This window comes from Rhizobium sp. SJZ105, assembly GCF_007828365.1.
Lineage (GTDB): Bacteria > Pseudomonadota > Alphaproteobacteria > Rhizobiales > Rhizobiaceae > Agrobacterium > Agrobacterium tumefaciens.
On sequence record NZ_VIUP01000001.1, the window covers coordinates 1,586,734 to 1,642,567 of the forward strand.

Genomic DNA, 55,834 nt, shown 5'->3' on the forward strand with positions numbered 1-55,834 from the left:
TTTCGCTTTTTCGAGTGAGCATCCGATCACCACATTCCTCGCCGTCTACGCGGGCGCGGTGGCCAGCCTGTTTCTTCTTGAGCGTTACATTCCCTATGAGACGGAATGGCTTCAGTCTGATGGTGAAACCGTCAACAATATCGCCCACACGCTCTTGACCAAGGGGCTTGTTCAGCTTGCTGCCACGGCAGCGGTGCTCTTTCCAATGCTAACCGCCATTTTTCTGCAACCTTTGGCGGCCATGAAATTCGACCTGTGGCCTTCTCAGTTGCCGATGGTTGTTCAGGTCACGCTTGCCCTGATGATCGCTGAATTCGGTCTCTACTGGGCGCACCGTATCGCCCATGAAACGGTGTTCTTCTGGCGTTTCCACGCGCTTCATCACAGCGTTGTCCGCCTTTGGGTCGTCAATACGGGCCGTTTTCATGTGGCCGACTCGCTGTTCAAGATCGCGCTCAGCCAGATTCCGCTTTATCTCATGGGCGCGCCGTTGCAGGTGTTTTGGTGGCTCGCGGCTGTGACCGCCTTCATCGGCATTCTGACCCATTGCAATGTGGATATGAAAACCGGGCCGCTGGACTACGTGTTCAGCACGCCCCGGCTGCACCGATGGCACCACTCCAAAGAGCTGCCTGAGGGAAATACCAATTATGGTGAGAACCTTGTCATTTTCGACCAGTTGTTCGGCAGCTATTTCAATCCCGATCGCCCTTCCTCGACCAACATCGGCATCAAGGGAGAAATTGCAAAGGGCTTTCTGCCACAGCTTTTTCAGCCTTTTACAAAAGAAGGGGTTCGCCAGATCATCGGGCGAAACACGAAAGAAAATTGAAGGGATTGGCGGTAATGCCGCCTTCAGGCCCGGAGAATTCCCAGTTCGACCCGCAGCTTCTTCGTCAGCCCTGCGGCAACGAGTTCATAGGAGCGGCGGACATAGTGTTCCAGCTCCTCTTGCTCCAGCGGCGAATGATCGGAGATCGATATCCATTTGCGCTTGGCGAAATAAGGTGCCTGGTGGATGCCTTCCAGCGAGGTGAGGATTTCGAAGCTCTCCTCCGAACATTTCACCACAAGCCGCCAGTCGTCACGCTCACCCAAAACGGAAAAGACCTTGTCTCCGACCTTGGCAACGTGGGAATCCCACTGATCGACGAAACGGACGCCCGGCCATTCTCCGAGAACCCTGTCGAATGTCTTGCGATCGAAAAGGCTCATGCGAGTTTCTCCGCAATGAGGGCCGCCAGACGTTTGGCGACTTCGGCCTTGTCCATATCAGGCCAGGCCTCGATACCCTCATTCGAAATGATCTTCACGCTGTTGCGGTCTCCGCCCATGATGCCGGTTTCCGCCGAAACATCATTTGCAACGATATAATCGGCGCCCTTGCGCTCCAGTTTGGCTCGGCCGTTTTTCTCGACATCCTGCGTCTCGGCGGCGAAACCCACCACCAGCTTCGGGCGCTTTTCGTGGTGGCCGACGGTTTTGAGAATATCGGGGTTTTCCATAAGTTGCAGCGCAGGCGGGGCATCGCCCGGCTGCTTTTTGATCTTCTGCTCCGAAGAACCCGCCACCCGCCAGTCGGCGACAGCGGCAACCATGACGGCGATATCCACCGGCAGCCTTGAAATCACCGCATCGCGCATCTCCTCGGCACGCTCGACATGGACCGTTGCAACGCCCGCCGGATCGGCAATCGTGACGGGACCCGAGACCAGCGTTACCTCCGCACCCAATTCCGCAAGCGCAGCTGCGATGGCATGGCCCTGCTTGCCAGAGGAGCGGTTGGCGATGTAACGCACCGGATCGATCGGCTCATGGGTTGGGCCGGAGGTAACGATCGCCGTTCTGCCTTTTAAAGGCTTCGGACCGCCATCCAGCAAAGCCTCGACGCCTTGGACGATCTGCAAAGGCTCCGCCATACGACCAAGACCAGCCTCGCCCTTTTCCGCCATTTCGCCTGCCATAGGGCCGATGAAAAACACGCCGTCTTTTTTCAGCGTTTCGACATTGCGCATCGTTGGCTTTGCCGACCACATTTTTGGGTTCATGGCAGGTGCGACCAGCACCTTCCGATCGGTCGCCAGAAGGATCGTGGAGGCAAGATCATCAGCCAAACCATTCGCCATCTTCGCCATCAGATCAGCGGTGGCGGGCGCGACCAGCACGAGGTCGCATTCGCGCGCGAGCCGGATATGCCCGACATCCTGCTCGTCCTGCCTCGAAAAAAGCTCGGTGAAGACGTGGGTTGCGGACAGTGCGCCAACAGCAAGCGGAGTGACGAATTCCTGTGCGCCCTTCGTCATGACTGGCGTCACCTTGGCGCCGCGCTCTTTCAGACGGCGGATGAGGTCGAGGCTCTTATAGGCCGCGATGCCGCCGGAGATGATGAGGAGAATATGTTTGCCTGAAAGCGTCATGATGCCGGACCAGTTTCCCGTTTAACCGGGAAACTAAGCCCTTGGCATTCAAAGTGCAATCCGGCTGATATCACGCCGCCTTGGCGACGTGATATTCCTTGATCGCGACCATCTTGATCGCCGGAAACCGCTCGGATTCATACCGCAGCGAGAAGGCATCCTGCGCCAGAAACACCGGATCGCCATCCAGATCGCGAGCGATATCGCCGCGCTTGACGTTGAGGAACTTGTCCATTTCCGCCGGCTGATCGGACGAGATCCAGCGGCAGACGGAAAAGCGAGACATTTCAAACGAGACCGGCAGGCCATATTCGCCCATCAGCCGTTCCTTCAACACATCGAGCTGCAGCGCGCCGACAACGCCGACGATGGCGGGCGAGCCGTCTTCTGGCGAAAAGAGCTGCACGACACCTTCTTCCGCCATCTGCTGCAAAGCTTCCTTCAGCTTCTTCGCCTTCATCGCGTCTTCCAAGCGCACGCGGCGCAGGATTTCCGGCGAGAAGTTCGGCACGCCCTGGAATACGAGGTTTTCACCTTCGGTCAGCGTATCACCGATGCGCAGTGTGCCGTGGTTGGGGATGCCGACCACATCGCCCGCAAAGGCGGTATCGGCCAGCTGGCGCTGTGACGCGAAGAAGAATTGCGGTGCGGTCAGCCCCATGAGCTTGCCGGTGCGTGAAAGCCGCGCCTTCATGCCGCGCTCCAGCTTGCCGGAGCAGATGCGGGCAAAGGCGATGCGGTCGCGATGGTTGGGATCCATATTGGCCTGAATCTTGAACACGAAGGCCGTCATCTTGTCTTCCGCCGCATGCACGGTGCGGGTATCCGCCACCTGATCGCGCGGCGGCGGGGCGAAATCACCCAGCGCATTGATGAGGTCGCGCACACCGAAATTGCGCAGCGCCGAACCGAAGAATACCGGCGTCATGTGACCTTCCAGGAACGCCTGACGGTCAAAGGGGCGGCAGGCTTCCAGAGCCAGTTCCGTTTCCTCGATAAAGACCTTGCGCTCATTTTCCGGCAGACGATCGGCGACAGCCTGAGGGCCGTTGACCGAAAGGCCATCCACCTGCGTGTCGTTGCCACGAAAGGTGTTTTCAGCAAGATTGTAAGCGCCACAGAAGCTCTTCGCCCGGCCGACCGGCCAGGTGATCGGCGCGGTATCGAGCGCCAGCTTTTCCTCGACCTCATCCAGAATCTCGAAGGGATCGCGGCTTTCGCGGTCCATCTTGTTGATGAAGGTGATGATCGGAATATCGCGCATGCGGCAAACTTCGAAAAGCTTCAGCGTGCGCGGCTCGATACCCTTGGCGGCATCGATGACCATGATCGCCGCATCCACCGCCGTCAGCGTGCGGTAGGTGTCATCGGCAAAGTCTTCGTGGCCGGGCGTATCGAGGATGTTGAAGACGCGGTCGTTATATTCGAAGGTCATGACCGAAGTGACGACCGAAATGCCGCGCTCGCGCTCGATCTTCATCCAGTCCGAACGGGTCTGGATGCGATCCTTCTTCGCCTTCACCTCGCCGGCAAGCTGGATCGCTCCGCCGAACAGCAGCAGTTTTTCCGTAAGCGTGGTCTTACCCGCGTCCGGGTGCGCAATAATAGCAAAGGTGCGGCGGCGGGAGACCGCCTCGGCAAGTGTTTCGGCCATCTGACAAATCCTGTGGAATTGCGGGGTATCTAGCGTTTCAGGCCCGCATTTGCAATTGACCTTGCCGCGATCTCGGCAAACTAATGCCGCATGACCGTTCAAAATGATAATCGACCCCTCCTCCGGCTTGTGCGTCTTGCCAATGGCGCAGACCTCGAATTGCCTTCCTATGAAACCCGTGGCGCCGCCGGAATGGACCTGCGCGCCGCAGTGCCGGCCGATGAACCGCTGACTTTGCAGCCGGGCGAACGGGCGCTGGTGCCGACCGGCTTCGTCTTCGAGGTTCCGCAAGGCTATGAGGCGCAAATCCGTCCGCGCTCCGGCCTCGCCATAAAGAACGGCATCACCTGCCTCAATTCCCCCGGCACGGTGGACAGCGACTATCGCGGCGAAGTGAAGGTCATTCTCGCCAATCTGGGGCAGGCCGATTTTGTCATCGAGCGCGGCATGCGCATCGCACAGATGGTGATTGCACCAGTTACGCAGGTGGCAGTCAGCGAAGTGACCGAAACATCCGAGACGGCACGCGGTGCCGGTGGTTTCGGCTCCACGGGGCTTTGACCAGCCCCCTTATGGCGATTGTTTTCACCCCTGATTTTCGCTATTGATCTGGCGGATTTTCGGGGAAAATGACCATGACGCTGACGACCCTTCTTGCCTATGCCACCGCACTCTTCATCGCCGCTGCCATTCCCGGCCCCGGCATGACGGCGATCGTGGCGCGGGCGCTTGGATCGGGGTTTCGGGAAACCTTCTTCATGGGCCTCGGGCTGGTGCTGGGCGACATGATCTACCTGACCGGCGTGATCCTCGGCCTCGCCTTCGTGGCGCAGACTTTTCAGGAGGCCTTCATGGTCCTGAAGTTTGCCGGCGCAGCCTATCTTCTCTATATCGCATGGAAGCTCTGGACCGCCGGCCTCTTGCCACAGGACCTGAAGGCGAAAAAAAGCACCAGCATTCCCATGTCGTTTCTGTCCGGCCTGCTGATCACGCTGGGTAATCCAAAAACCATGCTGTTTTATGTGGCGCTGGTGCCGACGCTGATCGACATCCGCATGATCGGCCCATCGGAATATGCGACACTTCTGGCGCTGACCTTCATCGTATTGATGGCCGTTCTCCTGCCTTACATCCTGCTTGCCGCCAAGGCGCGCAACCTCCTGAAACGGCCAAGTGCGTTGACGATCCTCAACCGCACCGCTGCGGGAATTCTGGCGGGAACGGCGACCATCATCGCGATCCGCAGCACCTGAAACGATTTCGTGCATTTGCCTGATTTATCGTGAATTTTTTCCGGTAATCAGACGATATTAGGACGAACGTTCGCTGGCCTGACAAGACTATTGCTCCTATTCTGCCGCTGAAATCTTGCGGCCACACATCGTGTGGCCTTCATACAGGAGAGCATCATGCCCGAAGCCAGAAAGCCCGGACGCGGACGCGTCTATTCCTCCATCACCGAAACAATCGGCGATACGCCGATCGTGCGGCTGGACAAGCTGGCGAGGGAAAAGGGCGTGAAGGCCAATCTTCTCGCCAAGCTGGAGTTCTTCAACCCCATCGCCTCCGTCAAAGACCGCATTGGCGTTGCCATGATCGAAGCGCTGGAAGCCCAAGGCAAGATCACCCCCGGCAAAACGACGCTGGTTGAACCGACCTCCGGCAACACGGGCATTGCGCTAGCCTTTGCCGCCGCCGCCAAGGGTTACAAGCTGATCTTGACCATGCCGGAAACGATGTCGGTCGAACGCCGGAAAATGCTCGCCTTGCTGGGCGCGGAACTGGTGTTGACCGAAGGCCCGAAGGGCATGAAGGGCGCCATCGCCAAGGCACAGGAACTGGCCGAAACCCTGCCAGACGCGATTATTCCGCAGCAGTTCGAAAACCCGGCAAACCCGGATATTCATCGCAAGACGACGGCCGAAGAAATCTGGAACGACACCGAGGGTGCTGTCGATATTTTTGTTTCGGGCATCGGCACGGGTGGCACGATCACCGGTACAGGCCAGGTGCTGAAATCCCGCAAGCCGGAGGTGAAGGTCATTGCCGTCGAGCCAGCCGACAGCCCGGTTCTTTCCGGTGGCAACCCCGGTCCGCACAAGATCCAGGGCATCGGCGCCGGTTTTGCACCCGCGATCCTCGACACTGGAATCTATGACGAAATCGTCACCGTGACCAATGACGACGCTTTTGAAATCGCCCGTCTGGTGGCGAGGCTGGAAGGCGTACCCGTCGGCATCTCCTCGGGCGCGGCACTCGCAGCGGCAATCAAGGTCGGCGCACGTGAGGAAAATGCCGGCAAGAATATCGTCGTCATCATTCCCTCCTTCGCGGAACGTTACCTTTCGACCGCTCTTTTCGAAGGGCTTGGGCTTTAAGCCGTTCCTCTTCGGTCAGGCCGCAAACGCGCGCCTGACGGCAATGACCGATTGTGCCGCCGGCCATCCGCCAGCGGCACAATTGTTTTAGCCGGTAAAGGGCGAAGGAAGGCCTCTTATGCCGCCGCCGTCAGTCTTTCACCGGCAATGCGGTATGAAATGGCTTCCGCCACATGGATACGCCCGACAGTTTGTTTGCCGTCCAAATCAGCCAATGTGCGGGCGACCTTGAGAATGCGATGATAACCGCGTGCGGAGAACTTCAATTGTTCGGCAGCATCGCGCAGCAATTGCAGCCCGGAAGCATCGGGCTCCGCATATTTTTCGATCAGCGTTGTCGTGCAGCGAGCGTTGGTGCGAATGCCTGAAGAGCCCGCCGCCGCATAACGCTCCTGCTGCGCAAGGCGGGCGCGAGCGACACGGGCGGCCACCACCGAACTCGGTTCTGCAGTCATGGGACGGATGAGGTCAGTGGCGGAGACGGCGGGAACGTCGATGCGGATATCGATGCGATCCATCAGCGGGCCGGAAATGCGGGCCTGATAATCTGTCATGCAACGTAGGCCTCTGGCGCAGGTGAAACCCGGCTCCCCCGCTCTGCCGCACCGGCAGGGGTTCATCGCAGCGACAAGCTGGATGTCCGCCGGATAGGTGACGCGGTGATTGGCACGGGCAACGATGCATTCGCCCGTTTCCAGCGGCTGGCGCAGCGCATCCAGCACCTGAGGCGCAAATTCCGGGAACTCATCGAGGAAAAGAACGCCGTGGTGGGCAAGTGAAGCCTCACCCGGCTTGGCACGCAGCCCTCCGCCGATAAGCGCGGCCATGGTGGCGGAATGGTGTGGCGTGCGAAACGGTCTGCGGTCCGACAGCTTGCCGCCGGACAATTGGCCGGCGATGGAATGGACCATGGACACTTCCAGCAATTCCGCAGCCTCGAGCGGTGGCAGAATTGAGGGCAAGCGCGCGGCGAGCATGGATTTACCGGAGCCGGGCGGACCAACCATCAGCAGATTATGGCCACCCGCAGCTGCCACCTCCAACGCGCGCCGGGCCGTCTCCTGCCCCTTGATATCGGCCAGATCCGGCAAATTGACCGGATTGGCGCGGATGGCGGGCATCGGGCGGGAGAGAAGCTGGGTGCCGCGAAAATGGTTGGCAAGCGCAATAAGGCTGCGTGGGGCGAGAATATCGATGCCAGCCCCGGCCCAGGCTGCTTCGGGCCCGCTATCAGCCGGGCAAATCAAACCCTTCCCGAGCGCATTGGCACCGATGGCCGCGGGCAGAGCGCCCGAAACCGTGCCGATGGTGCCATCGAGATTGAGTTCGCCGAGAACCACATATTGCCCGAGCGCTTCCGCCGGGATCGCTCCCAACGCGGCCATGAGACCCAAAGCGATCGGAAGATCGAAATGCGATCCTTCCTTGGGCAAATCCGCAGGCGCAAGATTGACCGTGACTTTTTTTGCCGGCAGCGCCAGACCGGAGGCGTGGAGCGCGGCCTGCACACGCTCCCGGCTTTCCGCCACCGCCTTGTCCGGCAGGCCGACGATCTGGATGCCAACTTTTCCGGGTGCGACCATCACCTGCACCTCGACCGGCACACCCTCTATTCCCTGAAATGCAACCGTATTGACCCGTGCCACCATGGCCTGCCCCCGCAAACCGGCCACAACATCAAAGCATTATGCCCCGATGGCGGCCACTCTCAAGTAACCTGCCATAGAGCGAAGAATAAAACAAGAACATTAAGCGAACAATTTCGCGCGAACGGTGTATTTCAGTTGTATAGAGTTGTGCACGCGGAACAAACGCAGGTGGCGAGGAAATTGCCTCAGAAATCCTGTGCTTCGCGCTTTTTCTCGATCGCATCCCACAACAAGCTTGCCACATCGGCACCGCCGAATTTCTGCACTTCACGAATGCCTGTCGGTGAGGTGACGTTGATTTCCGTGAGGTAATCGCCTATCACATCGATGCCAACGAACAGGAAACCGCGCTCGCGCAGGGCGGGGCCGATGCGGCGGCAGATTTCCTTCTCACGCGCGGTGAGTTCCGTTGGCTCCGGGCGGCCGCCGGCATGCATGTTGGAGCGGGCATCATTTTCCGCCGGCACGCGATTGATCGCGCCCACGGGCTCGCCATCCACCAGAAGGATACGCTTGTCGCCCTTGCGAACATCCGGCAAGTATTCCTGGGCGATATAGGGTTCGCGGAACATCTGACCGAACATTTCCAGCAGCGACGAGAAATTGCGGTCGTCCCGCGCGGAATGGAAGACGCCTGCACCACCATTGCCATAAAGCGGCTTGAGGATGATATCGCCCATTTCATTGCGGAAGCGGGCGATTTCAGAGACATCCTTGGTGATCAGCGTCTTCGGCATCAGATCGGCGAATTCGGTGACGAAAATCTTTTCCGGCGAGTTGCGGACCCAGGCGGGATCGTTGACAACAAGCGTTTTGGGATGAATGCGCTCGAGCAAATGGGTCGAGGTGATGTAGGCCATGTCGAATGGCGGATCCTGGCGCAGATGAATGACATCCATGGTCGAGAGATCGACCCGCTCCGGCTCCGAGAGCGAAAAATGGTCGCCCTTGATATCGCGCAGTTCCATCTGTTCGACGGTCGCGTAGATCTTGCCATCGCGCATGGAGAGGCGTTCGGGGGTATAGTGAAACAGCCGGTATCCACGTGCCTGCGCCTCAAGGCTCATGGCGAAGGTGGAGTCGCCGGCGATATTGATGCCGGAGACATGATCCATCTGGATCGCGACGTTCTTGATCTTCGCCATGCGCATCTTCCTCTTGCAGCATGCGGACGCTTCGCGGTTCCGCCGTGCCCATTGCCTCGTCTGTTCGCGATTCCCCGCAGGACCGGAAGAGACCCGGAAATGCTTCAGAAAACCCTGAAGATGTAGGGCAGCGACCATTCAAACGCAACTGCTGCGAGGGGTGCTTTTTGTGAGTTTTATTGAACCTTCACAATTCCGCAGGTGGCGCTGCGCAGAGCCCCAACCTGACGGAGTGTTTTACCAGTTCAGGCCGCCAGCTTGTAGGAACGACCGGCAAACAGCTTGTTCTTGACCCGGTAGGCCAGAGCCAGCGCCGTGGGGAAAGGACGGCGCATGAAGGCAACCTTGCGGACATACTCATCCACGCGCCAGGTGGCCCATGTACCCGCGCGGAAATAAGCGACGTCACCCACCCGCAGGATACTGACTGTGCCGTCTTCCGCCGTCACATGCACCTCACCCTCAAGGATATAGACGGTCTCGTCCCAACCGAAGAACCAGCGGAACTCGCCCGCCGTACAATCCCACATGGCTGTGCTGGAGGCGCGGTCTCCGCTTCTGGAATGATCCGCCGCGCGCGCCTGAGGATCGCCGGAAATTATCCAGTCGGGGTTGATGGGGGCCGGCTGCAGCCGCAAATCGGTGCAGGACGCGCTAACCACGCTCTCGTCTTTTGCCCGGCGCAAAGAGGCCGGCAATATCGGCACCGTGCGGATGGCCATGGTCGCAGCCGCCGCGAACATCATCTTTAAAGGCATATTAGAAAACCCCCGTGAAATATTGGAGATCTTCTATCATCGGGATCGTAACGAAGCGGTTTTGACAATCGGCGCAATTTTAGTCATCGCGCCGATTTCTTATCGTCCACTCAGGCCGTTGCCAGCTGCACGGGCTGCGCCACAGCTTGTTCCGCCTTGCCGGCTATGCGCTTGCCGGTCTCGCTGGAGAAGAAGTGCAGCTTGTCTGGAGATATGGCGACCGACAAGGTAGCCGGAATCTCGACCTCCGGCGAAAACGCCACGGTCAGGTTCTGGTCGCCGATCATGCCGTGGATAAGACGCTGCGAGCCGAGTTCCTCGATATACTCGACGCGTAGCGAAAAACCGGGCTCACCTGCCGCCGCCAGGCGGAAATCTTCCGCCCGCATGCCCACAGTAACCGGGCCGGAGGCGGGGGCGAAACCGTTGAGCGCGATCAGCGACGGCCCGACCGCAAGGCTATCCCCATGCAACTCGCCGCTCAGCAGGTTCATGGCGGGAGAGCCGATGAAGCTTGCGACAAAGGTGGAAGCGGGGGTGTGATAGACCTCAAGCGGTGCGCCGATCTGTTCGATGCGGCCGCCGTTCAGCACCACCAGACGATCTGCCAGCGTCATGGCTTCCAGCTGATCGTGCGTGACGTAGATCGAAGTAGTGCCGAGGCGCTTTTGCAGGCGCTTGATCTCCCCGCGCATGGAAACGCGCAGTTTGGCATCAAGGTTGGACAGGGGCTCATCAAACAGGAAGGCCGCCGGTTTGCGCACGATGGCGCGGCCCATGGCGACTCGCTGACGCTGGCCGCCGGAAAGGGCGCGCGGCTTGCGCTCCAGATAGGGTTCGAGCTGGAGCATGCGGGCGGCCTCGGCCACGCGCGCATCGATCTCCGCCTTCGGCGTCTTGCGGTTCTTCAACCCGTATTCCAGGTTCTGGCGCACCGACATATGCGGATAGAGCGCATAGTTCTGGAACACCATGGCGATATCCCGGTCAGCCGGATCTACCTGGTTGACCACCCGGTCACCGATCTTCACCGTGCCTTCGGAAATATCCTCAAGTCCGGCCACCATACGCAGGAGCGTGGACTTGCCGCAGCCGGAAGGACCGACGAGAACAATGAACTCGCCGTCCCTGATGTCGATATCGACGTGATGCACGGCACGCACGCCGCCATGATAATCCTTGCAGACCTGACTGATTTCTATCGCGGCCATTTTCGGTTTCCTTATTTGTCGCTTTCCGTCAGGCCCTTGATGAACCAGCGCTGGAAGATCACGACGATCATCACAGGCGGCAGCATGGCCAGAACGGCAAGCGCGAAAGCTTCGTTGTAATCGGGGATTTGCGAACCGACCCAGACTTGCAGGATCGACTTGATGCCGCGCATCAGGGTGAAGAAACTCTCGTCCGTGGTCATCAGCATGGGCCAGAGGTACTGGTTCCAGCCGTAAACGAACATGATGATGAAGATCGCCGCCATCATGGTACGGGAAAGCGGGATGATCACATCAATGAAGAACTTGACCGGGCCCGCACCGTCTATGCGAGCAGCTTCCAGCAATTCTTCAGGAATGGATTTGAAGAACTGCCGGAAATAGAAGGTGCCCGTCGCAGACGCCAGAAGCGGCACGATCAGACCGGTGTAGGAGTTCAAGAGGCCGAGTTTGCTCATCACCTCATAGGACGGCATGATGCGTACTTCGAGCGGCAGAAGCAGGGTGGTGAAGATGATCCAGAAGGCAAGCGTTGCAAACCGGAACCGGAAATAGACGATCGCATAGGCTGCCATCATCGAGAGGACGATCTTGCCGACGGCAAAACCGATGCCGAGGATCAGCGAGTTCAGCACCATGTTGAGACCGGTGATCTGCCCGGTAAAGCCGCCCTTCTGCGTCAGGACCTTTTCATAGGTCCCGACGAAATTGTCGCCCGGAACGAGTGTCAGGCCGCTGCGGTGGATTTCCGCCGCCGTATGGGTGGACGTCATGAATGCCACGACGACAGGCAATATCAGGAACAGTGCGCCGATGATCAGCACCAGATGGTCGAGGGGTTTTGTCTTGTACATTGTCTTTTCCCTCAATTGTAATGGATGCGTTTTTCGATGAAGCGGAACTGGATGATGGTCAGAACGAAGACGACCAGCATCAGGATGACGGACTGGGCAGAGGAACCGCCGATGTCATTGCCGCGGAAACCGTCGAGAAAGACCTTGTAGACTAGCGTAATCGGATTGTTGGCGGCCTTGTCCTTCACCATCACGTCGATAATGCCGAACGTATCGAACAGCGAATAGGTGATGTTGATGATCAGCAGGAAGAAGGCAGTCGGTGCCAGAAGCGGCATGATGACCGTCCAGAACCGGCGCACGCTCGATCGGCAATCGATGGCGGCAGCCTCGCGCACGGCGACGGATACGCCCTGCAATCCGGACAGGAAGAAGATAAAATTATAAGGGATCTGCTTCCAGACCGCGACGGCAATCATGGCGAAGGCTGTATCGAAGTAGTTGAGGCCAACCTTCATATCCCAGCCCAAAAACGCGGCCATCTTGACGAAAGGCCCGATATGCTGGTCGAAAAACATCATGCCGATGAGACCCGCAACCGGCGGCGCGATGGCGTAAACGGAGATCAGCAACGTCTTGTAGGCGGAACTGCCGCGAATGACCGCATCGGCCTTGACCGCAAGCAAAAGACCGAGCGCCAGCGAAAAGAAAGTAACGAGCACGGTGAAGACAACCGTGAACTTGGCGATGTTTAGATATTCCGGATTGAAGATGGCATCGGAATAATTGGCGAAGCCCACGAACGTTGCACCGAACCCGAAAGGGTCTTCGATAAAGAACGACGATTGCACGGCCTGGACGGAGGGCCAGTAGAAGAAGATGAAAATCACCGCCAGTTGCGGCGCCAGAAACAGATAGGGCACGTAGGACGAGGAGAACTGCACGCGCTTCATGCTGGCTTCTGCGGCCTTCGCCGTTTTTCCGGTTTTTGCAGACCGGCCGGATAGAAACCGGGCCAGACGCGGTTGAGACGATGTATAGGCCACGCTTGCGCCTCCTTAATCCAAGAGCGAGCCTCCTTTCCGGCGGAAAGGAGGCTCGACAACTATCGTTGGTTTCAAAAAGGGAGATCAGCCAGCCGTTTTAGCGAAACGGGCGAGAAGATCGTTGCCTTCCTTTTCGATGATGTCGAAGGCGTCCTTCGGCGTTACTTCGCCGGAGAAGATGCGGTTGTATTCGCGTTCCATGATGGAGCGGATTTGCGGGTAGAAACCGAGGCGGTAGCCCTTGGACCATTCGCCTGAAGGCAGCGACAGCTGCTGGATACCGACTTCGGCGGCAGGCTTTTCCTTGTAGAAGCCTTCAGCCTTGGCCTTTTCGTAAGCAGCCGTGGTGATAGCGACGTAACCGGTTGCCTTGTGGTAGAAGACCTGGATTTCCGGCGAAGTCAGGAACTGGAAGAAGTCAGCGACGCACTTGTTTTCGGCTTCAGACTTGCCCGACATTGCAAAGAGGGCAGCGCCGCCGATGAAGGAGTTGGTGCCAGCGCCCTTGATGGAGCCCCAGTAGGGAAGGAAGGTTGCCGAGAACGGCATGGACGCCGTCTTCTGCAGGCCACCAAACGAACCCGAGGAACCGATCCAGAGGGCAACCTTGCCTTCTTCGAAGGGCTTCTGGTTGTCGTTCCAGCCGGCGCCGTAGTAGGCGAACAGACCCTTGTCTTTCCAGTCCTTCAGCTTGTCGAACATCATGACGAGGTTCGGATCGGTGACCTTGAGCTTGGTGTCAGTGACGCTGTCGTAACCATTGTTGTTGGTTGCGAACTGGATGTTGTTGCGGGAGAAGAAGTTCTCCGTGAACTGCCAGGTGAGCTGCGACTGGACGAGCGGGATGTAACCGGCTTCCTTCAGCTTCGGTGCGACCTTTTCGAAATCTTCCCAGGTCTTCGGAGCTTCGACGCCAGCCTTCTTCAAGGCTTCGTCGTTGACATACATGATCGGCGCGGAAGTGTTGAAAGGCATGCCGACGAACTTGCCGTCAGCGGCAGCGTAGAAATAGCGGACGCCGTTGATGAAGGCTTCGCGGTCGAACTTGTAACCGGCCTTGTTGATGAGGTCTTCCGCAGGAATGACAGCGCCCTTGGCGTTGATGATGGTGGCAGCGCCAGCATCGAAAACCTGAAGAATGTTCGGCTGTTCGCCCGAACGGAAAGCAGCGATGCCGCTTGCAAGCGCTTCTTCGTATGAGCCCTTGGAAACCGGTGTCAGAGCGCATTCTTTCTGGGCTTCGTTGAACTTCTGCGAAACTTCGTTGATGACTTCGCCGTTACGGCCGCCCATGCCGTGCCACCAGGTGATGTTGGTCGCAGCCATGGAAGACGTTGCCGAAATGCTGACCGCCACTGCGGCCATGGAAATCTTCTTCAACATTACTAAATCCTCTCCACCATTTATTGGGATGAGGATGCGAATAGAGACGTTCCGTGACGCCTCTTTAACGGTTTTATGTCAGATTTATTACAGTCCCTGCGATAGGAACTCCATTCTTCCAGAAACGGATGTCTCAAGCGTCCTTGCGCTTTATCGGGCGAGCCGGATTTCCGACCACCGTCGTCCCGGCAAAGACATCCCGCGTCACCACCGAACCGGCCCCGACGATCGCGCCATCGCCAATGGTGATGCCGGCCAGAAGGATCGCGCCGCCGCCGATCCAGACATCGCGACCGATCGTGACCGGCTTTGCGATTTCAATGCCTTGCGAACGCGGAGCCGGGTCCAGGTGATGTTCGGCGCAATAGATCTGCACGGCCGGCCCCAACATCGCGCCATCGCCAATCCGCACGGGCGCAGAATCTAGAATGACGCAGCCGGTATTGAGATAGACGTTCGCACCCAACGTAATGTTGAAGCCGTAAGCGCAATGAAACGGTGCTTCGATAAAGGCTCCTTCCGCAACGGAGGCAAAGAGCGCCCGCAGCAAAGGCGACATGGCCTCACGCTCATCCGGCGGCGAGGTGTTGTGCTGGTGAACGGCACGGCGGGCGCGGGCGCGCAGCACGTCCAGTTCGGCATCCATGCAACAGTACCATTCGCCCGCAGCCATTTTTTCCCGCTCAGTGGACATTGCCTCCCCCCTCAAAAAGCGTCGATGAAATGCTGCGGCAGGCGTCGTGGCAGGACTGCGACGATATCGAAACGCAACGAAAACCGCGCGGCATCCTTGCGGCGGGAGAGCCAAATATCGGCAGCGGCCCGAATGCGCTGTTGCGAACGGAAGCCGACCGCATCGACAGCCCCGGCACCGGAAGGCCGCGCCTTGACCTCGACGATGGCGACGACATCCTTTTTGCGGGCAATGAGATCGATTTCTCCCAGCCGGGTTCGATAACGAATGGCGAGGATGCGGTATCCCCGAAACAGCAGATAGAGTGCTGCCCAGTATTCCGCAGCGTGACCGCGTCGCTCGGCCTTTCGTCTCTTGTTCGTTTGCCCGTCAGCGGCCATCCGCATCCTTCATATCCAGCAGCCGTTGATAAAGCTCCTTGCGCGGCAGGCCCGTCAGCTTTGCCGCCTCGGCTGCGGCCCTTGCGGCAGGCATGGTTGTGACAAGATCCTTCAGAAGTCTCTCGACATCCTCGATATCGGGAATTTCGTCATAGGAGGGCGGTTCTATCAGGAGCACGATCTCGCCCTTCACCACACGGTCCTCGTCGTAATATTCCGCAAGCTCGCCCAGCGTGCCACGCCGGAACTCCTCGAAAGTCTTCGTCAGCTCACGGCACACCACGGCGCGGCGATCGCGGCCAAGGACTTCCGATGCCACCTTTACGGAGGTGCCAATGCGGCGTGGCGATTCAAAAAACATGAGGGTGGCCGGAATTTTCGCAAGTTCGGCAAAACGGTCGCGCTTGCCGCGATCCTTTACCGGCAGAAAGCCCGCGAACAGAAAGGCGTCACTCGGCATGCCAGAACCGACAAGGGCAGCAAGCGGCGCAGATGCTCCCGGCACCGGCACGACGCGATGACCGGCCTCCAGCGCGAGCTGACCAAGGCGATAACCGGGATCGGAGACGAGTGGCGTTCCGGCATCCGACACCAGCGCCACGGATTTTCCGGCCTCCAAAGCGGCGATGAGTTTTGGTCCCGCTTCCTGCGCATTATGCTCGTGATAGGAGAGCGGACGTGTGCGGATACCGTAACGCTCGAGCAAAATGCGGGTGACGCGGGTATCCTCGCAGGCAAGGACGTCGGCCGAAGCCAGCGTTTCCAGCGCCCGGATGGTGATGTCGCCGAGATTGCCGATGGGGGTGGCCACGAGATAGAGCGCCGGCTCCAACGGACGCGCCGGAATAGTGGCCGTGCCGATCCTGAAGCTCTTGGTCGCCTGTCCGGCGTCGCTGTTCGATATTTCTTCCGTCACACGGCTTCCAATCATTCTGGCCGATCATTCCCGGCCGGTCGCTCCAGTTTTACCCCTTTATGGGCAATAGAAAACAGGCGAACAAGGTCCACGGGCGGTCACAGGCTGTGGATCATGCTGTATAGCAGCAAAATGACCGGCGGCAGATGCACTCGGCTCTTGCATTTTCTGCAATAACTCTGCCATTTTGCCCGTCCACATTATCCGGCGTTCCGGCCGGTCAAGACTCTTCTTACCGATCCGGCGGTGGCCGGGTCGCAACGGTTGAAAGCGGTAGCGTCCATGCGTATTACTCTTGAGCGGTCGAACCTTCTTAAATCGCTGAACCACGTCCACAGGGTCGTCGAGCGTCGTAACACGATCCCGATCCTGTCCAACGTTCTGCTGCGCGCATCTGGCGCCAATCTGGATATGAAGGCGACCGACCTCGACCTCGAAATCACCGAAGCGACGCCGGCCATGGTGGAGCAGGCGGGCGCGACCACCGTGCCGGCGCATCTGCTTTATGAAATCGTGCGCAAGCTGCCGGATGGTTCCGAAGTGCTTCTGGCCACCAATCCGGATGGCTCCACAATGACGGTTGCTTCCGGCCGTTCGAAATTCTCGCTGCAATGCCTTCCAGAAACCGATTTCCCGGATCTGACCGCCGGTACCTTCAGCCACACCTTCAAACTGAAGGCGACCGACCTGAAGATGCTGATCGACCGGACGCAATTTGCGATTTCGACCGAAGAGACACGCTATTATCTGAACGGCATCTTCTTCCACACCATCGAAAGCAACGGCGACCTCAAGCTGCGCGCAGTCGCGACGGACGGTCACCGCCTTGCGCGCGCCGATGTGGATGCGCCTTCCGGCTCCGAAGGCATGCCGGGCATCATCATTCCGCGCAAGACCGTCGGCGAATTGCAGAAGCTGATGGACAATCCCGAACTTGATGTCACCGTCGAGGTATCGGACGCGAAAATCCGCCTGACCATCGGCTCGGTCGTTTTGACCTCGAAGCTGATCGACGGCACCTTCCCGGATTACCAGCGCGTCATCCCCACCGGCAACGACAAGGAAATGCGCGTCGATTGCCAGACCTTCGCCCGTGCGGTCGATCGCGTGTCGACCATCTCTTCCGAGCGTGGCCGCGCCGTGAAGCTGGCGTTGACCAACGGCCAGCTGACGCTGACCGTCAACAATCCGGATTCAGGCAGTGCGACGGAAGAAGTGGCTGTCGGTTACGACAATGATTCGATGGAAATCGGCTTCAATGCCAAATATCTCCTCGACATCACCTCGCAGCTTTCCGGTGAAGACGCGATTTTCCTTCTGGCGGATGCGGGCTCGCCAACGCTCGTTCGCGACACCGCCGGCGACGATGCGCTTTATGTTCTGATGCCGATGCGCGTTTAAAGTGGACTTTTTTTCTTCAAATCAATCAAAAAACGCCGGTGGATCGCTCCACCGGCGTTTTTTGATTCGGCGCAGACAGATTTCTAACGCTAAACGAATTTTTCCAATTACGACATTTTGCCTTGTTTTAGCGCCAAATGAGATCAACAGTGCGTAACATTTTTTTGACAATGACCAAAATACATCCGAGGGGAATTATGGCACTCAACCTGAAGCAGCGCTTTGAAAGAAAATTTGAGGAAGAAATCCGCTTTTTCAAAGGCATGGTCAGCCAGCCGAAAAAGGTCGGAGCCATCGTCCCGACATCCTCCATCACGGCAAGAAAAATGGCGAGTGTCATCGACCCGCATTCAGACTTGCCAGTTCTCGAACTCGGCCCCGGTACCGGTGTCATCACCAAGGCCATTCTGGCACGCGGCATCAAGCCGGAGCGCCTGACGGCCATCGAATATTCGACCGATTTCTACAACCAGCTTCTCAGAAGTTATCCGGGCGTCAACTTCATCAATGGCGATGCCTTCGATCTGAATGCGACACTTGGCGAGCACCAGGGCCAGATGTTCGACAGCGTCATTTCCGCCGTACCGATGCTGAATTTTCCGATGGCCGCCCGCATCAAGCTTCTCGACGAATTGCTGAAACGCGTGCCGCACGGTCGCCCCGTCATACAGATATCCTACGGTCCGATTTCCCCGATCGTTGCGCAGCCGCATCTCTACCACATCCGCCATTTCGATTTCATCGTGCGCAACATTCCTCCGGCGCAATTGTGGACCTATACCCGGGCCTGATCACACGGCAGAGTGGGCAAAGGCCGTCATTTCCCGGTCGTGACAGATGGTTAGGGTACTGATTTGCCCTTCCATCGCCATTGAGGACCGTTCCCATGCACGCCCTTTACATTACCCATCCCCAGGTCCGGATCGATCCGGCGGTTCCGGTTCCGGAATGGGGACTTTCGGACTTGGGTGCACGGCGGGCGTGTGAGGCAAGCCGCCTGCCATGGGCACGCGCATTGCGCCGGATCGTGTCGAGCGCGGAAACCAAAGCCATCGAAACCGCCCGAATCCTTGCTGAAACATCCGGCGCGGATATTGAGATCATCGAGGCGATGCATGAGAACGACCGGTCGGCCACAGGCTTCCTGACGCCGCCGGAATTCGAAAAGGCCGCCGACTGGTTTTTTGCCCATCCGCGAGAAAGCTTCCACGGCTGGGAACGGGCAATCGATGCGCAGGCGCGAATTGTTAACGCCGTCACGGCCGTTCTAGGCCGGCACGACCCGCAACAGCCGATTGCCTTTGTCGGCCATGGCGGCGTCGGCACGCTTTTGAAATGCCATATCGAAGGCGTCGGCATCAGTCGCAGCAAGGACCAGCCACCCGGCGGCGGCAATCTTTTCCGGTTCCCAATCGCCGAATTTTCACTTGCAGCTCAGCGCCCCACATGCGACTGGACGGCAATGGAAACATGGCAGGGATAAGACAATGACCGCGCGCGAAAAACTGATCGTCGGGCTCGATGTTCCGACTGTGCAACAAGCTGAAGACATCGTGTCGAAGATTGGCGATGAGGTTCTGTTCTACAAGATCGGCTATCAGCTGGTATTTGCCGGTGGTCTCGAATTCGCCCGCGACCTTGCCCAGAGCGGCAAGAAAGTCTTTCTCGACATGAAACTGCTCGACATCGACAACACCGTCGCCTCCGGCGTCGAAAACATCGCCCGCATGGGCATGTCGATGCTGACCCTGCATGCCTACCCGAAAGCCATGCGCGCCGCAGTCAAGGCAGCCGAAGGCTCTGGCCTCTGCCTGCTTGGTGTCACCGTGCTAACCTCGATGGATGATGCCGATCTTGCGGAAGCCGGCTATGCATCGGATGCCCGTTCGCTGGTGCTGCGCCGTGCGGAACAGGCGCGCGAGGCGGGCATGGGCGGCATCGTCTGTTCGGCAGAGGAATCGACGGCGGTGCGTGAAATCTTGGGCCCCGACCTTGCCGTCGTCACCCCAGGTATTCGCCCGGCCGGTGCCGAGGCGGGAGACCAGAAGCGCGTGATGACGCCTTTTGACGCCATCAAGGCCGGTTCGAGCCATCTGGTTGTCGGCCGCCCCATCGTCAGAGCAGAAGATCCGAAAGCAGCAGCCTGCGCCATTCTTGACGACATGCTGCGCGCCAGCTTTCCGGCAAATCAATAAGGACCATGGGAGGAGACGAAATGGCAAAGGGTTACTGGATAGCGCGCGTGGATGTACGCGACAACGAACGCTACAAGGACTACGTGTCGACTGCGAAGCCCGCTTTCGAGAGGTTCGGCGCCAACTTTCTCGCCCGCGGCGGTGCGTTGACCGAACTTGAAGGCAAGGCACGCGCACGCAACGTCATCATCGAATTCCCCTCTGTGCAGCACGCGATCGATTGCTACAACTCGCCCGAATACCAGGCGGCGGCCAAAATCCGTCAGGAAGTCGCCGACGCGGAGATGATGATCGTCGAAGGAATTTGACGGTCGTCAACCGCATTTCCAAAACTAGTCCCGTGCCTGGTGACAACGTCTCTTCACGCGCGCACGGCTTTGGGCTAATAGACTGAAAAACGCTTTATCGACAGCTTCTGAGGAGCCTCCCATGACCTTGGCCAACCTTCCACCCCTCGTCACCGTTTTCGGCGGTTCGGGTTTCGTCGGGCGGCATGTCGTGCGGATGCTCGCCAAGCGCGGTTATCGCATCCGCGTTGCCGTGCGCCGTCCCGATCTTGCTGGTTTCCTGCAGCCGCTCGGCAATGTCGGCCAGATCTCGTTTGCCCAGGCGAACCTGCGGTATCGCGACTCCATCGTCAAAGCCATCGAAGACGCCGACCACGTGGTCAATTGCGTTGGCATTCTGGCCGAAAGCGGCCGCAACACCTTTGACGCCGTGCAGGAATTCGGCGCGAAAGCCATTGCCGAGGCAGCCCGCAACGCCGGTGCAGCGCTGACGCACATCTCCGCCATCGGTGCCGATGCCAATTCGTCGACCGGCTACGGCCGCACAAAGGGCCGCGCCGAGGCAGCAATCCATTCCGTTCTGCCCGGCGCCGTAATCCTGCGTCCTTCGATCATCTTTGGACCGGAAGACGACTTCTTCAATAAATTCGCCAAGATGGCCCGCAGCCTGCCGTTCCTGCCGCTGATCGGCGGCGGAAAAACCAAGTTTCAGCCGGTCTATGTCGAAGATGTAGCAGAAGCCGTTGCCCGCAACGTGGATGGCAAGCTGAAGCCCGGCGCCATCTATGAACTGGGTGGCCAGGACGTCATGACGTTCCGCGACTGTCTTGAGGCGGTTCTTGCCGCAACCTACCGTCAGCGTCCTTTCGTCAACCTGCCTTTCGGCGTCGCCTCAATGATCGGAAAAATCGCTTCGCTGGTGCCGCTGATTACGCCGCCGCTGACTGTCGATCAGGTGACCATGCTGAAAAAGGATAATGTCGTTTCCGCTGACGCGGAAAAGAACGGCCTGACCCTGGAAGGCATCGGCATTACGCCCGTTCGCGTCGCTTCCGTCCTGCCGTCCTACATGGTGCACTATCGCCCGCACGGACAGTTCTCGAACGCCGGAAAAGCAGCATAAGCCTACCGTCGCGCATTAACGATCTGAACGAAAGCGGGAACCATTCCCGCTTTTTGTTTTTGCGCAATTCAATCGCAACCAAACCGCTATTGGCGCATTTCCCCCTCAACTGCAGGGGAGGTGCACCATCGACTGAAGCTGTTTTGAACAGTCGGGTAAAAGTTAACGGCAAAGTGGCCTCCACAGCCAAGCGTGGCACAAGCGCAACTGTGGAAAAGACTTCGCATTAACCCGGTATTCAGCAAGCCGCTTTATTGATAATGGCCACATTCCTAACATATCCAGAACCCTCACTTCACACACGGCGGCGTAATCCGCGCGAACGAACGTCTGAAAGGCAATAATAAAATGGGCAGATCTATCGCACTCTTTTTTGCGTGTGCGGCTTTGGTGGTTCTGGCGGGTTCTTTCATGGCGCCGGGCACGGTTGCAGCGGGTAAGAGCGGTTGCGCTCCCGCCTACGGTGTCGACCCTTGCGCAACGGCTTCGATCAGCACGAACTGATCAGCTTTCACAAGTCTCAAATAAAAAGCGCCTCCGGATTCTCCGGGGCGCTTTTTATTTTGTCCGTGCATTGGAAACGAACGGCTACTTTAAAGCTCGGCTCAACGGTAGAGCAGAAGTGCCGCCAGACCCAGCGAGCCGATGACGATGCGCCACCAGGCAAAGGGTGCAAAACCGCGTCGCGAGACGAAGTCCAGCAGCGAGCGCACGACGAACAGGCCGGAGACGAAAGCGGCGATGAAGCCTACGGCAATCAGTGCACTGTCATCGAAGCTCAGCGCATCGCGGTTCTTGTAGAGATCGAGCACAAACGCGCCGAGCATGGTCGGCATCGCCAGGAAAAACGAGAATTCGGCGGCGGAGCGCTTGTCCGTGCCCATCAACAGCGCGCCGACAATGGTAGCGCCGGACCGGGAGGTGCCCGGAACCATCGCAAGGCACTGGAACAGACCAATCTTGAAGGCAAGCGACGGCGGATAATCCATGATGTCGGTATATCTGGGCTTCAGCGGCATCCGGTCGACGGCCAGCAATATGACGCCGCCGATAACCAGCACGATACAGATGAGGATGGGTGTTTCGAACAGCACCGTCTTGATGAAGTCATGCGCCAGAGCGCCGATCACCGCCGCCGGCAGGAAGGCGACAGCGACAGCAAGCACGAAGCGGCGCGCTTTGGCACTTGTTGGCATCGCCATGGCGATCGACACAAGCTTCTGAAAATAAACAAGAAGGATAGCAATGATCGCGCCGAGCTGAATGAGAACGGCAAAGGTGTTGCCCGGCGATTTGAAGCCGAGAAAATGCCCGGCCAGCAGCACATGCGCCGTTGAGGAAACGGGAATGAACTCCGTAAGACCCTCGATAATGCCCAGCAAAAGCGCGCTGATGATCGATTGGTCACCCATGAGGTATCCTTTTTTCAGGGGGAAGCGGGAATGGAAAGCAATTGCGTTAAACTTGTTTTAAAGTAGCCAAGCTCTTATAGCGTCTTGATGAAGCGAAACTGAAAAAGTTTTCCGGCAATTGTCGATCATGACAACCAATCGTAAAAATTGAGTACCGATGCCAACTCTCTATCACTCTCCCATGTCGACCGCATCCCGGTTCGTTCGTCTGATCCTTTCGGAATACGGGTTCCAGACCGATCTCGTGGAGGAGCAGCCGTGGGAAAGAAGACGGGAGTTTCTGGCGCTGAATCCGGCGGGCACCCTGCCGGTCTATCTCGATGACAATATGCGCTCTCTCAGCGGTCCCTACGTGCTCGCCGAGTTTCTCGACGAAACGCACGGGGTTTTGAAGCGTGACCGGCGATTGCTGGCGGAAGACCCGTTTCAGCGGGCGGAAATCCGCCGCTTGACCGAGTGGTTCCTGCAGAAGATGGAAAACGATGTGACCCGACCGCTGGTGCGGGAGCGGGTTTATAAATTGCAGATGACGGCGGCGCAGGGTGGTGGCCCCCCGGATTCCAAGCTTCTGCGCACCGCGCGTAACAATGTTCGTCAGCACATCAAATATCTGGAATGGCTGGCGGGTTCGCGCACTTGGCTGGCGGGCGACCGGTTGAGTTATGCCGACCTTGCCGCCGCCGCCTCTGTCTCAGTGCTGGATTATCTCGGCGAAATCAACTGGCTTGAAGCGCCCATTGCCAAGGAGTGGTATCAGCGGCTGAAATCGCGCCCGTCCTTCCGGCCGTTCCTCAGCGAGCGCATTCCGCGCCTTGCCCCCTCCTCCCACTACGCCGATCTGGATTTCTAAGTTTCGGCCTCCCGGTTATTTGCTGCGGCGTGTAGCTACGCATATATATGTCGCAGAGTAACCCGCAGGAGAAACGACCATCGACGTTGCCAGCGACAAGCAGCGGATACGCGCTCGCAAACTGACGGACTTCGTTCGTCAGGAGGCGCTTTCGCTCGGCTTCGATCTCTGTCGTATCACCGCGCCGGACAGCATTCCGCTGGCACCGGGACGGCTGAGGCAGTTTCTGGATAAGGGCTATCATGGCACGATGGCGTGGATGGAGGAGACCGAGGCCCGTCGCGCCGCGCCGAAAACGCTGTGGGGCGACGTGCGCTCCATTGTCATGTTCGGGCTGAATTACGGGCCTGAGGAAGATCCTCGCGGCGTTCTTTCCAAAGCCGACAAGGCAGCCATTTCGGTCTATGCCCGCAACCGCGACTATCACGACGTCATAAAAGGGCGACTGAAAGAAATCGCCACCCGTTTTGCCGCGCGCGCCGGCGAGGACGTGAAGGTCTTCGTTGACACTGCGCCGGTGATGGAAAAACCACTTGCCGCAGCCGCGGGTCTCGGCTGGCAGGGCAAACATACCAATCTGGTCAGCCGCACCCATGGTTCCTGGCTGTTTCTCGGCAGCATGTTCACCACCGCCGAGCTTTGTCTTGATGAGGCCGAGAAGGACCATTGCGGCTCCTGTCGCGCCTGTCTCGATGCATGTCCGACGGCAGCCTTCCCCGCCCCCTACCAGCTGGACGCCCGCCGCTGCATCTCCTACCTCACCATTGAGCACAAAGGCGTCATCCCGCACGAGTTCCGGCCGATGATAGGCAACCGCATCTATGGCTGCGACGATTGCCTTGCCGCCTGTCCCTGGAACAAATTCGCGGCCAGCGCCTCCGAGATGAAGCTGCAGGCGCGCGAGGATTTGAAGGAACCTTCCATCGCCTTCCTGCTGACGCTGGATGACGCTGCCTTCCGCAGCTTCTTCAGCGGCTCACCAGTCAAGCGCATCGGGCGTAACCGCTTCATCCGCAACGTGCTGATAGCGGCTGGAAACTCGCGCGACCGGCAATTCGTGCAGCAATGCAAGTCTCTCGCCGAAAAAGACCCGGCACCGGAGGTGCGCGGCATGGCCGCATGGGCTTTGTCGCAGCTTATGGACAGCGAGGAATTCCGTGCATACTCTGCCGGCCGCGCCCCGGAGCCTGATCCAGAGGCGGAAATGGAATGGCAACTGGCAGAGGCGTGACCCATGCATGTGATGATTTTCGGCGCAGGATATTCGGGCAAGGCCATCGCAAACGCGCTGAAAACTGAAGCTGCAACGATATCGGGCACCACGCGCAGCACAGACAAGTTCGCAAGCCTTTGTGCAACTGGCATGACACCCTTCCTGTTCGACGGTGCCCATCTTAATGACGATCTCATCGCCACAATGGCCAATGTCACGCATCTCGTGCAGTCCATCGCGCCGGGGAAGGATGGAGATCCACTGCTTGCGCTTTTGGGCGACGACCTGAAACGGCTTCTGCCCAAGCTTGAATGGATCGCTTATCTTTCCACCGTTGGCGTCTATGGCGACCATGACGGCGCATGGGTGGATGAGGAAACCCCGTGCCGCCCGGTTTCCGCCCGGTCCGTGGAACGCGTTGCTGCCGAAACCGCCTGGGCTGCGGCTGCTGAAAAAGCGGGGGTGCCGCTTGCCATCTTGCGCCTTTCGGGAATTTACGGCCCCGGACGCAATAGTTTCATGAATTTCGAAAAGGGAACGGCGCGCAGGCTGGTAAAGAAAGACCAGGTGTTCAACCGCATCCGGGTTGAGGATATTGGTGCGGCCCACGCCTTTCTGGCGCGGAGAAATGAACGCGGCGTCTTCAACGTGACGGATGACGAACCCGCCCCGCCGCAGGATGTGGTGAGCTTCGCCGCCACGTTGATGGGCCTCGAGCCGCCGCCCGAACAGGCATTCGAGACCGCGGATCTGACGCCGATGGCACGCTCCTTCTACGGCGAGAACAAGCGTGTTTCCAACGCCAGGATACGTGGCCTCGGTTTCGATTTCAGCTTCCCGGAGTACAAAATCTCCCTGACACAATTGTGGGAAAGCGGCCTCTGGCGGGGCTAAAAATCCCCCATTTAAAAGCGATGAAAAATCCTTCCAAACCCGTTTTCGAGGATGGTTTTGGTGGTTTTTCAGTCAATTAGGCTTTTATTAACCATGCAAAAATCGCTAAAATCGTAGCCATTAGAAAAATATTTCACTCACATTTCGTGAACTGGATTCACGAAGGCGTGACTTGTAACAGCATTTCCATTGAGCATTGATTCTGCGTCATTTTTTCCACTTTTCAACAATAAGGCACCGACGACACCTTTCCGGCTAACGATCACGAATGTTACAGTCTGTAACACTTCGTGATTTGAGATCAGCTTTTTTTCGCCATTTTTCCCTCGCCCTACAATCTCGCATTCAAACGCGTTCAGGCCAGACAATGGCCGTTTAGCAAGGGCACAATCAATCGGCGCGGGGCCGATTTTCAGGGAAGCACAGTTTGTTGAATATCCGTCGTATAACTTTCACCGTCGCAACTATAGCCGCCTGTTCCATCATTGCGCCTCTTCAGGCGAATGCGGCAAATGGTTGTGGAGGGGCATCGTGGTATGCGTTGAGCTCCAAGACTGCTTCGGGCGAGCGTATGAACGCCGCCAACATGACCGCCGCTCACCGCTCGCTGCGGTTCGGCACCAAGGTCAAGGTTACCAATGCCCGTAACGGCAAGGCCGTTGTGGTGCGCATCAATGACCGCGGTCCGTTCATCAAGGGTCGCGTTCTCGATCTTTCCAAGGCCGCTGCCAAAAACATCGGCATGATCAGTTCCGGCACCGCCAAGGTATGCTACGAGGTCGTCAGCGCCGATTGAGCCTTGCCCTTGCCGCCATTCGCGTCTACCAACCGGGCTAATCAGCAAAATGAGGTAGACAATGCGTTTGGGCGGGCGTTTGGCCGGAGCAATCGAAGTATTGGCGGATATTGAGGGACGCAGGCGTCCCGTTGCCGATGCTCTGAAGGACTGGGGACTTGCCCATCGTTTCGCAGGTTCGGGTGACAGGGCCGCGATCGGCAACATCGTCTATGACGCGCTGCGCATGAAACTGTCACACGCCTGGCTGATGGATGACGACAGCGCCGCCTCGCTTGGTTATGCAGTTCTGCTGCGCCAATGGGGCAAGAGCTTTTCGGAACTTGCGGCGGAATTCGACGGCGACAAATTTGCCCCTGCCGCGCCTGATGAAGAAAAGCAGAAAGCCTTTCTCTCCCGTTCTCTCGCCGATGCACCAGCCCATATTCAGGGCGACATTCCCGAATGGGTTCAAGCATCCTTCGAGAAGGCGTTTGGAGAGGGCTGGCTTGCCGAGGCGCAGGCGCTGAACCAGCGCCCGACACTTGATCTGCGGGCCAACACGCTGAAGGCCACTCGCGACAAGGTGCTGAAGGCGCTGGAAGAGAGCGGTGCGGAAGCAACTCATATAGCCCGTCAGGGTGTCCGCATCCCCGCCGGCGAAGGCCCTTCCCGCCTGCCGAATGTGACCGCAGAACTGTCCTTCCAGAAAGGCTGGTTCGAAGTGCAGGACGAGGGATCGCAGATCGTTGCCGATCTTGCCGGCGCGCATGAAGGCGAACAGATCCTCGATTATTGCGCCGGTGGCGGCGGCAAGACGCTGGCCATGGCCGCCAGCATGAACAACAAGGGTCAGGTTCACGCCTTCGACGCCGATCGCAAGCGCCTCGCGCCAATCATCGAGCGGCTGAAACGAGCCGGCACGCGCAATGTGCAGGTTCATGACCGCGCAGCCGGACTTGTCCCGTTTCATGAAAAATTCGATCGCGTTCTGGTGGACGCCCCCTGCACTGGCACCGGAACATGGCGCCGGCGGCCTGACACCAAATGGCGGCTGACGACACGCAATCTGGAAGAACGGGTACAGCAGCAGGGCGAGGCCCTTTCGCAGGCCAAGGGTTTTGTACGCCCCGGCGGCGAGCTGCTTTATGTCACCTGCTCGGTTCTGCCCGAGGAAAACGAGCAGCAGGTCACGCGCTTCTGCGAAGAAAATCCGCAATTCTATATCGGTTCGGCACTGGATCGCTGGCAGACGACTTTTGGCGGCAATGCAAACAAACCGCATTCCTCTGACGGCAAGACAGTGACGCTGACGCCTGCAACTACAGATACGGATGGTTTCTTCTTCTGCGTAATGAAACGCAAAGCGTGAAACAGGTTTTGCACGCGCTGATTTTACTTCGAAAAATACCGAGTAGCTTGTTTCAAAGCATTCTAAACTAGAATATTTGACACAAGTTTGCGATTGGGTCAGAACTCGCTTGCCGCAGCGTGAAGTTATTTCACGCCTGCCCAAGGAGAGGGATCATGATCCGCAAAACCATTCTCAGCGCGTCTTTCGCGCTTCTGGCCGCATCCGCGACCTTCACCGCGCTTCCCGCCCGCGCTGCGACCGACGCCGCCGCTGTCGTCAAGCATTACGCCGACGTCGCGCATGCGAAATACGAGGATTCGCTGACCACGGCGAAGGCGCTGGACAAGGCAATCGACGCGCTGATCGCAACACCGAGCGAAGGAACGCTGAAAGCTGCACGTGAAGCGTGGATCAAGGCGCGCGTTCCCTACCAGCAATCGGAAGTCTATCGTTTCGGCAACCCTGTGGTCGACGCCTGGGAAGGCAAGGTAAATGCCTGGCCGCTGGATGAAGGCCTGATCGACTATGTCGACGGTTCCTACGGCACCGAGAGCGACGAGAACGAGCTTTACGTCGCAAACATCATCGCCAATCCGAAGATCAAGATCAGCGGCGAAGATGTCGATACCTCGAAGATCACCCCCGAACTGATCGAAAGCCTGCACGAGGCGGGCGATGTCGAAGCCAATGTGACGACCGGTTACCACGCCATCGAATTCCTGCTCTGGGGCCAGGACCTGAACGGCACCGGACCGGGTGCGGGCAACCGCCCCTATACCGACTACGACAAGAAGAATTGCACGAACGGCAATTGCGACCGCCGCGCCGATTACCTGAAGTCCGCCTCCACCCTGCTGATCAAGGATCTTCAGGAAATGGTGGACGCCTGGGCGCCGGAAGGCGAAGCCACCAAGACAGTAGAAGCCGACCCGAAAGCCGGCCTGACCGCCATTCTCACCGGCATGGGCTCTCTTTCCTATGGCGAGCTGGCAGGGGAGCGCATGAAGCTCGGCCTTCTGCTGCACGATCCGGAAGAGGAGCATGATTGCTTCTCCGACAATACCTATAATTCGCATCTTAACGACGCCATCGGCATCGCATCTGCCTATACCGGCGAATATACCCGTGTGGATGGAACGAAGATGACCGGCGCCTCGCTGTCGGAGCTGGTCGGCGCCAAGGACAAGGCGCTGAACGACGAGATGACGGCGAAGCTGAACAAGACGCTCGACGCCATGCATGCCATGGAAAAGCGTGCCCAGACGGTCGAGGCCTACGACCAGATGATCGGCGAAGGCAACAAGGAAGGCAACGCCGTGGTTCAGGCTGCCATCGACGGCCTTCTCGACCAGACGAAAACCGTCGAACGCGTGATTGCGGCACTCGATCTCGGCAAGATCGAACTTGAAGGTTCCGCCAGCCTCGATAATCCGAACGCCGTCTTCAAATAAGAGCCAATGCGGGCCGCAGATCGCTGCGGCCCGCCATTCCCATGCTTTCCATGAACTCATCGCTGCAGCGGATCCGCAAGCCGTTCTTCTTCGCCGGGGCAGCCTGCCTTGTGGCATCGATGGTGCTTGCCGCGCCGCTTCGTGACGATCTGACGGAAAAAGACCAAAGCCGCGTTCAGGCTGTCACCGCGCCGACGATGGATTTTACCATGCCGGAGCCCTTCGAGGCCATGTCCGGCGGGGCAACGACCAGCACCCATAAAGCCGATAGCGGCGCGTTTTCGCATCCATCCGCAACAATGCCGTTTGAGAGAAAACAGGATTTCAAGCTCGGCAATGCGCTATTCCAGAAGCTCTGGGTGTCTTCCCCCTCCTCCACGCAAGCCTCAGACGGGTTGGGGCCGCTCTATAACGCCCGATCCTGCCAGGCCTGCCATGTGAAGGACGGCAGAGGCCGACCGCCACTTGCCGGCGAAGATGCCGTCTCCCTGTTTCTGCGGCTGGCCCGGCCTGCCCGCAACGAGGCGGAACGGGCAGCGATTGCGCGCCACGAGGTGTTGAATTTTCCCGACGAGACCTATGGCCGGCAGCTTCAGAACGTTGCCATTCCCGGCCTCGCCGCAGAGGGCAAACCTGTCGTCACCTATATCGAGAAACCCGTGCGGCTGGCCGACGGCGAGGTGGTGATGCTGCGCAAGCCAGACTATGCCGTGGCAGGCCTGCACTATGGCCCCCTGGGCGTCGATACGACTTTGTCGGCGCGGATTGCCATGCCAACCCTTGGGCTTGGGCTGATCGAGGCCATTGCCGATGCCGATATTCTGGCCGGCGCCGATCCGGATAACAAAAATGGCGACGGCATTTCCGGGCGCCCTGCTTTTGTACGGGATCACCGGACCGGCGAAGTGAAGCTCGGCCGATTTGGCTGGAAAGCCCAGAACGCCAGCGTCCGCGACCAGAGCGCCAGCGCCTTCTCCCACGATATCGGCATTTCCACGCCGGATGCACAAAACGCCTATGGTGATTGCACCGACGTTCAAAAAGACTGTCTTGCCATGCCGACCGGCGTGCAGCCACGGCTTGGGCCAGTGGAGGCGCCGGACCCCATTCTCGATCTCGTGACCTTTTACACCGAGAACCTTGCAGTGCCGCAGCGCCGCGATGTGGGTGATCCCACCGTGTTGCGGGGAAAGCAGCTTTTTTACGCATCCGGCTGCACATCCTGCCATACACCGAAATTCGTCACCCGCCGTGACACTGCCGACCCCATGCAGTCTTTCCAGCTGATCTGGCCCTACTCGGATTTTCTGCTGCACGACATGGGAGAGGAGCTTGCCGACGGCCAGCAGGTGGGCGAAGCAAGCGGGCAGGAATGGCGAACCCAGCCGCTCTGGGGTATCGGTCTGACGCGAAGCGTGAATGGCAACGGCTTTTACCTGCATGACGGGCGGGCGCGCAGCCTGACAGAAGCGATACTATGGCACGGCGGCGAAGCGCAAAAAGCGCGCGATGCCTTTGCCGCCTTGCAAAAATCCGACCGGCAGGCTTTGCTGGCTTTTCTGGAGTCCCTTTGATGAAAAATGCCATGCGAAAAATACCCGGTCTCATCTCCGTGCTGCTGCTTTTGGGCATGCGGCCCGCAATGGCGCAGGATGTGGAGCTGATGCCGCCGCCACCGCTCGACGCCGTACAGGTCCGGGGCGTGATGGAAAAAGCGGTGAACGGTTTCATCCGTCCCGGCTATGACCACTTCCGGCAATCGGCAGAGAAGCTGGAAGGCAGCATGAAGGCGTTCTGCGCCGCCCCTTCCAAGACGACGGATGAGGCAGCCAAAGCGGCCTTTGCCGATACGGTCTCCAGTTGGTCAACCATCGAGATCGTTCGGGTCGGTCCGGTGATCGAGCACAACCGCTTCGAACGTGTGCTCTATTACCCAGACAAGAAGGGTCTTGGCCTGAAACAGGTACAGCGTTACCTTGCGGAAAAGGACGAAAGCGTCACCAGCGCCGAGAGCCTGAAGGGCAAGAGTGTCGCAGCGCAGGGCCTCGGCGCGCTGGAATTCGTGCTCTACGGCACCGATGCGGGTGATCTGTTCGACAAGAAGGGCGATTTCCGTTGCCGTTATGGCGCGGCGATTGCCGGCAACGTTGCCAATGTGGCGGCGGAGCTTTCCGACAGCTGGAACGCACCTGATGGAGCGCAGAAAAACTGGACGCAGCCCGACGCGGATAATCCCGTCTTTCGCGATGAGCGTGAGGCGCTGGTTGCCCTGCTTGGCATTCTCGTGCACGGCGCCGAAGCAATCCGCGACCAGCGCATAGAGACGTTCTACAAAGGGCCGGACAAGGCGAAGTTTCCCCGCACGGCGATCTACTGGCGGTCCGGCCTGACGTGGAAAAGCATTGCCGCAAACATCAAGGCCGTTCAAACCCTCCTGCACACGGCCGATATGGTCGAACTCGTGCCATCCGACCAGCGCTCCATCGTCAACTCCATCGATTTCATCGCCAAATCGATGATCCGCATTGCCGGAACGATTGATACCAACGTGGAAAAGGCCCTTAATGACGACCAGCAACGCGCCAAGGTGGATTACCTGCTGCTGAACGGCAAAGACCTGATCTACCGCCTCAACGACCAGTATGGCGGCGCAATCGGTCTCAGCTCCGGCTTTTCCTTCGCCGACGGAGACTGAGGCGGTGACATCAGGCAAAAAGCCGACGCTCATAGACCGGCGCAGCTTCATCAAGGCGGCGGGCATTCCGTTCCTTGCGACGCTCGCTCCCGGCTCGCTGCATGCGCTTGAACGCGCCGACGCTGTCTTCGCTTCCGCTTTTCGCGCCCATGACGGTTCCTACGGCATTGCGACTGTGAGCGAACGCGGCGAGATCATCGACCGTGTTGCGCTCCCAGCCCGCGCCCATGGAATGGCAACGAGCCATGCGACCGGCATGACAGTGGCCTTTGCGCGCCGGCCCGGCACCTTCTTCATGGCCTTTGACCCCGCGCGACGCCGCGAACCTGTCGTGATGCACACGCCGGAAAACCGCCACTTCTACGGCCACGGACAATTTTCTCCCGACGGTGCGATCCTCTACGCCAGCGAAAACGACTTCGATGGCAATCGCGGTGTTATCGGGCTTTACGATGCCCGCAATGGATTTGCCCGCATCGGTGAATACGACGCCCACGGCATTGGCACCCATGACATGACCGTGAGCGACGATGGCAGGCTGATCGTGATCGCCAATGGCGGCATTGAGACCCACCCGGATTTCGGCCGAACCAAACTCAATGTCGACAGCATGCAGCCGTCGCTCGTGCTTCTGGACGCCGCCAGCGGCCAGTTGATCCAGAAACATACGATGCCAGACCAATTGCGACAGCTTTCCACCCGCCATGTCGATCTCGGCGATGACGGGCGTGTCTGGTTCGCCTGCCAATATGAGGGACCACGCAACGATCTTCCGCCGCTTGTTGGCCATTTCTCGAAGGGCGAGGACCTTGCCTTCGTCGATCTACCAGAGCAAACGACGGTGCGCCTTGCCAATTATGTCGGTGCCATCGCGGTCAACCGGCGCGATGGCCTGGTGGGCCTGACCTCACCCAATGGCAACGCGGCCGTGACGCTGGATGCGAAAACCGGGCGTGTTGTATCCGAGACGACCGTGCGGGAGGCTGCGGGCGTTGCCCCCGCCATAAAGGGCATTGCGGTTTCTTCCTATGACGGATTTTTCGAGGCTATTCGCAGCGACGTGGCGTGGGACCAGCATATCGTGCGTATTTCAAGCTAAAATACTGAAAATGCACCGGAACAAAAAAGACCAAAAAGCATTTGAGGCGTCATGAAAAACCTGTCCGTGTATATCATTTTCGTGGTTGTGGTTGTTGCGCTGGGTGCGCTCATCGGCATCAACAACGTGCCGGGCGAATGGTACCAGTCGCTTCAGAAGCCGCCCTTCAACCCGCCCAACTGGATATTCGGCCCCGTTTGGACGACGCTCTACGTGATGATCGGCATTGCAGGCGCGCGAACATGGATCGTGAGACCGGCGGGCACGCGCATGCGTCTGTGGTTCACGCAGCTGGTGCTGAATTTCCTGTGGTCGCCCATCTTTTTCGGCATGCAAAGCCCGACAGGCGCGCTCGTCATCATCGTGCCTATGCTGATCTGCATTCTGGCTTTCATTGCGCTCACCTATAGTCGCGACCGCATCTCCATGTGGCTTTTCGTGCCCTACGCCCTTTGGGTCGCCTTTGCCACGCTGCTGAATGCCAGCATCGCCGTGCTGAACTAATTGCTCCTGCGGCACTTGCCTTGCCCGCCGCCACACGCCATGTCAGTTTGCGGTGAGGACAAAAGCAGGCAGGTAAGCCAATGGAGATCACGGATCCCGGCGATTTTCGTCAGCGGATAGAAAGAAGCTTTGCGCGGCAGGGTGTGGTGCAGGCAATCGGTGCGCAGATAAGCCGCATCGAACACCGTCTGGTGGAAATCGAGCTGCCGTTTCATGAAAAGCTGACACAACAGCACGGCATATTGCATGCCGGTGTCATTGCCGCCGGCCTGGATACCGCCTGCACCTATGCCGCCTATACGATCATAGAGCCGGAAGCCTCGCTGCTGACAATCGAGTTCAAGGTCAACCTCATGTCGCCCGGGCGCGGCGAGCGGTTCCTGTTTCGTGGCGAAATCATCAAGCCGGGCAACAACCTGATCGTTGCCGATGGCCGCGCTTACGCCCTTTCCGACGGGCCGGCGAAGCTCATCGCCTCCATGACAGGCACGATGATGGTGGTGAAGGGCCGCGAGGATATTACCGGATGAGCTACCGGCTTTTGCATGTTGCAGACAAATCCATTCTTTTCGTCATGGCGGCTTCCGCCGAATACGGCCCCCACCTGCAGGCGCGCATCGCGCCCTTGATGACCGGCGTCGGCCCGGTCGAGGCAGCGATTTCGGTCACGGCAATTCTTGCCGGTCTCGATGCGGCGGACCATCTGCCTGACCTTGTCGTTTCGCTCGGCTCCGCCGGCTCGCGGACGCTCGACCAGACTGGCATCTATCAGGCGATTTCTGTTGCCTATCGCGACATGGACGCCTCAGCCTTCGGTTTTGAAAAGGGTCGCACGCCTTTTCTCGATCTGCCGGCCGAGGTGGCCTTGCCCCTGCGCATACCCGACATTGCCGAGGCGCGGCTTTCCACGGGCGCCAACGTTGTCTCTGGTGCCGCCTATGGGTCGATCAATGCCGATATGGTGGAAATGGAAACCTATGCCGTGCTCCGGGCCTGCCAGCGCTTCGGCGTGCCGCTCATCGGCCTGCGCGGTATTTCCGATGGCAGGGAAGATGTGAACCATGTGGACGACTGGACGGAATACCTGCATATCATCGATGAAAAGCTCGCAGACGCCGTCGACAGGCTTTGCCGCGCTATCGAAGATGGTGCGATCACCGTTTGAACCTCGCGATTTTAGTAAATTTCCGCTGTTAGACGCCCGCTTCCGGGTTGCCTAAAGCCGCCATTTTCTTTAAAGGCTCGCCATGACCCAGATAGCCCATCCCGACAGCATTCTCATCATCGATTTCGGCAGCCAGGTGACGCAGCTGATTGCGCGCCGCATCCGCGAAGCCGGGGTCTATTGCGAAATCCACCCGTTTCAGAATGCCGCAGAGGCGTTTGAGAAGCTCCAGCCCAAGGGCGTGATCTTCTCCGGCGGTCCCGCATCTGTCACGGCGGAAGGCAGCCCGCGTGCGCCGCAGGCGGTGTTCGACAGCAAGGTTCCGATCCTCGGCATCTGCTACGGCCAGCAGACGCTCTGCACCCAGCTTGGCGGCGTTGTCGAGGGCGGTCACGCGGCGGAATTCGGGCGCGCCGATATCGACATCAAAAAGGCAAGCCCTCTGTTCGACGGTTTCTGGGAACAGGGCAAGAGCTATCCCGTCTGGATGAGCCACGGCGACCGCGTGACGAAACTGCCGGAGGGTTTCGAGGTTATCGCAACCTCCGAGAACGCACCCTTCGCCATAGCTGCCGACGAGACACGCCACTATTACACCACCATGTTCCACCCGGAAGTGGTGCATACGCCAGATGGCGGCAAGCTGCTCTCCAACTTCGTGCACAAGATCGTCGGTCTCAAATCCGATTGGACGATGGCAGCCTATCGCGCCGAGATGATCCGCAAGATCCGCGATCAGGTCGGCACCGGGCGCGTGCTCTGCGCACTCTCCGGCGGCGTCGATTCCTCGGTTGCGGCGATCCTCATCCATGAGGCGATCGGTGACCAGCTGACCTGCGTTTACGTTGATCATGGCCTGATGCGGCTTGGCGAAAGCGAGCAGGTCGTCGGCATGTTCCGCGACCATTACAATATTCCGCTGGTACATGTGGATGCCGCAGACATGTTCCTGGGCCAGCTTTCTGGCGTCTCCGACCCGGAAGTGAAGCGCAAGACTATCGGCCGTTTGTTCATCGAGGTCTTCGAGGCGGAAGCTGCCAAGATCGCAGCAGACGGCAAGGGTGCTCCGAATTTCCTCGCGCAGGGCACGCTTTACCCAGACGTCATCGAGAGCGTTTCCTTCTCCGGCGGTCCTTCCGTCACCATCAAGAGCCACCACAATGTCGGTGGCCTTCCCGAGCGCATGAACATGCAGCTGGTGGAGCCGCTGCGCGAGCTCTTCAAGGACGAGGTGCGTGCGCTTGGCCGTGAACTCGGCCTGCCGGAAAGCTTCATCGGCCGCCATCCCTTCCCCGGCCCGGGTCTGGCGATCCGTTGCCCCGGTGCGGTCACCCGCGAGAAGCTCGATATTCTGCGCAAGGCAGATGCGATCTATCTCGACGAAATCCGCAAGGCGGGTCTTTACGACACCATCTGGCAGGCCTTCGCAGTGCTCCTGCCGGTGCAGACCGTGGGCGTCATGGGCGACTACCGCACCTATGACTTCGTCTGTGCGCTCCGCGCCGTGACCTCCGTGGATGGCATGACGGCGGATTTCTACCCCTACGACATGAATTTCCTCGGCCGCGCCGCGACCCGCATCATCAACGAAGTCCGCGGCATCAACCGTGTCGTCTATGACGTGACGAGCAAGCCGCCCGGCACGATCGAGTGGGAATAAAACGAAGGCGGAGCAATTCCGCCTTTTGTTCCTCTTTTGTTCTTTATTTTATCACCGCGCAATGATAGGTTTCCGGCCTTGGTATAAGGCTGTGGAGCATCGTCATGGAGTGCGAGTTGGCGGACGAAAGAGCCTTAAGGCAGCTTTGTTTTGATGGGCTGGAGCCGCAGAAAATACGGCGCATCAATCCGCGCTTTCGAAACAAGCTCCTGCTACTGCTGAAGCCACCACGGCAATTGGCGGAAAGAATTTTTATCGATGCGTCGCATCATGCCAAGGGTCGGACAACCCGCGAGGCATATCCCGCCGAGCTTCTGCACATAACCCTGCTGTGTTTGGGATGTTTCGAGACAATCCCTCACGGACTGACAAGCAGGCTGAAGGCGGCAATGGGTGCGGTAAACGCGCGGCCTGTTCCGGTCACCCTGGACGCAAGCGCGCTTTTCGGCAATCGCAATAGTCTGGTGCTGCGAAACGGTGGTGATCTGCCGGAGATCAACGCTCTGGTGAAGCTGCTGCAACGCGCGCTCCGAAAGGCAAACCTTCCCTATATCGCGGCACCATCTTACACGCCGCATATCACGATGATTTATGGCTGCGGGAAGATAGAGCCGATGCCGGCCGGAAAACCCTATAGCTGGCTTGCGGGTAATTTCGAGCTTGTTTTCAGCCATAATGGCGAAACGCGACATGAGTCCCTTGGACGCTTCGCACTCTCCGCAAAAGCAGATCGTTATGAGCCGCTCGAAAGCCAGCTGCATTTACCGGATAAACTGATCGGTCCGAGAAAACGGCCGAACCGAAAGCAGGCGGAACGCTAAGGCCCGCCAACATATACACACGAGCGAGGCGATGTCGCCTCGCTGCAAACGATAATCAGCTTAGAGCTGAACCTTGTCGAAAGCCTTGCCGTCGATGCCAAGCGCTTCGAGGTCGGCGCGGGCCGGCTTGCGATGCGCGCGAACAGCGGCCGAAACCGAAAGTGCGGCACCAAGAACGGCGAAAGTTTCGCCAAAGAAGTTACGCGATGTCTTTGCAACCTGACGCATTTTTCTCTCCATCTTTGATGCCCAGATAATGGGCATTTTTGGCCCCTGCTACAACTCATGATGTAGCAGGGAAGCCATGCAGCTTTGCTCGCGCTCGTTTGGATGTCAGACACTGCATTTTTGCATGGCTAGAATTCCGTGCTTCAGGCTGCGGGTTGAATACGGCGCATTATTTGTTATGCCGGAAGTTCAAGACAAAGAGGCAGGCAACATGACGGTCACCATTTACGGCATCAAGAACTGCGACACGATGAAAAAGGCCAGAAGCTGGCTGGAAGCCAACGGTGTCGACTATTCTTTCCATGACTACAAGACGGCCGGCATCGACCAGGCCCATCTCGAAACATGGTGCGATGCCGCGGGCTGGGAAACGGTTCTGAACCGGGCCGGCACTACCTTCAAAAAACTGGACGATAGCCAGAAAGCCGATCTTACCCGCGAAAAGGCCATTGGCCTGATGCTGGAGCAGCCCTCCATGATCAAGCGACCGGTGCTGGAGGCAAAGGAGACGATAACCGTCGGCTTCAAGCCGGAAACCTATCAGTCCCTCTTTGCGTGAGCGCAGGCCACCATGTCCAAGACAACCCGCGCTACGCAGATGCTGACCAAGGCCGGTGTGAACTTCACCACAGTTACCTATGACTACGACCCGAATGCCGACCGGATCGGCCTGCAGGCGGCCGAAGCTATCGGCGAACCGCCACATCTGGTTCTGAAAACACTGATGGCTGAGCTGGATGGCAAGCCGGTCTGCGTCGTCGTCCCGTCCGACCGGGAAGTGAGCATGAAGAAGCTTGCCGCCGCCTTCGGGGGAAAATCTGCCAGCATGATGAAGCCCGCCGATGCGGAGCGGGCAACGGGTTATCATGTGGGCGGCATCAGCCCTTTTGGACAGAAGAAACAGGTTCCGACCGCCATAGAGGCTGGGGCCATGACCTATTCCTATGTCTACATGAATGGTGGCCAGCGCGGTTTGCAGGTAAGGCTTTCCCCCGGCGACGCGCAGGCGGCGCTGAAAGCCATTGTCGCACCTTTGGTGGCCGATTGACGTCTCGACACAGCTTTGAAAGCATTTGGCTTTCGAAGCGAATGGGCTATGGTCGGCGCCTCCGATTGAAATATACGAAGGCAGATCATGACTGTTTCCCCCATCGATCCCGTCAAACTCGAGAAACTGGCTGAAGTCGCCGTCAAGGTCGGCCTGCAATTGCAGAAGGATCAGGATCTGGTGATCACCGCTCCGCTGGCGGCGTTGCCGCTGGTGCGGTTTTTGACCAAACACGCCTATCTTGCCGGCGGCGGGCTGGTCACCACCTTCTACTCCGACGAAGAAACCACGCTTTCCCGCTACCGCCACGCCAGCGACGCCAATTTCGACCGGGCTTCCGGCTGGCTCTATGACGGCATGGCCAAGGCCTATGCCAATGGCGCGGCGCGGCTTGCGATTGCCGGTGACAACCCCATGCTGCTGGCCGAACAGGATCCCGCCAAGGTGGCGCGCGCCAACAAGGCCAATTCCACTGCCTATAAGCCGGCGCTTGAGAAGATTTCCAACTTCGATATCAACTGGAACATCATCTCCTATCCAAACCCGTCCTGGGCAAAACAGGTCTTTCCCGGTGTGACGGAAGACGAAGCGGTTCGCAAGCTCGCGGACGCCATCTTCGCCGCTTCGCGTGTAGATCTCGCCGATCCGGTCGCGGCATGGGCGGAGCATAACGCCAATCTCGCCAAGCGTTCGGCATGGCTGAACGGTGAACGTTTCTCGTCGCTGCATTTCACCGGTCCCGGCACGGACGTGAAAATCGGCCTGGCGGACGGCCACGAATGGCATGGGGGCGCCTCCACCGCCAAGAACGGTGTCACCTGCAACCCGAACATTCCGACGGAAGAAGTGTTCACCACACCGCATGCGCTGCGGGTGGATGGTTACGTGTCCAGCACCAAGCCGCTTTCACATCAGGGAACGCTGATAGACGATATCCAGGTGAAGTTCGAAGGCGGCCGCATCGTGGAAGCCAAGGCTTCGAAGGGCGAAGCCGTGCTGAACAAGGTGCTCGATACCGACGAGGGTGCGCGGCGTCTGGGTGAAGTGGCACTGGTGCCGCATTCCTCGCCGATTTCGGCAAGTGGCATCCTGTTCTACAACACGCTGTTCGACGAAAACGCCTCCTGCCACATCGCGCTCGGCCAATGCTATTCGAAATGCTTCGTTGATGGTGCTTCGTTGTCGCAGGATCAGATCAAGGCGCAAGGCGGCAATTCCAGCCTGATCCACATCGACTGGATGATCGGTTCCGATAAGGTGGATATCGATGGCGTGAAGCCGGATGGCTCCACAGTTCCAGTGATGCGCAAGGGCGAATGGGCCTGAGCTATTTCGGCAGCTGGCTCCGCTGACTGAGCCAGATGCTGAAAAGCACTGCAACGAAGCCGACGATTTGCGCTGGCGTGAGGCTTTGGCCGAGCGCCAGCCAGCCGAGCAGGGTCGCAACGACGGGGCTTAGGAAACCGAGCGAGGCTGCAGCCGAGGGTTCGATGCGGGCGAGACCCCGGAACCACAGAAAATAGGTCAAGGCAGCACCAATAATGCCGAGATAGGCCATACCGAGAATATTGGCCGCGGTAGGTGCAGGCAGGGCCGGTTCCAGGAAATATGCGACCGGCAGAAGCAGAATGCCTCCAGCCGTCAATTGCCAGGCCGTAAAGGTGAGGTTCGACACCGGCGGTCGCCATTTGCGGGTGAGCACGGTTCCAAAGGCCATGGATACGGCGCCTGCAAGACCCGCAGCCACGCCGACGGCATCCAGCGCAGCAGCACCCGGCGCCAAAACCAGAAGTGCGACGCCGACAATCCCCAGAAGACCAGCGACAATGGCCAGCGGCCGGACCGGCGCGGCGAGAAACAGCCGCGAAAGGCCGATAACGATCAGGGGTTGGATCGCACCCACAGTCGCGGCTACACCACCCGGCAGCCGGTAAGCCGAAACGAAAAGCATCGCCCAGAAAAACGAGAAATTCAGCGCACCTAGAATAAGGCTGCGAGACCACCAGATGCCCTCCGGTAGTTTTCTGACCAGAAGCAACAGCAATATGCCGGCCGGCAAGGCGCGCAGCATCGCAACATGGAATGGATATCCATGCGGCAGGAATTCGGTGGTGACGAAGTAGGTCGTCCCCCAGATGGCGGGGGCAAGTGCCGTCACCAGCACATCGGCGGCATATGTGGTATTTTTCTTCATTTCAAGAATCTCTACATCAAGATAAATACAACTTAGCCAATTTTATCTTGACGTCAAGATATCAGTTGTTATGCCTTGGTGATGAACAAAGAACCGATTGATCACGTCGATCACATTCTGGCGCAATGGCGCAAGGAGAGGCCCGATCTCGATGTCGAGCCAATGGGGCTGCTTGGGCGCTTGAAACGGCTAACCACGCATCTCGGTCGCGAGGTGGAGGCGGTGCTGCTGAAACACGGCCTCTCCTCTTCCGCTTTTGATGTGCTGGCGACATTACGGCGCGCGGGCGCGCCCTACCGGCTTTCCCCCGGTGATCTGCTGGCCATGACAATGGTAAGCTCCGGCACAATGACCAACCGGATCGACCAACTGGAAAAAGCGGGTCTGGTGGAGCGCGTCCACAACCCGCAGGATCGGCGCAGCGTATTGATATCATTGACGGAGCGGGGATTTGCCATTGTCGAGGACGCGGTCAGCGCCCATGTCGAGAACCAGCAACGGCTGGTCGCACAGCTCAGCGAAGAAGAGCGCACGGCGCTGAACAAGCTTGTGAAGCGATTTCTACAGGGGTTTGAAGCTTAGGTTCCCTAAAAAGCGGACAGGAACCAGCAATCGCGCAGGAGACGGCGCTTGTTTCAGCGCTAAGAATCCTATAAGCAATTTTCCGTTAACCTGTCCTACAGGTTGGAGGAACGATTGTATAAGCCCATTTCGCAGGAAACCGATCTCGTCAGCAGCGCGATTGGCGCAATCACGCGCCACATTCGCGAAAACGAACTTGCCCCCGGAGCGAAGCTGCCCAGCGAGCTTTCGCTTTCGCAGCAGCTCGGTGTCTCGCGCACCGTGGTTCGCGAGGCTTTCCGGTCCTTGTCGGCCATGCGGCTGATCGATGTCAGCGTCGGCAAGCGCGCCACGGTGGCGACGCTGGATCATGGCGCGATGTCGCTGATGTTCGAACATGGCATTCACACCGAGCAGATCAACATCCAGCAGATTTACGACGTGCGCCGCACCATCGAAGTCAGAACCGTGACATTGGCGGCGCTGCGGCGAACGGATGTGGAGGCGCTCACCATTCTCGACCACGCCAACAATATGGAGCGGGACTTTGGTAATAGTGACAGGGTCATGGAACACGACCTTGCCTTTCACCTTGCCGTTGCCAGAGCCTCCAAGAACCCGGTTTTCGAACTCATTCTCGGCGCCTTTCAGAATGTGACGCGCCAGACATGGCCGATCGGCTGGAAGAGCCGCAAATCCGACGCGCAGCGTCATGCCGCGACTGAACTTCATATCGCCATCGGACAGGCCATTGCCGCGGGCGACCCGCAAACGGCCTCAACACTTATGGCGCGGCATTTCGATGAAAGCGTGCATGCGCTTCTGGCCGCCGGCATCGCCTGATTTTTCAAACGCAGTTCCAGACCGAAAACTGCCTGCCTCTGGAGGAGACACTTCATGAAAATTACGAAACTCGAAACCGTCCGCGTGGCGGAACGGGCAAACCTGCTCTGGGTTCTGGTCCACACGGATGAGGGCATTACCGGACTTGGTGAAACCTTCTACGGCGCCGAGACGGTTGAAACCTATGTGCACGAATATATCGCACCCCGCGTGATCGGCCGCGATCCGCTGCAGATCGACCTTCTGGCACAGGATCTCGTCGGTTATCTCGGCTTCCGTTCATCGGGTGCGGAAGTACGCGGCAATTCGGCCTTCGATATCGCGCTTTGGGATATTTTTGGCAAGGCTACCAACCAGCCCATTGCGCAATTGCTTGGCGGCTTCAGCCGCAGGGAAATCCGCACCTACAATACCTGCGCGGGCACGGAATATATCAAGAAGGCGACCGGCCAGCAGACGGCCAACTACGGCCTGTCCGGCGGCAAGGATTATGACGATCTGAACGGCTTCCTGCACCGGGCCGACGAGCTTGCCCATTCGCTGCTGGAAGACGGCATCACGGCCATGAAGATCTGGCCTTTCGATGCGGCGGCGGAAAAGACGCGCGGCCAATATATCTCGATGCCTGACCTGAAAAGCGCGCTCGAGCCGTTCGAGAAAATTCGTAAGGCAGTCGGCGACAAGATGGATATCATGGTGGAGTTTCACTCCATGTGGCAGCTTCTGCCCGCCATGCAGATCGCCAAGGCGCTCACCCCTTACCAGACCTTCTGGCACGAAGATCCGATCAAGATGGACAGCCTTTCCAGCCTGACGCGTTATGCTGCCGTTTCACCCGCGCCGATTTCCGCATCGGAGACGCTCGGCTCACGATGGGCTTTCCGAGATCTCCTGGAAACTGGCGCCGCCGGTGTGGTGATGCTTGACATCAGCTGGTGTGGTGGACTTTCCGAAGCGCGCAAGATCGCTTCCATGGCCGAAGCCTGGCATCTGCCCGTTGCGCCGCATGATTGCACCGGCCCGGTGGTACTCTGCGCCTCCACGCATCTGTCGCTCAACGCACCGAATGCGCTGGTGCAGGAAAGCGTGCGCGCCTTCTACAAGACGTGGTACCGCGATCTCGTTACCGCATTGCCAGAAGTCAAAAACGGCATGATCACCGTGCCGCCGGGTGCCGGCCTTGGCATGGAGCTGCATCCCGATATTGAAAAGACCTTCACCGTCAGCCGTCGTTTTTCAGATGCGGCGTCTATCTAATCAGAACAGACTGCCCTGATTTCCCGGGTCGGAAGAGGCCGGTTTCACCGGCTTCTTTTTGGGAGCGGCAGGCGTCTGAACGTCAGATGATGGAGTAGCCTCGCCTGTCGTCAGGGCGGCCACGCGACCGTCGGCAAACTCCATCGACACCACAGCGCCGGACGCGATGGCAGCAGCCCGGGTCAGGGGCCGGTTCTCCTCGTCGCGGATGACAGCATAACCGCGGTTCAACACATTCTTGTAGGACAGCGACTGCAGGATGCGGTCATGGGCAGCAAGGCCCGAGCGGTTCTGCGCCATGCGGTGAAGCACGGCGGTATCGGCACGTCGCGTTGCGGTGACGACCCGTTCCTTCTGCCTCTCCAACTGGCCGAGCAAGCGGGCTGGCAGCGAACGCAGCGCGGAATCGGTCGAGGAAATTCTCGACTGTGCCTGCAACAGGCGGCGCTCCACAAGCGCCTCGGCCCTCTGCATGCGTTCCGTAACACGCTGGCGATGCTGCCGCAGACCATTCAGCAGGATTTCCGGCCTCAGACCCGAAGCAGAGCGTTCGAACGCGCGGCGCTTGTTCAGCGTCGTCATTTCAAGCCCGCGACCCAAACCGCTTGCGGCCTCGTCGAAACGACGGCGCGGCAGAGCCAGAAGCTGGTCAAGCGATGGCAGCGCACGCACCAGAGCACGCACGCCCTGTCGGCGATTGTCCATTTGGCGTGATACCGAGCCGGAAAGGCGCGCCGCAAGGCCGGAGAGCTGCGCCTCCAGTTCCGCACGCACCGGCACGGCCATTTCGGCGGCACCCGTCGGTGTCGGTGCGCGCACGTCGGCGGCGTAGTCGATCAGGGTCGTATCCGTCTCATGCCCCACAGCGGAAATCAGCGGGATTTCGCTCTCGGCAGCGGCGCGCACGACGATTTCGTCGTTGAAGCTCCAGAGATCTTCCAGACTGCCGCCTCCACGGGCGACGATCAGCACGTCGGGGCGTGCAATCTCACCGCCGGGCTGAAGCGCATTGAAACCGCGAATGGCGTTCGCCACTTCCTCACCCGAGCCTTCCCCCTGCACCTTGACCGGCCAGACGACGACATGGACCGGAAAACGATCCGAAATCCGGTGGAGAATATCGCGAATGACTGCGCCCGTGGGCGATGTGACAACACCGATGACACGCGGCATGAACGGCAGGCGGCGTTTGCGTTCCGCATCGAACAGCCCCTCCGCCGCCAGACGCCGGCGGCGGTCCTCCAGCAAAGCCATCAGCGCGCCCGCGCCGGCCGGCTCCAGGCTTTCTATGACGATCTGATATTTCGAGGAGCCGGGAAAGGTGGTGACCTTGCCGGTGGCGATGACCTCCATGCCCTCTTCCGGGCGGAACTTCAGCCGCGAGAAAGTACCCTTCCAGATAACCGCATCGATGCGGGCGCGATCGTCCTTCAGGGAGAAATAGGCGTGACCCGAAGAATGCGGACCCCGGTAGCCGGAAATCTCGCCGCGCACCCTCACCTGATCGAAAGCCGTCTCCACCGTTCGCTTGATGGAACCCGACAGTTCGGAAACCGAGAACTCGGCAAGATTGCTCAATGCGGCATTGGAGAAAATATCGCTCATGCCCGTTTGTAACCAAAACCCGTCGATTCGGAAATGCCGGTACTGGCCGGGTCTATTTTAACGGCGGTGAAACCATATCCTCAACTAACGAGTTAGGAAAATGGGTGAGGGAGGAGAAAACAAGGGTTCGTTAGGGAAGAGGACGCTACGTCTTATCCCAGACCCGGCAACCAAAGAGGAGGCGGCATTCATGATTTTTCTTACCGCCACATTGCTCGGCGTAACCGCAGTTGCGTTGCGTTCGGTATTCAGCATCATTTTCATCTGCCTGATGGTTATCGGCGCCTATGGTGTCGCGATGGCGATTTCTGCAACCGCCGTGCCGCTGATGTCGCTGCTCCTAGCGCTTGCCGGTTATAATTTCGGCGTTGTGAGTGTGGTCATCGGCCTTCTCGTGCTGCAACGTCCGCGCTCCACCCAGCCGACGCTTTAAAGCACACGGCCTTGCGGCTTCGCCACTTCGCCCTGACCGAGGTTTACGGACTGGCTGTAGACCTTTCCATCTCTTTTCTGCTGATTTTTTATATCGGCATCGACCCGCTTCCCGCCCGTCTTCCGGGCGCTTTGGCAGGGCTTGCGACGAGTTGGAGGCTAAACCATTCGAATGGCGATGGCCGCAATGAGCTGAACGGCTTTCTGTTGAACGCCGTCACGCTTATCTCCCGCATGGTTGGCGTCGGGCTGTTCGCCCTGCTGCAATGGCGCAATCCACTCGTGCAGCCGCTGGTCCCGCTCGCCTTTTCCGCACTCGCGGCACTGGTGCTGGCGCTTTACGGCTATAGGCGGCTTCAAAAGCAGCGTGCGGATCAGGATTAAACCGTCTCCCAACCGTCCTTTTCCGCCGCACGGTAGATGGCATCGATGAAAAGCTGGTTCTTCCTCGAGCTTTCCAGGGTGACGACCTCGCCCTCACCTTTCACCGCGCGGGCAAAGGCCTCCGCCTCCAGCTTGTACTGGCGACTATCCTGAAACCGGAAGACTTGCGACTGGTTATGACCCTGGTTGGTCAACTCGATTTCCTCCGCACCCCAGCGATTTGCATTGAAGGGAGATTTGATCTCGATGTACCCGTCCGTGCCATGGAAAACCATCAGCTGGCGGGCGGCAAGCTGCGTCGCCAGATAAAAGCTCAGTTCGAAGCCGCCGAAATCGGCCCTGACGCTGGAATAGATATCGGTGCCGAATTCCTTATCACGCTCGACGCTCGCCTGTACGCGCTTCGGCTCGGCACCCGTGGCAAAACGGGTGACGATGGTCGGGTAGACGCCGATATCCGGCAAGGCCCCGCCGCCCAGTTCGGGAATATTGCGCATATTGCCGGGATCGCGGTTGAAGTAGCTGAAAGCGCCCTGCACATGCTTCAGCGTTCCGATTGCACCTGATGCCAGCAATTCCTTCACCTTGGCCCAAACAGGAGAATAGGTGACCATGAAAGCCTCCGACACGACAACGCCATTGTCATCCCGCGCCGCGATGATGGCGTCGATCTCTTCAGCCTTGAGTGCGATCGGCTTTTCACACAGCACGTGTTTGCCGGCATTGGCAGCTTTTATGGTCCATTCCACATGTTGCGAGGTGGGAAGCGGAATATAGACGGCATCGATGACATCGGACGCAAGCATTTCCTCATAGGAGCCGAAGGCATGCGGGACGGAAAAACGATCTGCAACCGCACGCGCCTTGGCATGATCGCGGCTGGCGATGGCGCTGACCACACAGTTCCGCGCATCCTGAATCGCCGGAATGACGTGATCCTGAGCGATTTTTGCCATTGAAATTATTCCGAAGCGCAGCATCTCATTCTCCCACTCTGTAATTCCGGGAACTTACCATTGTCGCGACGCCTGGCAAGTCGCACGAAACGTAACTGCAAACGCTATGGCCGGATTCGTCCTTCCTTTGTCGGTTTCCATGCTTTTATCCAGCCTTTCAAAGGTGAATTATGCTATGCATGAACCCAATGGAGAACCATGAAATGTCCTCTTCTCACACAGCACTCCTTGTCATCGACGTTCAGGAATCCTTCCGGCACACCCCCTATTTCGAGGAAAGCGAACTTCCCGCCTATCTGGAAAAACAGCAGGCACTGATCGACGGCGCCAAGGCGTCGGGCATTCCAGTCGTGCAAATCTTTCATGTCGATGGCGACCGGGCCTTTGCAGAGGAGAGCGGCTATATTCGCGCGCTGGAAGGTGTGCGCATTACCCCTGACGTCACCTTTCGCAAGAACCGCCACTCTGCTTTCGCCGGCACCGGCCTCGATATCTGGCTGACGCAAAAGGGTATCAACCGGCTGATCGTATCCGGCATCCGCACCGAACAGTGCTGCGAAACGACCACACGGCATGCATCGGACCTCGGTTACACAGTCGATTACGTCACCGAGGCGACGCTTACCTTTCCAATGACGCACGCCTCGGGCACCGTGTTCAGCCCTGATGATATTCGCACCCGAACCGAGCTGGTGCTGGCCGGTCGCTTTGCGCGCATCGCAACCGTCGGCGACGTTCTCGAAACGGTACGAAAGGCCGCCTGATGGACAATGGCGGCACGCGGACCATTCCCTTTTATACGCTTGTGCCGCCACACGCGCTGTTGCTCGATATTGCCGGCCCGCTGGAGGTGATCCGTTATGCCAACGCGGAACAGCGGGACGTCCATTTCGACTGCCGTTACATCGCGGAACATGACCAGCAGCAATCCTCCATCGGCCTTGGGCTTTGCGGGCTGAAGGCCTTGCCCGAGAGCCTGCCGGACAATGCTTTCCTGCTGATTTCCGGCAGCATCTCCCGATTCGACAACGCGCCGGAGATGCGACGGGAGCGGCAGGCGCTGGTGGCATGGTTGCGCCGCGCAGTGCGCGCGGACACCACAGTCATTTCCATTTGCTCCGGCGCACTGCTGGCGGGCGAAGCAGGACTTTTCGACGGGCGGAGCTGTACGACACATGCGGATTGCGTCGAAGCGCTGCGCCGCACCGCACCGCTGTCGCAGGTGGCCGAAAACCGTCTTTTCGTGGAGGATGGCAACCGCTTCTCCAGCGCCGGTATTTCCACCGGCACCGACCTCATGCTGCATGTCGTTTCCCGACTGACATCGCCTGCGGTCGCGGCGCGCATTGCCAAAAACATGGTCGTTTATCTCAGGCGCAGCGGCAATGATCCGCAAATCTCCCCCTGGCTCACCGGCCGCAACCACATTCACCCCGCCATTCACCGGGTGCAGGACCGGGTGATGACTGAACCGGCTCAGGACTGGTCGCTGGAACGGCTGGCCGATATTGCCGCACTCAGCGAGAGGCACCTGTCCCGCCTGTTTCGCGAGCATACCGGCATCAGCGTCATCGACTACGTCAACCTGATGCGGGTCAATCTCGCCCGCGACATCCTTGCAAACAGCCGTCTGGATATGGAGACCATTGCGGAGCGGGCGGGCTTTGCCTCCGCCCGGCATTTGCGGCGCGTGTGGCAACAGCACAATCACCTCCCGCCCAGCCACTATCGCGGCTTTCAGGCCTGATCTCACCCGCTTTTGCCCGTTGCCTGATGAATGCCATCAAAGGAATTGAATGGTTATGCCGGCAAGCAGTTGATAACCTTGCCGCCAAAGACAGCAACAGGAGCATTCCCCGTGGAAAAACGAAGCCTTGGCCGCACCGGCCTCTCCATCGCCCCGATCGTCTTCGGCGGCAACGTGTTCGGCTGGACAGCGGACGAGAAGACTTCCTTTGCCCTGCTCGATTCATTTTTCGACGCCGGGTTCAACGCCATCGACACGGCAGACGTCTATTCCGCCTGGGTGGACGGGCATGAGGGCGGCGAGTCGGAAGCAATCATCGGAAAATGGCTGAAACAGTCGAGCGTCAAGCGTGAGGACGCGGTGATCGTTACCAAGGTCGGTTTCGACAATCGCGGTCAGAAGACAGGCCTCAGCGCCAAATGGATCGCAGAGGCTGTCGACGCCTCGCTGAAGCGGCTGCAAACCGACTATATCGATCTCTACCTCGCCCATAAGCCGGACGCGGATGTGCCGCTGGAGGAAACGCTTGCAGCCTTTGCAAAGCTGAAGGAACAGGGAAAGATACGCGCCATCGGCTGCTCCAACTATTCGGTGAGCCAGCTTCAGGAGGCGCTGGACACGGCCGCGAAGAACGATCTGCCCCGTTACGATGTGCTACAGCCGGAATATAATCTCTACAACCGTGCGGATTTCGAAGGCCCGCTTGCCGATCTTTGCGTCGCCCAGGAAATTGGCGTCATCAATTATTATAGCCTCGCGGCCGGGTTCCTCACCGGGAAATATCGCGCCAAGGCGGATACCGAAGGCGTCGCCCGCAGCTACCGGGTGGGTGAATATGTCAACGCCCGTGGCCTTGCCGTTCTGGGCGCCATGGATGCGGTTGCCGTGGAAACCGGAGCCAAGCTTTCCGATATCGCGCTGGCGTGGCTATTGCGGAAGAAGGCCGTGACGGCACCGATTGCCAGCGCCACCAGCCTGTCGCAACTCGAAAGCTTCAAACGCGCCGTCAATCTCAAGCTGACGGATGAGATGATGACGCTGCTCGACAAGGCGGGCGCGTGACATGGATCTTGTAATTCGCGACGCGGAGCCGGAAGACCGGGCGGAATGGCTGCGCCTGTGGAACGACTATCTCGCCTTCTATAACGTACACCTTGCCGAGGAAGTTACGGACCATACATGGGCGCGTATCCTCGATCCGGCATCACGCGTTTCCATGCGCGTGGCTCTTCTGGGCGACAGGATGGCCGGTTTCGCCATCCATCACTTCCATGATTCCACCTGGGTGAAAACGCCCGACTGCTATCTGGAAGACCTGTTCGTTGACGGCGCGATCCGTGGCAAGGGAACAGGCCGGGCGCTGATGGATGACCTCATTGCCATATGCAAGGAAAAGGGCTGGTCCCGGCTTTACTGGAACACGGACGAGCAAAATCACCGTGCCCAGAAGCTTTACGACAGCTACGTCAAAAGCGACGGCCATATCCGCTATCGCATCAAGTTCTGATCACCCTCTGAAGCGGAAGAAATCCACGAAAGCCCTTAGCGCCGGGCGCATCTGCCGGCGCGAGGGGTAATAGATATAAAAACCATCAAAGGGCGCGCACCAGTCCTCCAGCACCCGGACCAGCCTGCCTTCCTTGATGTCGTCTTCTACGCGCTGTTCGAAAACGAAAGCCAGACCCGCACCGTCAATCGCCGCCCGGCGAATAAGGCTCTGGTCCGACAGGACGAGCGGCCCCTGCACATCGACCACCAAAGGTCTGCCGTCCTTTTCCAGCTCCCAGCGGTATAGCAGACCGCTGGAGAAGCGACGGAGAATACAGCGATGCCGCATCAAATCCCTCGGCTCACGGGGCGGGGGATTTTCTTCGAAATAGGTGGGCGCGCCGACAATCGCGCCACGCCATGGGCCGCTCGCCTTCACGGCAATCATATCCGCTTCAAGATTCTCGCCGAGCCGCAGGCCGGCATCGAAACCTTTCGCGACAATATCCTCGAAGCGGTCATCGGTCGAAATCTCCAGCGAGATATCTGGATATAGCCGCAGGAACTCGCCAAGCCGGGGCATGATCAGGTCCTCCGCCGCAAGTCTTGGCAGGGTTATCCGCAACGGTCCGGCCGGCCTTCCGCCATGCTCGGCAAGCGTATCGATGACGGCATCGATTTCAGCAAGGGCCGGCCCAAGCGTCTCGAGAAGCCGCCTGCCCTCCTCTGTCGGCGAAACGCTGCGGGTGGTACGATGCAGCAGGCGCAGGCCAAGGCTCGCTTCGAGCGACGATACTGCATGGCTGACGGCGGAAGGCGCAATGGCAAGTTCGGCGGCAGCTTTACGAAAGCTGCGGCCTTCGGCAACGGCAGCGAGGACAGCGAGTTGGGAGAGTTGCACACGGTTCATTGTTCTAAATAATAGAACAACCCGCAACGATTTGCAGCGATTATTTTTGCCGTCTTAGGGCGCTATCTTCTCATCACGCCCCTGACAACGGGCGGTTCCTTATGGAAGGACGAACAGATGAAAAAAAGAACTCTCGGAAACAACCTTTCCGTTTCGGCGCTTGGCCTCGGCTGCATGGGCATGACCCATGCCTATAGCCCGACCGGCGACGAAAATAGTGCAATAGCGACGCTGCACCGCGCCGTCGAACTCGGTGTCACTTTTTTTGACACGGCAGAGGTCTATGGGCCTTACAACAACGAAATCCTCGTCGGCAAGGGTTTGAAGCCCTATCGCGACAAGGTGGTCATTGCTACCAAGTTCGGTTTCAAAATCGACGCCAGCAAACCCGCAGGCCAGATGATGGTGGGCACCGACAGCCGCCCGGAAAATGTGCGCGCCGTCGCCGAAGCCTCTCTCAAACGCTTAGGCGTCGACACCATCGACTTGTTCTACCAGCATCGCGTCGATCCGGATGTCCCAATCGAAGATACGGTCGGCGCCATGGCGGAACTGGTGCGGCAGGGCAAGGTGAAACATCTAGGCCTTTCGGAAGCGAGTGCCGAAACACTTCGCAAGGCGCATTCCACTCACCCGATCGCTGCCATACAGAGCGAATATTCGTTGTGGACCCGCGATGTGGAGGAAAACGGCGTGCTGGAAACATGCCGCGAATTCGGTATCGGTTTCGTCCCCTTCAGCCCGCTCGGGCGTGGTGCCCTGACGGGCGCGCTGAAGTCGCTCGACGGACTTGCATCCGACGATTTCCGCCGCGGCCTGCCGCGCTTCCAAAGTGAAAACTTCGATGCCAATCTGGCGCTCATCAAGCTTCTGGAAGATATGGCTGCCGAAAAGGGTGTTACCGCCGGGCAACTGGCGCTGGCCTGGGTGCTGGCGCAGGGTGACTTTATCGTTCCGATCCCCGGTACGACGAAAATCGCCAATCTTGAGAAAAACGTGGCGGCAGCGGATGTATCGCTGACGGCAGAAGAAGTCGCCAGCCTTGGCGCGTTGCTTTCTCCAGCAAAGGTTGCCGGCCAACGATATCCCGAGCGTATGTCCCAGATGGCGAACCGCTAAAAACAAAAAAGCCGAGGCGACTGCCTCGGCTTTTTCAATTCATGAAAACAGAGCTTTACGCTCTCAGCACGCCGCCCGTCGATTTCTCGACATTACCGACGATCTTTGCGGTCAGCGCCTCGAAATCCTCGTCCGTCAGCGTCTTGTCGACCGGCTGGATCTGAACTTCAATGGCGATGGACTTTCGGCTTTCACCAAGCGATGCACCTTCGAAGACGTCAAAGACATTGACGCCGGTGATCAGCTTGCGATCAGCGCTTGTTGCAGCCTTGATGATGGCCCCTGCCTCGACCGACTTGTCGACCACGAAGGCGAAGTCGCGCTTGACCGCCTGGAAGGGCGAAAGCTCAAGGGCCGGCTTTGTGCGGGTCGCCTTCTTCTTTGGCTCCGGCATGGCGTCGAGATAGATCTCGAAACCGCTATAGACACCGGAAACATCCAGCTCTGACAGAGTCTTCGGGTGGAATTCACCGAAATAGCCGAGCACGACCTTCGGACCCATCTTGATGGTGCCGGAGCGGCCAGGGTGATACCAGCCGGGAGCGCCGGCCTCGATCTGCACATTGGCCATCGGCAGGCCACAGGCTTCGAGCACCGAAAGCGCATCGGCCTTGGCGTCATAGACATCCACCGGCTTGCCGCCGCCCTTTGTGGCATTGGACCACATGCGGCCGCTGCCTGCGAGCGAGGCCGTGCCACGGCGTACACCGCCGGCAACACGGCGCTGGGTGTCCGGCGTGTCACCCTCATAGGTGCCGGAGACCTCGAAGATTGCCACATCGCCATGGCCCTTGTCGGCATTGCGCTGTGCTGCGGTCAGAAGGCCCGGCAGAAGCGAAGGACGCATATCCGACATATCGGCCGCGATGGGGTTGGCCAGTTTCAGAGCGGGCGAACCGCCACCGAAAAGCTTCGCGTGAGCTTCCGGGATGAAGGACCACGTGACCGCCTCCAGCATGCCACGGCTGGCAAGCGCACGGCGCGCGGTGCGGGTGCGCACCTGCAGCGTAGTCAAGATGCGGCCGTTGACGGCACCGAAGCTCTCCAGCGGTTCCGGCTTGATGTTGTCGACGCCATGAATGCGCATGACCTCTTCCACCAGATCGGCCTTGCCGTCGACATCCGGGCGCCAAGACGGCACGGTGACGGAAACACGCTCGCCCGTTCCCTCGATGCCGAAACCGAGACCCTTGAGAATGGCCAGGCTTTCTTCCGCCGAAACTTCTAGGCCGGTCAGACGCTTCACTTCCGAGAGCGGAAAATCAACGACCTTGGGCTGATGCCCCTTGTAACCGACGACCTTGGCTTCGCCGGCAACGCCGCCGCAGAGTTCCAGAACCAGTTCGGTGGTGCGTTCCAGACCCGGAACCATATATTCCGGATCGACGCCGCGTTCGAAGCGATAACGGGCATCGGTGATGATGCCGAGCGAACGGCCGGTCTTGGCGATGTTGATCGGATCCCAGAGAGCGGACTCGATCAACACGTCAACGGTATTTTCATCACAGCCGGAGTGTTCACCGCCCATGACGCCGCCGATGGACTCGAGGCCCTTTTCGTCGGCGATGACGACATTGTTCGGGCCGAGCTTGTATTCGCGCTGATCAAGCGCGAGGATCGTCTCACCCTCTTTCGCACGGCGGACCGTCAGATCGCCTTTGACCTTGGCGGCATCGAAGACGTGCATCGGCCGGCCCTGATCGAAGGTCATGTAGTTGGTGATGTCCACGAGCGCATTGATGGGACGCAGGCCGATCGCCATCAGACGTTGCTGCATCCACTTCGGGCTCGGGCCGTTCTTCACACCGCGCACGATGCGAAGCGAAAAGCCGGGGCAGAGCGCCGCGTCATCCAGCTCCAACTTCACGTCGACCGGGGTTGAGCCTTCGACCTTGAAGGACGGCGCTGGCTTGGTCTTGAGCTTGCCGAGACCGGAAGCGGCGAGATCGCGGGCGATGCCATAGATCGAGGTGCAATCCGGGCGGTTTGGCGTCAGATTGATCTCGATGACCGGATCGTCAAGTCCGGCATAGGTCGCGAAAGAAGTGCCGACCGACGCGTCTTCCGGGAGATCGATGATGCCGTCGTGATCGTCGGAAATGTTCAGCTCTTTTTCGGAGCACATCATGCCGTGGCTTTCGACACCGCGTATCTTGCCGACGGCAAGCGTGACATCGATGCCCGGCACGTAAACGCCAGGACGCGCCAGCGCACCGACAAGGCCGGCGCGCGCATTCGGCGCGCCGCAGACGATCTGCACCGGCTTGCCGTCACCGGCATCCACCATCAACACCTTGAGGCGGTCGGCCTCGGGATGTTTTTCGGCGGAGACGACCTTGGCAATGACGAAAGGCTTATAGGCCGCCTTGTCGTCGACGTCCTCGACCTCAAGCCCGATCGCCGTCAACCGTTCGCAAATCTCGTCCAGCGTCGCATCCGTTTCGAGATGCTCTTTCAGCCAGGAAAGAGTGAATTTCATGTCTTTGCTCCTTGGCTAACCGGATTAAACGCTCAAACCGCCGAACAGCGTCGGCATGTCGAGCGGGCGGAAGCCGTAGTGGTTCATCCACCGGACATCGGCGTTGAAGAAATCACGCAGGTCCGGCATGCCGTATTTCAGCATGGCGATGCGGTCGAGGCCCATGCCCCAGGCAAAGCCCTGATATTCATCCGGGTCCAGACCGCCGGCGCGCAGCACATTCGGGTGCACCATGCCGCAGCCAAGGATTTCCATCCAGTCGTTGCCTTCGCCGAACTTGACGATCGGGCCGGAGCGGTCACACTGAATATCCACCTCGAAGCTCGGCTCCGTGAAGGGGAAGAACGACGGACGGAAGCGCATGACAACGCTATCCACCTCAAAGAAGGTCTTGCAGAACTCTTCAAGTACCCAGCGTAGATTGCCAACATGCGCCTTCTTGTCGATCACCAGACCTTCGACCTGATGGAACATCGGCGAATGGGTGGCATCGGAATCCTGACGATAGGTCTTGCCCGGAATGACGATGCGGATCGGTGGCTTCTGGCTTTCCATGGTGCGGATCTGCACCGGCGAGGTGTGCGTGCGCAGCACCTTGCGCTCGCCGTTTTCATCCGGCTGGAAGAAGAAGGTGTCATGCATTTCGCGGGCCGGATGGCCTTCAGGGAAATTCAGCGCCGTGAAGTTGTAATAGTCCGTTTCGATATCCGGACCTTCGGCGATCGAGAAGCCCATATCCGCAAAGATCGCGGTGATTTCATCGACGATCTGGCTGATCGGATGAATGCGGCCGCGCTCGGTCGGAGACTGGCGGACCGGCAGGCTGACATCCAGCGTTTCCGCCTTCAGGCGGGCGGCAATCGCGGCATCTTTCAGGCCGCTCTTGCGTTCGCCGATCAGATCGGTGATTTCGGTCTTGAGCTGGTTGATGGCAGCGCCCCGGGTCTGGCGCTCTTCCGGCGTCATCGACCCCAGCGTCTTCAGAAGCTCCGAAACCGAGCCCTTCTTGCCAAGCGCGGAGACGCGCACGGCTTCGATGGCCGGCTCATCGGCGGCGGCGGCGATCTCCGACATCAGTTGCGATTTCAAGGTATCAAGTTCAGTCATCTTTTCCTGCCTTGCCGGTATTTTTAACAGCGGCTTCGGGGTTCACAGCATTCATCAGATAGTCGGTCGCCATGATAAAGCGTCGCAGATCACTACCCATCCGCACGCGCCCGATCAACCGGGCAAGCGGTAAAAATCGCCCCAGAATGCCG

The 55,834-nt window shown here is 58.9% G+C and carries 59 protein-coding genes (2 of these 59 running past the window's edge); 37 read left to right on the forward strand and 22 right to left on the reverse strand.

Going from position 1 to position 55,834, the window contains the following annotated elements:
- A protein-coding gene (locus FB593_RS08010; protein WP_013635359.1) for a sterol desaturase family protein crosses the window boundary here: on the forward strand, positions 1–832 show its 3' portion. It extends 83 nt beyond the left edge of the window; 832 of the gene's 915 nt are visible here — the last part of the coding sequence; its start codon lies off the left edge, out of view; it ends in the stop codon at positions 830–832.
- A gap of 23 nt (positions 833–855) precedes the next feature.
- On the opposite strand, the gene FB593_RS08015 is transcribed toward FB593_RS08010, so the two are convergent.
- The 3 genes from FB593_RS08015 to FB593_RS08025 form a co-directional block, all read right to left on the reverse strand.
- A complete protein-coding gene (locus tag FB593_RS08015; RefSeq protein WP_019564441.1) occupies positions 856–1,215 on the reverse strand; it encodes an MmcQ/YjbR family DNA-binding protein in 360 nt (119 codons plus the stop codon).
- On the reverse strand, positions 1,212–2,417 hold the full coding sequence (gene coaBC / locus FB593_RS08020) for a bifunctional phosphopantothenoylcysteine decarboxylase/phosphopantothenate--cysteine ligase CoaBC (protein WP_112290933.1): 1,206 nt from the start codon (positions 2,415–2,417) through the stop codon (positions 1,212–1,214). Before coaBC ends, FB593_RS08015 begins: the two co-directional genes overlap by 4 nt.
- 70 nt (positions 2,418–2,487) lie before the next feature.
- Complete coding sequence (locus FB593_RS08025; protein WP_003514729.1) at positions 2,488–4,071, reverse strand: peptide chain release factor 3; 1,584 nt, start codon at positions 4,069–4,071, stop codon at positions 2,488–2,490.
- Between the two features lie 90 nt (positions 4,072–4,161).
- Between FB593_RS08025 and dut the strand changes: the two genes are divergently transcribed.
- From dut to cysK, 3 genes are all read left to right on the forward strand, one after another.
- A complete protein-coding gene (gene dut, locus FB593_RS08030; RefSeq protein WP_065688385.1) occupies positions 4,162–4,632 on the forward strand; it encodes a dUTP diphosphatase in 471 nt (156 codons plus the stop codon).
- Between the two features lie 74 nt (positions 4,633–4,706).
- Positions 4,707–5,324: a LysE family translocator gene (locus FB593_RS08035; RefSeq protein ID WP_112290936.1), complete on the forward strand. Its 618-nt coding sequence runs from the start codon at positions 4,707–4,709 to the stop codon at positions 5,322–5,324.
- 156 nt (positions 5,325–5,480) lie between these two features.
- Positions 5,481–6,449, forward strand: a complete 969-nt coding sequence (gene cysK, locus FB593_RS08040; RefSeq protein WP_038489629.1) for a cysteine synthase A — start codon at positions 5,481–5,483, stop codon at positions 6,447–6,449.
- Positions 6,450–6,565: 116 nt separating this feature from the next.
- On the opposite strand, the gene FB593_RS08045 is transcribed toward cysK, so the two are convergent.
- The 10 genes from FB593_RS08045 to rsmI all read right to left on the reverse strand — a co-directional run bounded on the left by FB593_RS08045 (position 6,566) and on the right by rsmI (position 16,440).
- A complete protein-coding gene (locus FB593_RS08045) occupies positions 6,566–8,098 on the reverse strand; it encodes a YifB family Mg chelatase-like AAA ATPase (protein WP_113473052.1) in 1,533 nt (510 codons plus the stop codon).
- A 185-nt stretch (positions 8,099–8,283) separates the two neighbouring features.
- Positions 8,284–9,243, reverse strand: a complete 960-nt coding sequence (gene gshB / locus FB593_RS08050; RefSeq protein WP_003514721.1) for a glutathione synthase — start codon at positions 9,241–9,243, stop codon at positions 8,284–8,286.
- A 245-nt stretch (positions 9,244–9,488) separates the two neighbouring features.
- The gene (locus FB593_RS08055) at positions 9,489–10,001 is read right to left on the reverse strand and encodes a cupin domain-containing protein (RefSeq protein WP_013635353.1); all 513 of its coding nucleotides are present in this window, start codon (positions 9,999–10,001) and stop codon (positions 9,489–9,491) included.
- Positions 10,002–10,111: 110 nt separating this feature from the next.
- Positions 10,112–11,212, reverse strand: coding sequence for a sn-glycerol-3-phosphate import ATP-binding protein UgpC (locus FB593_RS08060; RefSeq protein ID WP_112290939.1), 1,101 nt, complete (start codon positions 11,210–11,212; stop codon positions 10,112–10,114).
- Between the two features lie 11 nt (positions 11,213–11,223).
- Positions 11,224–12,066, reverse strand: a complete 843-nt coding sequence (ugpE, locus tag FB593_RS08065) for a sn-glycerol-3-phosphate ABC transporter permease UgpE (RefSeq protein WP_003514715.1) — start codon at positions 12,064–12,066, stop codon at positions 11,224–11,226.
- Between the two features lie 11 nt (positions 12,067–12,077).
- Positions 12,078–13,052 (reverse strand): ABC transporter permease subunit, encoded by a 975-nt coding sequence (locus FB593_RS08070; RefSeq protein WP_013635351.1) that lies wholly within the window; start codon positions 13,050–13,052, stop codon positions 12,078–12,080.
- An 84-nt stretch (positions 13,053–13,136) separates the two neighbouring features.
- The gene (locus FB593_RS08075; protein ID WP_003514712.1) at positions 13,137–14,435 is read right to left on the reverse strand and encodes an extracellular solute-binding protein; all 1,299 of its coding nucleotides are present in this window, start codon (positions 14,433–14,435) and stop codon (positions 13,137–13,139) included.
- Positions 14,436–14,568: 133 nt separating this feature from the next.
- Positions 14,569–15,129 carry a sugar O-acetyltransferase gene (locus FB593_RS08080; RefSeq protein WP_112290941.1) on the reverse strand — a complete coding sequence of 187 codons (561 nt, stop codon included), beginning with the start codon at positions 15,127–15,129 and terminating at the stop codon, positions 14,569–14,571.
- Between the two features lie 11 nt (positions 15,130–15,140).
- Positions 15,141–15,509, reverse strand: coding sequence for a YraN family protein (locus FB593_RS08085; protein ID WP_003514708.1), 369 nt, complete (start codon positions 15,507–15,509; stop codon positions 15,141–15,143).
- Complete coding sequence (rsmI, locus tag FB593_RS08090) at positions 15,499–16,440, reverse strand: 16S rRNA (cytidine(1402)-2'-O)-methyltransferase (protein ID WP_003514706.1); 942 nt, start codon at positions 16,438–16,440, stop codon at positions 15,499–15,501. The genes FB593_RS08085 and rsmI overlap by 11 nt, the downstream gene beginning before the upstream one ends.
- A gap of 267 nt (positions 16,441–16,707) precedes the next feature.
- Here rsmI and dnaN point away from each other — a divergent pair, with 267 nt between their 5' ends.
- The 6 genes from dnaN to FB593_RS08120 all read left to right on the forward strand — a co-directional run bounded on the left by dnaN (position 16,708) and on the right by FB593_RS08120 (position 21,431).
- The gene (gene dnaN, locus FB593_RS08095; protein ID WP_003514704.1) at positions 16,708–17,826 is read left to right on the forward strand and encodes a DNA polymerase III subunit beta; all 1,119 of its coding nucleotides are present in this window, start codon (positions 16,708–16,710) and stop codon (positions 17,824–17,826) included.
- A gap of 197 nt (positions 17,827–18,023) precedes the next feature.
- The gene (gene pmtA / locus FB593_RS08100; protein WP_003514702.1) at positions 18,024–18,617 is read left to right on the forward strand and encodes a phospholipid N-methyltransferase PmtA; all 594 of its coding nucleotides are present in this window, start codon (positions 18,024–18,026) and stop codon (positions 18,615–18,617) included.
- 95 nt (positions 18,618–18,712) lie between these two features.
- Positions 18,713–19,309, forward strand: coding sequence for a histidine phosphatase family protein (locus FB593_RS08105; RefSeq protein ID WP_019564451.1), 597 nt, complete (start codon positions 18,713–18,715; stop codon positions 19,307–19,309).
- 4 nt (positions 19,310–19,313) lie between these two features.
- On the forward strand, positions 19,314–20,021 hold the full coding sequence (gene pyrF, locus FB593_RS08110) for an orotidine-5'-phosphate decarboxylase (RefSeq protein ID WP_019564452.1): 708 nt from the start codon (positions 19,314–19,316) through the stop codon (positions 20,019–20,021).
- Positions 20,022–20,041: 20 nt separating this feature from the next.
- The gene (locus FB593_RS08115; protein ID WP_003514697.1) at positions 20,042–20,329 is read left to right on the forward strand and encodes a DUF1330 domain-containing protein; all 288 of its coding nucleotides are present in this window, start codon (positions 20,042–20,044) and stop codon (positions 20,327–20,329) included.
- 121 nt (positions 20,330–20,450) lie between these two features.
- Positions 20,451–21,431 carry a complex I NDUFA9 subunit family protein gene (locus FB593_RS08120; RefSeq protein ID WP_019564453.1) on the forward strand — a complete coding sequence of 327 codons (981 nt, stop codon included), beginning with the start codon at positions 20,451–20,453 and terminating at the stop codon, positions 21,429–21,431.
- Between the two features lie 605 nt (positions 21,432–22,036).
- On the opposite strand, the gene FB593_RS08135 is transcribed toward FB593_RS08120, so the two are convergent.
- The gene (locus tag FB593_RS08135) at positions 22,037–22,843 is read right to left on the reverse strand and encodes an undecaprenyl-diphosphate phosphatase (protein WP_019564454.1); all 807 of its coding nucleotides are present in this window, start codon (positions 22,841–22,843) and stop codon (positions 22,037–22,039) included.
- A 157-nt stretch (positions 22,844–23,000) separates the two neighbouring features.
- Here FB593_RS08135 and FB593_RS08140 point away from each other — a divergent pair, with 157 nt between their 5' ends.
- The 14 genes from FB593_RS08140 (at position 23,001) to FB593_RS08205 (ending at position 37,324) form a co-directional block, all read left to right on the forward strand.
- A complete protein-coding gene (locus FB593_RS08140; RefSeq protein ID WP_003514689.1) occupies positions 23,001–23,693 on the forward strand; it encodes a glutathione S-transferase family protein in 693 nt (230 codons plus the stop codon).
- Between the two features lie 79 nt (positions 23,694–23,772).
- Positions 23,773–24,924 (forward strand): tRNA epoxyqueuosine(34) reductase QueG, encoded by a 1,152-nt coding sequence (queG, locus tag FB593_RS08145; RefSeq protein WP_112290947.1) that lies wholly within the window; start codon positions 23,773–23,775, stop codon positions 24,922–24,924.
- Between the two features lie 3 nt (positions 24,925–24,927).
- Entirely contained in the window at positions 24,928–25,800 is an 873-nt protein-coding gene (locus FB593_RS08150) for an SDR family oxidoreductase (protein ID WP_145166448.1), read from the forward strand.
- Between the two features lie 427 nt (positions 25,801–26,227).
- Complete coding sequence (locus FB593_RS08155; protein WP_013635343.1) at positions 26,228–26,596, forward strand: septal ring lytic transglycosylase RlpA family protein; 369 nt, start codon at positions 26,228–26,230, stop codon at positions 26,594–26,596.
- A 61-nt stretch (positions 26,597–26,657) separates the two neighbouring features.
- Entirely contained in the window at positions 26,658–27,947 is a 1,290-nt protein-coding gene (locus tag FB593_RS08160; RefSeq protein ID WP_112290956.1) for an RsmB/NOP family class I SAM-dependent RNA methyltransferase, read from the forward strand.
- 155 nt (positions 27,948–28,102) lie between these two features.
- Positions 28,103–29,380, forward strand: a complete 1,278-nt coding sequence (locus FB593_RS08165) for an imelysin family protein (protein WP_003514680.1) — start codon at positions 28,103–28,105, stop codon at positions 29,378–29,380.
- Positions 29,381–29,421: 41 nt separating this feature from the next.
- Complete coding sequence (locus FB593_RS08170) at positions 29,422–30,954, forward strand: di-heme oxidoredictase family protein (RefSeq protein ID WP_145166449.1); 1,533 nt, start codon at positions 29,422–29,424, stop codon at positions 30,952–30,954.
- On the forward strand, positions 30,954–32,075 hold the full coding sequence (locus FB593_RS08175) for an imelysin family protein (RefSeq protein WP_145166450.1): 1,122 nt from the start codon (positions 30,954–30,956) through the stop codon (positions 32,073–32,075). The genes FB593_RS08170 and FB593_RS08175 overlap by 1 nt, the downstream gene beginning before the upstream one ends.
- A gap of 4 nt (positions 32,076–32,079) precedes the next feature.
- On the forward strand, positions 32,080–33,174 hold the full coding sequence (locus FB593_RS08180; RefSeq protein ID WP_141193499.1) for a DUF1513 domain-containing protein: 1,095 nt from the start codon (positions 32,080–32,082) through the stop codon (positions 33,172–33,174).
- A 51-nt stretch (positions 33,175–33,225) separates the two neighbouring features.
- Complete coding sequence (locus FB593_RS08185) at positions 33,226–33,678, forward strand: TspO/MBR family protein (RefSeq protein WP_003514671.1); 453 nt, start codon at positions 33,226–33,228, stop codon at positions 33,676–33,678.
- An 80-nt stretch (positions 33,679–33,758) separates the two neighbouring features.
- Complete coding sequence (locus FB593_RS08190; RefSeq protein WP_003514669.1) at positions 33,759–34,208, forward strand: PaaI family thioesterase; 450 nt, start codon at positions 33,759–33,761, stop codon at positions 34,206–34,208.
- Positions 34,205–34,843 carry a 5'-methylthioadenosine/S-adenosylhomocysteine nucleosidase gene (locus FB593_RS08195; protein WP_145166451.1) on the forward strand — a complete coding sequence of 213 codons (639 nt, stop codon included), beginning with the start codon at positions 34,205–34,207 and terminating at the stop codon, positions 34,841–34,843. Before FB593_RS08190 ends, FB593_RS08195 begins: the two co-directional genes overlap by 4 nt.
- A gap of 82 nt (positions 34,844–34,925) precedes the next feature.
- A complete protein-coding gene (guaA, locus tag FB593_RS08200; RefSeq protein ID WP_003514664.1) occupies positions 34,926–36,503 on the forward strand; it encodes a glutamine-hydrolyzing GMP synthase in 1,578 nt (525 codons plus the stop codon).
- 104 nt (positions 36,504–36,607) lie between these two features.
- Complete coding sequence (locus tag FB593_RS08205; RefSeq protein WP_111795055.1) at positions 36,608–37,324, forward strand: 2'-5' RNA ligase family protein; 717 nt, start codon at positions 36,608–36,610, stop codon at positions 37,322–37,324.
- A gap of 60 nt (positions 37,325–37,384) precedes the next feature.
- Here FB593_RS08205 and FB593_RS27485 read toward each other — a convergent pair whose 3' ends face one another.
- Positions 37,385–37,552: a hypothetical protein gene (locus tag FB593_RS27485; RefSeq protein ID WP_003503889.1), complete on the reverse strand. Its 168-nt coding sequence runs from the start codon at positions 37,550–37,552 to the stop codon at positions 37,385–37,387.
- Between the two features lie 211 nt (positions 37,553–37,763).
- Here FB593_RS27485 and FB593_RS08215 point away from each other — a divergent pair, with 211 nt between their 5' ends.
- From FB593_RS08215 to FB593_RS08225, 3 genes are all read left to right on the forward strand, one after another.
- Complete coding sequence (locus FB593_RS08215) at positions 37,764–38,111, forward strand: ArsC family reductase (RefSeq protein WP_025592205.1); 348 nt, start codon at positions 37,764–37,766, stop codon at positions 38,109–38,111.
- 12 nt (positions 38,112–38,123) lie between these two features.
- Positions 38,124–38,600, forward strand: a complete 477-nt coding sequence (gene ybaK / locus FB593_RS08220) for a Cys-tRNA(Pro) deacylase (protein WP_111795057.1) — start codon at positions 38,124–38,126, stop codon at positions 38,598–38,600.
- An 87-nt stretch (positions 38,601–38,687) separates the two neighbouring features.
- Entirely contained in the window at positions 38,688–39,926 is a 1,239-nt protein-coding gene (locus FB593_RS08225) for an aminopeptidase (protein WP_003514657.1), read from the forward strand.
- Position 39,927: 1 nt separating this feature from the next.
- Here the strand turns inward: FB593_RS08225 and FB593_RS08230 are convergent, their stop codons facing one another.
- Complete coding sequence (locus tag FB593_RS08230) at positions 39,928–40,794, reverse strand: EamA family transporter (protein ID WP_145166452.1); 867 nt, start codon at positions 40,792–40,794, stop codon at positions 39,928–39,930.
- 81 nt (positions 40,795–40,875) lie between these two features.
- Between FB593_RS08230 and FB593_RS08235 the strand changes: the two genes are divergently transcribed.
- The 3 genes from FB593_RS08235 (at position 40,876) to FB593_RS08245 (ending at position 43,455) form a co-directional block, all read left to right on the forward strand.
- Complete coding sequence (locus FB593_RS08235) at positions 40,876–41,376, forward strand: MarR family winged helix-turn-helix transcriptional regulator (RefSeq protein ID WP_038489563.1); 501 nt, start codon at positions 40,876–40,878, stop codon at positions 41,374–41,376.
- Between the two features lie 114 nt (positions 41,377–41,490).
- A complete protein-coding gene (locus tag FB593_RS08240) occupies positions 41,491–42,198 on the forward strand; it encodes a FadR/GntR family transcriptional regulator (RefSeq protein WP_141193496.1) in 708 nt (235 codons plus the stop codon).
- 54 nt (positions 42,199–42,252) lie between these two features.
- Positions 42,253–43,455 carry a mandelate racemase/muconate lactonizing enzyme family protein gene (locus FB593_RS08245; RefSeq protein WP_003514648.1) on the forward strand — a complete coding sequence of 401 codons (1,203 nt, stop codon included), beginning with the start codon at positions 42,253–42,255 and terminating at the stop codon, positions 43,453–43,455.
- Here FB593_RS08245 and xseA read toward each other — a convergent pair whose 3' ends face one another.
- Positions 43,456–45,060: an exodeoxyribonuclease VII large subunit gene (xseA, locus tag FB593_RS08250; protein ID WP_013635328.1), complete on the reverse strand. Its 1,605-nt coding sequence runs from the start codon at positions 45,058–45,060 to the stop codon at positions 43,456–43,458. It abuts the gene before it with no gap.
- Between the two features lie 190 nt (positions 45,061–45,250).
- Here xseA and FB593_RS08255 point away from each other — a divergent pair, with 190 nt between their 5' ends.
- On the forward strand, positions 45,251–45,493 hold the full coding sequence (locus FB593_RS08255) for a hypothetical protein (RefSeq protein ID WP_003514644.1): 243 nt from the start codon (positions 45,251–45,253) through the stop codon (positions 45,491–45,493).
- A gap of 11 nt (positions 45,494–45,504) precedes the next feature.
- The gene (locus FB593_RS08260; protein WP_145166453.1) at positions 45,505–45,876 is read left to right on the forward strand and encodes a hypothetical protein; all 372 of its coding nucleotides are present in this window, start codon (positions 45,505–45,507) and stop codon (positions 45,874–45,876) included.
- Here the strand turns inward: FB593_RS08260 and FB593_RS08265 are convergent.
- Positions 45,873–46,856 (reverse strand): Gfo/Idh/MocA family protein, encoded by a 984-nt coding sequence (locus FB593_RS08265; RefSeq protein WP_145166454.1) that lies wholly within the window; start codon positions 46,854–46,856, stop codon positions 45,873–45,875. The two genes, FB593_RS08260 and FB593_RS08265, sit on opposite strands and share 4 nt — an antisense overlap.
- 179 nt (positions 46,857–47,035) lie before the next feature.
- Here FB593_RS08265 and FB593_RS08270 point away from each other — a divergent pair, with 179 nt between their 5' ends.
- The 4 genes from FB593_RS08270 to FB593_RS08285 all read left to right on the forward strand — a co-directional run bounded on the left by FB593_RS08270 (position 47,036) and on the right by FB593_RS08285 (position 50,086).
- Positions 47,036–47,596 carry an isochorismatase family protein gene (locus FB593_RS08270; RefSeq protein ID WP_025592191.1) on the forward strand — a complete coding sequence of 187 codons (561 nt, stop codon included), beginning with the start codon at positions 47,036–47,038 and terminating at the stop codon, positions 47,594–47,596.
- Entirely contained in the window at positions 47,596–48,579 is a 984-nt protein-coding gene (locus FB593_RS08275) for a GlxA family transcriptional regulator (protein WP_145166455.1), read from the forward strand. Before FB593_RS08270 ends, FB593_RS08275 begins: the two co-directional genes overlap by 1 nt.
- Before the next feature lie 111 nt (positions 48,580–48,690).
- Positions 48,691–49,641 (forward strand): aldo/keto reductase, encoded by a 951-nt coding sequence (locus tag FB593_RS08280; protein WP_145166456.1) that lies wholly within the window; start codon positions 48,691–48,693, stop codon positions 49,639–49,641.
- 1 nt (position 49,642) lies between these two features.
- Complete coding sequence (locus FB593_RS08285; RefSeq protein WP_145166457.1) at positions 49,643–50,086, forward strand: GNAT family N-acetyltransferase; 444 nt, start codon at positions 49,643–49,645, stop codon at positions 50,084–50,086.
- On the opposite strand, the gene FB593_RS08290 is transcribed toward FB593_RS08285, so the two are convergent.
- On the reverse strand, positions 50,087–50,977 hold the full coding sequence (locus FB593_RS08290; protein WP_019564476.1) for a LysR family transcriptional regulator: 891 nt from the start codon (positions 50,975–50,977) through the stop codon (positions 50,087–50,089).
- Positions 50,978–51,094: 117 nt separating this feature from the next.
- On the opposite strand from FB593_RS08290, the gene FB593_RS08295 reads away from it, so the two are divergent.
- A complete protein-coding gene (locus tag FB593_RS08295) occupies positions 51,095–52,096 on the forward strand; it encodes an aldo/keto reductase (RefSeq protein ID WP_145166458.1) in 1,002 nt (333 codons plus the stop codon).
- A 55-nt stretch (positions 52,097–52,151) separates the two neighbouring features.
- Here FB593_RS08295 and pheT read toward each other — a convergent pair whose 3' ends face one another.
- The 3 genes in view from pheT to FB593_RS08310 are tightly spaced (at most 24 nt apart) and all read right to left on the reverse strand, a layout consistent with a single transcriptional unit that may run on beyond the window.
- On the reverse strand, positions 52,152–54,575 hold the full coding sequence (gene pheT, locus FB593_RS08300) for a phenylalanine--tRNA ligase subunit beta (RefSeq protein ID WP_145166459.1): 2,424 nt from the start codon (positions 54,573–54,575) through the stop codon (positions 52,152–52,154).
- Between the two features lie 24 nt (positions 54,576–54,599).
- Positions 54,600–55,682 carry a phenylalanine--tRNA ligase subunit alpha gene (pheS, locus tag FB593_RS08305; RefSeq protein ID WP_003514626.1) on the reverse strand — a complete coding sequence of 361 codons (1,083 nt, stop codon included), beginning with the start codon at positions 55,680–55,682 and terminating at the stop codon, positions 54,600–54,602.
- Positions 55,675–55,834 carry the end of a lipopolysaccharide kinase InaA family protein gene (locus FB593_RS08310; protein WP_019564479.1) on the reverse strand. The gene runs 719 nt beyond the window's last position, so only the last 160 of its 879 coding nucleotides appear in the window; its start codon lies beyond the right edge, outside the window; the stop codon is at positions 55,675–55,677. Before FB593_RS08310 ends, pheS begins: the two co-directional genes overlap by 8 nt.

Excerpts from the sequence above, each read along its gene's own strand:
- FB593_RS08045 (WP_113473052.1), bottom strand. The coding sequence starts at position 8,098 with ATGGTGGCACGGGTCAATACGGTTGCATTTCAGGGAATAGAGGGTGTG.
- dnaN (WP_003514704.1), top strand. The coding sequence starts at position 16,708 with ATGCGTATTACTCTTGAGCGGTCGAACCTTCTTAAATCGCTGAACCAC.
- FB593_RS08185 (WP_003514671.1), top strand. The coding sequence starts at position 33,226 with ATGAAAAACCTGTCCGTGTATATCATTTTCGTGGTTGTGGTTGTTGCG.
- guaA (WP_003514664.1), top strand. The coding sequence starts at position 34,926 with ATGACCCAGATAGCCCATCCCGACAGCATTCTCATCATCGATTTCGGC.
- gshB (WP_003514721.1), bottom strand. The coding sequence starts at position 9,243 with ATGGCGAAGATCAAGAACGTCGCGATCCAGATGGATCATGTCTCCGGC.
- FB593_RS08105 (WP_019564451.1), top strand. The coding sequence starts at position 18,713 with ATGCACGCCCTTTACATTACCCATCCCCAGGTCCGGATCGATCCGGCG.
- FB593_RS08150 (WP_145166448.1), top strand. The coding sequence starts at position 24,928 with ATGCATGTGATGATTTTCGGCGCAGGATATTCGGGCAAGGCCATCGCA.
- FB593_RS08120 (WP_019564453.1), top strand. The coding sequence starts at position 20,451 with ATGACCTTGGCCAACCTTCCACCCCTCGTCACCGTTTTCGGCGGTTCG.
- FB593_RS08190 (WP_003514669.1), top strand. The coding sequence starts at position 33,759 with ATGGAGATCACGGATCCCGGCGATTTTCGTCAGCGGATAGAAAGAAGC.
- FB593_RS08035 (WP_112290936.1), top strand. The coding sequence starts at position 4,707 with ATGACGCTGACGACCCTTCTTGCCTATGCCACCGCACTCTTCATCGCC.
- FB593_RS08275 (WP_145166455.1), top strand. The coding sequence starts at position 47,596 with ATGGACAATGGCGGCACGCGGACCATTCCCTTTTATACGCTTGTGCCG.
- FB593_RS08235 (WP_038489563.1), top strand. The coding sequence starts at position 40,876 with ATGAACAAAGAACCGATTGATCACGTCGATCACATTCTGGCGCAATGG.
- FB593_RS08225 (WP_003514657.1), top strand. The coding sequence starts at position 38,688 with ATGACTGTTTCCCCCATCGATCCCGTCAAACTCGAGAAACTGGCTGAA.
- pheS (WP_003514626.1), bottom strand. The coding sequence starts at position 55,682 with ATGACTGAACTTGATACCTTGAAATCGCAACTGATGTCGGAGATCGCC.
- FB593_RS08055 (WP_013635353.1), bottom strand. The coding sequence starts at position 10,001 with ATGCCTTTAAAGATGATGTTCGCGGCGGCTGCGACCATGGCCATCCGC.
- FB593_RS08015 (WP_019564441.1), bottom strand. The coding sequence starts at position 1,215 with ATGAGCCTTTTCGATCGCAAGACATTCGACAGGGTTCTCGGAGAATGG.
- FB593_RS08285 (WP_145166457.1), top strand. The coding sequence starts at position 49,643 with ATGGATCTTGTAATTCGCGACGCGGAGCCGGAAGACCGGGCGGAATGG.
- rsmI (WP_003514706.1), bottom strand. The coding sequence starts at position 16,440 with ATGATTGGAAGCCGTGTGACGGAAGAAATATCGAACAGCGACGCCGGA.
- FB593_RS08255 (WP_003514644.1), top strand. The coding sequence starts at position 45,251 with ATGATTTTTCTTACCGCCACATTGCTCGGCGTAACCGCAGTTGCGTTG.
- xseA (WP_013635328.1), bottom strand. The coding sequence starts at position 45,060 with ATGAGCGATATTTTCTCCAATGCCGCATTGAGCAATCTTGCCGAGTTC.
- FB593_RS08295 (WP_145166458.1), top strand. The coding sequence starts at position 51,095 with ATGAAAAAAAGAACTCTCGGAAACAACCTTTCCGTTTCGGCGCTTGGC.
- FB593_RS08245 (WP_003514648.1), top strand. The coding sequence starts at position 42,253 with ATGAAAATTACGAAACTCGAAACCGTCCGCGTGGCGGAACGGGCAAAC.
- coaBC (WP_112290933.1), bottom strand. The coding sequence starts at position 2,417 with ATGACGCTTTCAGGCAAACATATTCTCCTCATCATCTCCGGCGGCATC.
- FB593_RS08265 (WP_145166454.1), bottom strand. The coding sequence starts at position 46,856 with ATGCTGCGCTTCGGAATAATTTCAATGGCAAAAATCGCTCAGGATCAC.
- FB593_RS08080 (WP_112290941.1), bottom strand. The coding sequence starts at position 15,129 with ATGTCCACTGAGCGGGAAAAAATGGCTGCGGGCGAATGGTACTGTTGC.
- FB593_RS08215 (WP_025592205.1), top strand. The coding sequence starts at position 37,764 with ATGACGGTCACCATTTACGGCATCAAGAACTGCGACACGATGAAAAAG.
- FB593_RS08270 (WP_025592191.1), top strand. The coding sequence starts at position 47,036 with ATGTCCTCTTCTCACACAGCACTCCTTGTCATCGACGTTCAGGAATCC.
- FB593_RS08060 (WP_112290939.1), bottom strand. The coding sequence starts at position 11,212 with ATGGCCGCGATAGAAATCAGTCAGGTCTGCAAGGATTATCATGGCGGC.
- FB593_RS08025 (WP_003514729.1), bottom strand. The coding sequence starts at position 4,071 with ATGGCCGAAACACTTGCCGAGGCGGTCTCCCGCCGCCGCACCTTTGCT.
- pmtA (WP_003514702.1), top strand. The coding sequence starts at position 18,024 with ATGGCACTCAACCTGAAGCAGCGCTTTGAAAGAAAATTTGAGGAAGAA.
- FB593_RS08175 (WP_145166450.1), top strand. The coding sequence starts at position 30,954 with ATGAAAAATGCCATGCGAAAAATACCCGGTCTCATCTCCGTGCTGCTG.
- cysK (WP_038489629.1), top strand. The coding sequence starts at position 5,481 with ATGCCCGAAGCCAGAAAGCCCGGACGCGGACGCGTCTATTCCTCCATC.
- FB593_RS08160 (WP_112290956.1), top strand. The coding sequence starts at position 26,658 with ATGCGTTTGGGCGGGCGTTTGGCCGGAGCAATCGAAGTATTGGCGGAT.
- ugpE (WP_003514715.1), bottom strand. The coding sequence starts at position 12,066 with ATGTACAAGACAAAACCCCTCGACCATCTGGTGCTGATCATCGGCGCA.
- FB593_RS08085 (WP_003514708.1), bottom strand. The coding sequence starts at position 15,509 with ATGGCCGCTGACGGGCAAACGAACAAGAGACGAAAGGCCGAGCGACGC.
- FB593_RS27485 (WP_003503889.1), bottom strand. The coding sequence starts at position 37,552 with ATGCGTCAGGTTGCAAAGACATCGCGTAACTTCTTTGGCGAAACTTTC.
- FB593_RS08170 (WP_145166449.1), top strand. The coding sequence starts at position 29,422 with ATGCTTTCCATGAACTCATCGCTGCAGCGGATCCGCAAGCCGTTCTTC.
- FB593_RS08195 (WP_145166451.1), top strand. The coding sequence starts at position 34,205 with ATGAGCTACCGGCTTTTGCATGTTGCAGACAAATCCATTCTTTTCGTC.
- dut (WP_065688385.1), top strand. The coding sequence starts at position 4,162 with ATGACCGTTCAAAATGATAATCGACCCCTCCTCCGGCTTGTGCGTCTT.
- FB593_RS08165 (WP_003514680.1), top strand. The coding sequence starts at position 28,103 with ATGATCCGCAAAACCATTCTCAGCGCGTCTTTCGCGCTTCTGGCCGCA.
- pheT (WP_145166459.1), bottom strand. The coding sequence starts at position 54,575 with ATGAAATTCACTCTTTCCTGGCTGAAAGAGCATCTCGAAACGGATGCG.
- FB593_RS08075 (WP_003514712.1), bottom strand. The coding sequence starts at position 14,435 with ATGTTGAAGAAGATTTCCATGGCCGCAGTGGCGGTCAGCATTTCGGCA.
- FB593_RS08230 (WP_145166452.1), bottom strand. The coding sequence starts at position 40,794 with ATGAAGAAAAATACCACATATGCCGCCGATGTGCTGGTGACGGCACTT.
- FB593_RS08205 (WP_111795055.1), top strand. The coding sequence starts at position 36,608 with ATGGAGTGCGAGTTGGCGGACGAAAGAGCCTTAAGGCAGCTTTGTTTT.
- FB593_RS08135 (WP_019564454.1), bottom strand. The coding sequence starts at position 22,843 with ATGGGTGACCAATCGATCATCAGCGCGCTTTTGCTGGGCATTATCGAG.
- ybaK (WP_111795057.1), top strand. The coding sequence starts at position 38,124 with ATGTCCAAGACAACCCGCGCTACGCAGATGCTGACCAAGGCCGGTGTG.
- FB593_RS08140 (WP_003514689.1), top strand. The coding sequence starts at position 23,001 with ATGCCAACTCTCTATCACTCTCCCATGTCGACCGCATCCCGGTTCGTT.
- pyrF (WP_019564452.1), top strand. The coding sequence starts at position 19,314 with ATGACCGCGCGCGAAAAACTGATCGTCGGGCTCGATGTTCCGACTGTG.
- FB593_RS08290 (WP_019564476.1), bottom strand. The coding sequence starts at position 50,977 with ATGAACCGTGTGCAACTCTCCCAACTCGCTGTCCTCGCTGCCGTTGCC.
- FB593_RS08115 (WP_003514697.1), top strand. The coding sequence starts at position 20,042 with ATGGCAAAGGGTTACTGGATAGCGCGCGTGGATGTACGCGACAACGAA.